Here is a 57,671-nt window from a genome sequence, read left to right as displayed (position 1 = left end):
CCCTTCTAAGGGGACGAAGCTTCGTTTACGGTTAGGATCAGGCACTGGAATCGCAGAGAGCAGCGCCTTCGTATAATGATGGGCTGGATGTCTAAACAGCTCATCCGTAGGAGCAATTTCAACCAGTTTGCCAAGATACATCACGCCAATCCGATCCGAAATGTACCGAACGATATTCAAGCCATGCGCGATGAACAGATAGGTCAAATTCATACGCTGCTGAATATCCTGCATGAGGTTGACGATCTGGGATTGAACGGAAACATCCAACGCCGATACCGCTTCATCGGCCAGAATAAACTTCGGATTCAGCGCAATGGCGCGTGCAATCCCAATCCGCTGGCGTTGTCCCCCTGAGAACTCATGTGGCAGACGATCATACCAAGAAGGATTCAATCCCACGAGCTCCATCACGCTCTCCACCTTGGCTCGTTTGACCGATCCTCGTAAAGACTCATGCACCCAGAACGGCTCTCCAATTATGTCGCCCACTTTCCAGCGGGGGTTAATCGATCCGTAAGGGTCTTGAAACACAATCTGCATATCTTTTCTTGTTGCCTTCCAATCGTTTGCGCCTGACTGGATCAAATCTCTGCCTTCAAAATGTATCGAACCCTCTGTCGCCTTCTCTAGCTGCAGAAGTACACGTCCTAACGTCGACTTCCCGCAGCCGGATTCACCAACTAGCCCAAAGGTTTCCCCTTTGCGAATCTCAAAGGATACATCATCTACCGCCTTAATGTAGGTGCGGCCTCTTTGGAACAACCCCTGCCGAATCGGGAAATATTTCTTCACATTCTTTACTTCTAATAAGGGTTGCTCCGACGCTTGCTGGAAAGCATCCCTTTGGTACGCCTCGCTTGCTGTCAGTTCAATTGACGTAGGGGCTACCGTGTCACCAAAAAACTCTGCCGCCAGATGATCGATTCGCTCCGCATTCCAGCAAGCCACTTCACGACCGTTAAGCTCCTGCAGAGGCGGATCCTCACTTAAGCAGCGATCCGTTGCATAGGGGCAACGAGGGTGGAAACGGCACCCTGTTGGCAAATTAGACAAGCTAGGTATCGTCCCTTTGATCGTGTAGAGCTTCAGACCACGCACATTATCCAACGTTACGATGGAATGCAATAATCCTTGTGTATAGGGATGGGCTGGATTTTCAAACAGTTGATGAACAGGCGATTGCTCTACAACCTTACCTGCGTACATCACGACAACCCGATCTGCCATTTCCGCTGCAATACCCAGATCATGGGTAATTAACAGAATCGACATTTGGAATTCGTCTTTCAATTCACGAAGTAAGCTCAGAATTTGCGCTTGGATCGTAACATCCAGCGCCGTTGTTGGCTCATCCGCAATGAGCAGTTCCGGTCCACAGGCCAGCGCCATCGCAATCATCGCTCTTTGGCGCATACCGCCGGACAGCTCATACGGATATTGCCCCATCCGGATTTCCGGCTCTGGGATGCCTACGCGACGCAGGAGTGAAATCGCCTTTTCGCGCGCGCCAAGCTTGGAGATCCGTTCATGGCGAACAATAACCTCGACAATCTGACTCCCTATCGTGAAGATCGGATCGAGTGCCGTCATTGGCTCTTGGAAAATCATCGCGATTTTCTTGCCTCTAAGGTCACTGATTTCTTTTTGCGATAATCCGACAAGGCTTTGCCCATCGAGCTTAATATCCCCTTGGGAAATATAGCCGCCATCATAATTAATCAGCCGCATAACGGACAAAGATGTAATCGTCTTCCCGCTTCCAGATTCGCCGACCAGGCACACGATCTCACCAGTTCCGATGGTTAGACTTATCTTATTTATCGCATTGAGCGAGCCTTTGGCTGTTTGAAAATCAACGGACAAATCATCGATCTCAAGTAATGGTTTCATCTTCTATGTCCTCGATTTCTTAGGATCCATGCGATCACGAATTTCATCACCAATGAGATTAACAACGATCACGAGTAAAGTGATCGCGAGTCCTGGGAACGTAGCCACCCACCAAGCCACCGTCATATAGCTCCGTCCTTGGGAGAGCATATATCCCCAATCCGGAATCTCTTTTACAACACCAAGCCCAAGGAAGCTTAACCCTGTCCCTACCAAAATGGAGCTCCCCACACCTATCGTCATCATCACGAGCAACGGTGAAAAACAGTTCGGTAGAATGTGTCGTATCATGATTTCCACATGGGAGGTACCCACCGCTCGTGCTGCATCAATGAAAGGGCGATTCCGAATCGAGATCACTTGACTGCGAACTACCCTTGCCTTCCCCGGTATCGTAGCCACACTGATGGCTAATATCACATTAAAAAAGCTAGGGCCAAGTGCAACCGAGATCGCAATCGCCAGTAAGATCCCAGGTATTGTCATCAAAATATCATTAAACCTCATAAACAAAGAATCAATGGTCCCGCCCCAATACCCAGCCATGAGACCGAAAAAAGTGCCAATAAAGCCGCCTATAACGACGGAGACAACCCCCATAATGAGCGATTGCTGACTTCCATAGATGACTAGCGTCCACACATCCCGACCGAACTGATCCGTGCCAAGCGGATGTGATAGACTCGGCGATTTCAACAGTTGATCTGTTAACATATCCGTTGGCGCGTAAGGAGCAATCCAGGAAGGCACGATGGCACATAAGACCAGAAAAGCTAGGATAAAGAGCGAGAAACCGAGTAGCACTTGCGATAAGCTCAGCTTTTTAAGCCGAAATTGAAATTTCAAGAGCTCTTTTCTCGTCCGTACTATCCTTTCTGTTGTTACCGTGTTGAATAGCATAAGAGTCCACTCCTTTCACCTTTATCCTGTCTTACGCACACGCGGATCGACGTAGGAATACGACACATCCACCATTAGGTTGACCACGATATTAAAAAGCCCTGTAATTAGAATTGCGGCCTGAATAACGGGAATATCCTTCTGATTAATGGCATCTACAACTAGCTTGCCTAAGCCCTGTCTCGAGAAAACAGTCTCGGTCACAACAGCCCCCGACAGCATTTCTCCGACTAGTAAACCAAGAATCGTCACTGCCGGCAGCAAAGCGTTTCGCAGCACATGCTTGTAAAGCACGATTTTTTCCGAAAGTCCTTTTGCACGCAGTGTCAGTATAAAGGGTTCATGAATCACTTCCAGCACACTATTGCGTACCATCCGAGTTAGCATCCCTGCTCCGGTTACTCCTAGGGCAAACGAAGGAAGAATCAACTGTTCGAAGCTGCCATTTCCAATTGCAGGTAGGAGCTGAAGATGCACCGAGAACACGAGAATTAGGAGAATACCGAGCCAAAACTTCGGCATGGAAACGCCTAACAAGCTGATGACGCGCACGATATAGTCCAGTACTCGATTTTGATAAACGGCTGATAGGACGCCTAGGATAAATCCCACAATAATTGCGAACAACGTGCTTAATGCGGCTAACGAAAGGGTGGCGGGGAGCTGAGCAAGCAATCGATCAATAACCGGCTGGCTATTCGCGAAGGAATGCCCGAAATCTCCCCGTACACTATCCCATAGATATACGGCGTATTGCTGCCACAACGGCTGATCTAAGCCTAATTGATGTCTTAAATAGTCAATACGCTCAGGAGCCGCATCATCCCCCGCGATCATCTGGGCCGGATCCCCGGGAAGCCAGTGAATGATTAAGAAAACAAGCGTCAACGAACCTAAGATAACGGGAATAGATACAATGAGCCTGTTCAGAATATACTTGACCATCCGTGACTCCTCCTTGAGATCTTATTTTTGAATCCACGCATCGTAGAAGACAGGCCATGCTGGTGAATCGAACGTGATGCCTTTGACATCTTTCGTCGACGCGACGGAATAATTAAATACATAGGTAGGTATCCCATACACTTGATCAATAATGTACTCTTGTGCGTCTTTGTAAATCGTTTTACGCTTCTCCGGATCTGTTTCTAAATACCCCTGCTCCAGCAAATCATCTAGTTTCGGATCATTCGTTTTGGCAATGTTATTTTGCTTGGACGGTCCTTTCGTCGAATACAGCTGTCTTAACACATCAGGATCACCAGAAAATTGACTGCCGGCAATGAGGTCATAATCTCCTTTATTACGGCGATCTGTATAGGTTCCGGTGGGCAATGAGATCACTTTAAGCTCTATCCCGACTTGCTTCAGTTGTTGCGTGAATATGGCGATGAGATCCAAGCGTTTCTCGCGGTTGCCTTGGGTGTCGATCACTTCGACGGTAAGGCGTTTGCCATCTTTAGCGCGATAACCATCAGCGCCTTTGATCCAGCCCGCCTCTTCAAGAGTCTGATTCGACTTGGCGACATCGACCTTGTAGGCGTTCTCCCTAGTCGGCGTATAGCCGAATTGCTGTGGAGATAACGGGGACCAGCCTTGCTTGGAGGTGCCTAAATAAATCGTTTTGACCGCAGCATCGATATCCAGTGCTGAGCGGAACGCTTGACGTATTTTCAGATCATTCCATGGCGCCTTCTGAATGTTCAAATACAAGGTGAAATTGGCTTGGAGCAGCTCCGTTTCCTGTACATTGAAATTCTTATCCGCCTTTAATGCGACAAGGTTCTGAGGGGGAATGATATCTGCCACCTGCACTTGCTTACTTTGCAAAACGCTGACGCGAGTCGCCTCTTCCTCCACATATTTCACAGTTAATTTGTCTAAGTACGCAGGCCCTTGATGCTTCGCATTGGAAGGACCCCAGTTATAGTCAGGATTTTTCTCAAGTTCCACTTGCGAGCTTGGGGTTATTTTCTTCAGTTTAAAAGGACCCGTACCCACTGGATTTTGTGGGAAGGCATCGCCATACTCTTTCACCGCCGTCGGCGAAACGAACCCTAAATCTACTTTCGCTGCATTGCTGAGGAAAGGTGCGAATGGCGACTTGAAATTCACTTTCACCGTGAATTCGTCGATCACGTCGGTCGATTGATAGGAGCCCAATTCATTGATGGAGCTGGACGCTTTCGTCGCTGGATCAATGATCCGATCGAAGTTAAATTTGACGGCTTCGGCATTGAATGGCGTGCCATCATGGAATTTCACATCCTTACGCAAGTGGAAGGTATAGCTCTTCTTATCCGAGGATAACTCCCACGAAGTGGCTAACCACGGCTTAATGGTGTGATCCGGAAGTTCCACAACCAAGCTATCGTAGATCGAACGCATCACTCGCGTCGTCGGGGCGAAGCCCGCTTTATGCGCATCCAAGCTGTCCGATGTCACGGTACCTGCCAGTGCCCATACGAGCTCACCGCCAGGCGTCACCGTACCTGTTGCTTGCGCGCCAACCGTATCCTTCGCTCCTCCCTCTTTCACTGCATCTCCACAGCCTGATAAAACGAGTGATGCTACGATTAAAATGCTAACGATTGATCCGATTCTCTTTCTCATATCATTTCCCCCTCTAAGCTCTACGCTTGGGCTATTCTCTCTTTTGTATAGCGGTTTACTGGGATTTCCAGCCCCAAATTGCCTCTCAACGTATCACTTTCATACGCTTCCCGATAAATACCACGTTCTTGAAGAATCGGTACAACAAGTTCCACGAAATCCTTGAGAACACTTGGAATTCCCGTATGAATAATAAAACCATCAGCTGCACCCTCTTCGAACCATTGCTGCACCGTATCGGCAATCTTCTCCGGCGTGCCGACGAAGCTGCTTCTAGGCGTTGCAAAACGCAGCGCTGTCTGACGAAGCGTTAAATTCTCTTCTTTGGCGATCCGCTTGATGCGGTCCGTTGAGCTCCGGTAGCTATTGCTGCCGAGATCTCCAAGATCAGGGAAAGGTTCATCCAATGGATATTGCTTGAAGTCATGGTAAGTGAACGGGCGGCCAAGTTGATCGAGCGCATCCTCTAGCGTTACCAAGCCTGCAATCGCCTGATATTTGTTCTCTGCTTCTTCTTCCGTACGCCCAATAATCGGGCTAATTCCCGGGAACACGAGGATCTCTTCTGAGGTTCTACCATATGCCGCTGCTCTTTCCTTAATATCCTTATAAAAAGCTTTCGCTTCCCCAAAGGATTCGTGTCCTGTGAAAATCGCGTCCGCACTCTTCGCCGCTAAGTTGCGACCATCGTCCGATCCGCCCGCTTGGAAAATGACCGGCTGGCCTTGCTGTGAACGAGCAATGTTCAGCGGACCCTGTACAGAGAAGTGTTTGCCTTTATGGTTCAACGCATGAAGTTTACTAGGATCGAAGAACTGCCCAGTTTTTTGATCCCGCGTGAAGGCGTCATCTTCCCATGAATCCCACAGTCCGCGTACAACCTCCAGATGCTCCTCCGCTATCCGATAGCGCTCGTCATGTGCATAATGCTCATCCCTGCTGTAATTGCGAGCAGCTCCTTCAAGCCCCGTCGTCACGACATTCCAACCCGCACGGCCCGCGCTAATATGATCCAGCGAAGCAAACTGTCTAGCTACCGTGAACGGTTGGGTGAAAGACGCCGTTAATGTGCCGACAAGCCCAATCTTGGAGGTAACCGCTCCTAGCGCCGATAAAACCGTCAACGGTTCTAATCGATTCAAGTAATGAGGCGCCGATTTCTCAGTGATATACGTACTGTCTACGATGAAAACAAAATCAAATTTACCTTCCTCCGCTTGCAGCGCTTGCCCAGCGTAATAATCAAAATCTACACTTGCATCTCCTGGTATTTCCGGATTCCGCCACGTATATTTTGAGGTACCCACACCTGTAATCGTTGCACCAAGCTTCAATTTTCTATGTTTGGACATGTCGTTTTCCCCCTTCTTAGTTCAACACTTTCGTTTTACTATTGCGATTAACCGGCACTTCGAGACCCAAATGACCACGCAAGGTGTCATGTTCATATTCCGTCCGATACAAGCCGCGTTCTTGTAAAATCGGCACAACCTGCTCCACAAAATCCTGTAACGCACCTGGGATGCCAACCCCGATGATGAACCCATCAGACGCTCCTTCTTCCACCCATTGTTGAATCGTGTCAGCGATCTTCTCCGGTGTACCCACGAAATTCCCTTTCGGTGTTGCAAAACGAAGTGCGACTTGGCGCAGCGTTAGATTATGTTCTTTCGCCAATTTCTTAATCTTCTCCGAACCGCCTTGCTGGCTGTTGGCACCCAAGTCCCCTAGATCCGGGAACGGCTCATCCAACGGATAGACGCTAAAGTCAAAGTCATTGAAGGGACGTCCCAGCGCAATTATGGCTTTATCAATGGACACCAGGTTGACCGTTTCCAGATACCTCTGCTCGGCTTCCTCTTCGGTCCGGCCAATAATCGGTCGAATCCCTGGAAGAATCGATACATCGTCCGCATTGCGGCCGAAGGATACAACCCTGCGTTTAATATCCGCGTAGTAAGCTTTGGCTTCATCGATATTTTCGTGACCGACGAAGATCGCATCTGCATTTCGCGAGGCAAAATTACGACCATCTTCCGACGTTCCTGCTTGGAAAATAACCGGCTGCCCTTGCTTGGAACGGGCAATGTTCAATGGACCCTGCACTTGAAAGAACTCACCTTTATGATTCAAGGTATGAAGCTTCGTCGGGTCGAAAAACTGACCCGTCACTTTATCTCGCGTGAACGCATCATCTTCCCAGGAGTCCCATAAGCCTTTAACCACATCCACATGCTCTTGGGCAATGCGATAACGCTTTTCATGCCGAGGGTGCTCCTCTTTACTGTAGTTGTTCGCGCTGCCCGACAGCCAAGAAGTCACGACATTCCAGCCTGCACGACCTTTGCTGATGAGATCGAGGGATGCGAATTGTCTTGCCACCGTGAATGGCTCACTGTAACTGACGGTTACTGTCGCAACGAGTCCGATTCGTTTGGTAACCGCTGCAAGTGCGGATAGGATCGTCAGCGGCTCGAAGCGATTCAAGTAATGCGGGCTTGATTTCTCCGTGATATGAACACTATCTGCGATGAAGGCAAAGTCGAATTTCCCAGCCTCCGCAGTCTGTGCTTGATGCTTGTAAAATTGAAAGTTCGTGCTTGCATCTGTAATCGCATCGGGATGTTTCCAATCTTCCCAACCACCGCCTACACCATGAATCATTGCGCCTAGTTTAATTTTTTTCGCATTTGCCATTCGAATCAGCCTCCGTCACTTATATTTGATTATTCCGATGAGCTTAATGGTATTTATCATAATCCAGGATCTTCCTCTTGTACAATTCAAAAAACTGAATCTTGGATTCACTAATTGTGAATATACGAGTAAACCACTTGGATTAATTTGAATTCATGATATGATAGCTGTAAGACTTTGTAAAACCGAAAATACTGATCGTTAGATTCACAATTCTTGAACTGATTGCTTGGGAAAGGATGGGGACCTGTATGGATATTCGAAATATTAAAACCTTTCAAACCATTATCCGGCTTGGCAGCTTTCAACGTGCAGCGGAGGAGCTGCAGTATGGTCAATCGACGGTTACGATGCATATTCAGAAGCTCGAAAGCGATCTCGGGGTTAAACTTTTGGAACGGGGAAAGAAATTGACCCTGACTGAGGCTGGCAGGCTTTTTCATCAAAATGCAGATCTCTTATTAAAAGACTATGACTTTCTGCAAGCTTCGATGGACGAACTCGTGAAAGGTGATGCTGGCATTATTCGCCTCGGTGTCATGGAACCCACGGCTAGCTACCGATTGCCGCAATTACTTGGCCCCTTTCTACGTCAACATCCCAAAGTGAAAGTTAGCATTCACATTGGTAACACCACCGTGCTAGGGCAAATGCTCCATGAGGGGAGTATCGATATGGCCATTTGCTCAACACCGAATACAGGTCTGGATCATGCGTTCGAGCCCTTATTCATTGAGCGACTCGCACTGCTTATCCCAGAAACCCATCCGCTCGCTTCTAAAGCATCCATCCATTTGCGCGATTTGCAGCACGAGCACTTACTGATTACCAACTCGCAATGCCCGTATCGTCAAAAGCTTGAGAATGCACTGCTTGAAAATGGCGGCAGCCCTTACTCGGGCATGGAGATCGGGAATATGGCCGCGCTAAAATATTACGTTCAAGCTGATTTCGGCATTGCTGTCGTACCCGTTATTACGGCAACACCAAATCCGCAGGGCACTGTGCTTAAACCGATCGTCGATCTCGATTCGGGCTTAGTCACAGGCTTACTGCGTAAGATGAATGGCAGCTCATTTAGCTTAGCAACTGAGAGTCTTGTGGATATATTCCGCAAGGAGCTGCGGAGTCCAGTGACAGCTTCGTGACCGTATGTTAGACAAAAAAAAGCGATATTCCTGTAGCAGGAATACCGCTTTCTTACCACATTAGAAAGTATATATTTTCGGGTTCCCGAAAACGTCTTGATAATTGGCGATAAAAACTACCTATAAAACGCGGTCGCACATCCTCGAAGTACTTCGATAGAAGTTTTTCTCATTGGTCATCTTTCAAGGTTGCACTGTTGTTTGACGGAGCTGATTCGTTCTTCTTCCGTTTCCAATTTCTCGGATTAAGATAGCTTCTGTATTTCTTAGCTACTTCCTTGCCAAGTAAAATCCCACCGGTCCAGAATGTGGCTTCACTGAGAATCAAGAGTCCTGTTATCCAGCCTGTCATCTTACCGCCGGAATGAACGATAAATGGGATCGTTAGCGCAGTTAATAAAGAAAGTGCAGATACAATCAGCAGGCTGAAGCCGAGCTTTTTAACCAAGCCAATCCCCCCTTGTTGTCTAATCTCACCTATATGCGAGTTAAAAACAATTGCGTTGCACAATACGGGAAAATAACAGTATTTCTCTGGATTAAACAGCTGCGCCACTCTCTAAAGTGGACGATCTTAAGAAAGACGCGAATCCTCACAACAACCCATACCAAAAAGCCTCCCATCCATCACTGGAAAGGAGGCTTACCATTTTATTTGATGCTAGTGATCTGCATCATACTACTTGACATCAGCGGCGCAGCGGAATCCGATATTCCCGGTGGAGCTGTCCGGTGTGTTTTTGCTGCGTGCGGCAACCCGATACCGATTACAGTACGATCGGTGACACAAGTACGATCCTCCGCGCAGTACGCGTGTGTCTCCAGATGGAGGGCCAACCGGGTTATCCCTTTTCCCCTTCACATGAAAGTTCGGGCTGAACCAATCGGAGCACCACTCCCACACGTTGCCCGCAACGTTATACAAGCCGAATCCATTCGGCTCGAAGGCTCGAACAGGCGCTGTACCTGCGTAGCCGTCGCTTTGATTATTTTTGTCAGGAAACTTGCCCTGCCAAATGTTACACATATGCTTGCCGCCAGGCTTAAGCTCGTCCCCCCACGGATAGCGCTTCTGGGCGAGTCCGCCCCGCGCGGCGAATTCCCACTCGGCTTCGGTTGGAAGACGTTTGCCTGCCCATTTGCAATAGGCCGCGGCATCTCGCCACGATACATGGATAACTGGATGATCCCAGCGCTCCTCGATATGGGAGTCAGGTCCTTCAGGATGCAGCCAATCTGCCCCTTCAACGACCCACCACCAGGGGGTTTGCTGAACTTTATTTTGCACAAGCTTAGCCGTCGCCTCAGATACGAATAGATGAAAAACAAATGACCATCCAAACGATTCCGCCTCTGTCTTGTAGCCCGTTTCATCGACAAATTGCTTGAATTCAGCATTCGTTACGGCACACGGATCGATATAGAAAGGTTTTAGGGTAATTTCACGTACAGGCCCTTCCCCATCAGCAGCAAAACCTTCACGGTCATCCGTTCCCATCAGGAATTTCCCGCCAGGAATCAGCACCATGCCTTCTGTGCCTTGAGGACTTGCTGCAACTGATATCTCAACAGCACCAGACACATCTGGGTTGGTTGTTGGCTGCTCGGAAGACGCACGGCTTGCGGAACAGCAGGTTGGTTTGTTGGTTTCCATAACTGAACGTCCTCTCACTTTGGATCTTGGATGTGGATATGCTATTAACTAAATATAGCAATTCCTACTAGGGCCGACAACATAATCGTCGTAAGCGGATGCCATTTGTACTTATGGACAACAACAAACACGCCCGCTGCAATCAAAACGGTAAACAATACTTGCCACGTAAACAGGTCATGCATCGAGTCCGAAAAACCAAAATGAATCGCCGCGTACACGATCAATCCGGTCACAATCGGTCTTAGACCGTAAAACGTCGTATGTACCGCTTTGCTTTGGTATATTTTATAAAAGAAAGAGGAAATGATAAGTACAATAACGAGTGACGGCAGCACCATGCCAATGGTAGAAACGATCGCTCCGAGAATCCCATCAGCTTTGTAGCCAATTAAAGTTGCAGTATTCGTCGCAATCGGACCAGGCGCCACGCCTGCCAATGCCACGCTTTGTGCAAAATGCTCCGCCGACATCCATTGATGCGTCTCAACTTCATGCTGAATGATAGGAATCATCGCATAACCGCCGCCGAAGGACATAACACCAATTTTCATAAATGTGATAAACAGCTGGAATAGCATCTTCGTTCCCCGCCTTTCTCAAATACCGTCTGCAATAAAATAGTCGTAGTAGGTGTAGCCATTGTAGGAAGTGTGAACGGGATCTTTGCCTTTTTCCAAGCTGATCTTGAAGCCAAACGTTTCTTTCACTTTGACAAAAACAAAGCCGATAAATAAGCCGATGATGATCATAAAAAGCGGATTAATCGGGAGCAGCAACAGAATCGCTACGGTTCCGACCGCTGTTATTAACGTTGTTTTATCAAAAATGGCCGAACGAGCCATATTGTACGCTGCTAATACGATGAGACCAATGATAGCACCATGAATGCCTTTGAACGCGGCAACGACTTTGGGGTCCGATTGCAGGAATAGTAAGGCAACACTAAGAACTAGTGCAATGATAAAAGTCGGTAAGGCAATGCCGATGACGGCTGCCAAAGCACCCGGAATGCCTGCCATCCGAAAACCAATGAAAGCTGAGGCATTGACGCCTATACCGCCAGGCGCTGAGCCCGCGATTGCGACGATATCGGATACCTCGTCTTCGGCAATCCATGCACGTTTTTCCACGACTTCTCGCTCAATGACGGGAATCATCGCATACCCCCCGCCAAACGTGGATGGTCCGATCTTGAGAAACGTCCAGAATATATCCAAACATAGATGTAATTTACGATTACGCATATGGATCCTCCTATTTGCCCATTTGTATGGTATCTCCAGTATAACCCACTTAACTCCAAAATGGAATAAACAATTTTGATCGGATGGGTTAAGTTGAATTCATTTGGTGGTTATCGCATGATTTTAATACCTTTAATCCGATAGATTCACTTAGTTTAATTCGAATTGATATTAAGTCGGCGGGATTTAAGGGATTGTGCTGAGGAGTGGGCCGGCGGGACGAGCTTGGGCTCGGGTTCCGAGCCTATCGGGGCCGAGGGACGAGCTTTAGCTCGGGTTCCGAGCCTTTCGGGGCAGCGGGCCGCGCTTGGGCTCGGGTTCCGAGCCTATCGGGGCCGAGGGCCGCGCTTAGGCTCGGGTTCCGAGCCTTTCGAGCAGGCGGGCCGCGCTTGGGCTCGGGTTCCGAGCCTATCGGGCTGGCGGGCCAAGCTTGGGCTCGGGTTCCGAGCCTTTCGGGGCAGGCGGGACGCGCTTGGGCTCGGGTTCGAGCCTATCGAGGCGGCGGGCTGAGCTTCGGCTCGGGTTCCGAGCCTATCGGGGCCGAGGGACGAGCTTTAGCTCGGGTTCCGAGCCTTTCGGGCTAGCGGGACGCGCTTCGACGGCTCAGGTTCCGAGACTATCGGGCAGGCGGGACACGAGCTTAGGCTCAGGTTCCGAGCCTATCGGGCTGGCGGGCTGAGCTTAAGCTCGGGTTCCGAGCCTTTCTGGCTGGCGGACGAGCTTAGGCTCGGGTTCCGAGCCTTTCGGGGCCGAGCGCCGAGCTTAGGCTCAGGTTCCGAGCCTTTCGGGCTGCCAGGCAGAGCTTAGGCTCGGGTTCCGAGCCTTTCGGGCTGGCGGGCTGAGCTTAAGCTCGGGTTCCGAGCCTATCGGGGCCGAGGGCGAGCTTGGGCTCGGGTTCCGAGCCTATCATTAAAGTCTTAATATTTGAACACGAAAAACCGCCCTGAGTAAAAGGCGGTTCATTGAGCTGTTTTACCCGTTAGGTTCAGGTTTCCTTCGACAGCCTGCTATTCAATTTCCATAGTAGTTCAATAAATAGGTTGTCTTTTATTGCTTATCTTTTTAATGCTTGTCTATTATTCCTTGTCTTCGTCGCTGTTGTACTCCAAAATATCACCTGGCTGACAATCCAAAGCCTTACATATCGCTTCTAGTGTTGAAAAACGAACCGCTTTTGCCTTCCCATTTTTCAGAATGGAAAGATTCGCCATCGTAATTCCAACTCTCTCCGAAAGCTCCGTTACGCTCATTTTCCGCTTTGCTAACATCACATCAATATTAATGATAATTGCCATATTCTCCACCTCAGACCGTCAAATCATTTTCAGATTTTATGTTAATCGCTTCTTGTAGAAGTCGTTGGAGAATAGCCGCAAAAACAGCGATAACCAACGAAGCAAAAATGATGATGAGTCCCAATAATCCAACAGGAGGGTCAACTTTTTTCGCAATAAAACGGAAGAGTGGCATACCTAATACATACACACCACTGATTATAATCGCACAGTACTTAATGTTCTTTAACGCCTTTACCGATAATTCCGAGAACGCCGTGTTCCTGTCAATGTACCGTAAAAGATTGAAAGCCTGATAGAGAGCAATGTAAAAAGGCACAGCCGCTCCATACATCACGGTGAAGACTAGATATTTCATTGGGGCCATATCTGGATACGATTCTGCTGCGAAATTCGCTATGTGAGGCACTACAAATATACACAAAGCAAGCACGGCAATTCCAGCCAGAAAAATAATGACCTTTAAGAAAGTAGTTGAACCTCGTTTAACAATCATTTCATACACCTCTCTAATTTTAATAACAAAATGATTTTAGCATACGATTTATCGTTTTACAATAAATTTGTATCGTTTCCACCCCGTTATTATTGTTATTATAATATCCAACTAATTTCAACATAAATAAAGAGCATTTCTCAATAACTAAGAAATGCTCTTACTTTAACATGTTAGATTTACAACTTGTTCAACAATACTCCCGATACTAAACATCTAACGATGGTGCCTGCCCCAGCCATGCCTTCAATCTCACCACTTCTGTACCCGCTAACATCATAATCCCCACACCATGGTTATCATTCGTGACGGTGAGCAGGTCTTTTTTGTAATAATCAGAAGTAAATGCATATCTAGAACCACTGCAAACCCCGTGTACATTTCCCTGGGCATCAATTGCAATCCGAGTTAATCCATCCCATGCCTTCAATGCTGCTTGAATGAAACGTTTCGGCTCATGAAGCCATCCAAAACGCAGACCTCGTGCAAACGCATAGGCAAACATCGCTGTACAAGAGGCTTCTTCGTAGGCATCTGGATCGTTCAACACTTGATGCCATAAGCCGCTTTCAGCCTGAAGCTCCGCATATCCGTTACACAGCTCGTTAAAGAAATCGATCAGCGCCGGACGTGCTTCATGTGTTAAAGGCAACGCCTCTAATACTTCAGTTAGTGAAAAAAGTGTCCAGCCATTTCCACGCCCCCACGGAATTCCTGTTGGCATGCCATATTTAAAATCAAATACATGCGACATGATTCGCTCTTCCGGCATGTACAGATACTTACGAAACAGTAGGAACTGCTTGGCTGCTTCATCTAAGGCTTCGCTATTGCCAGTGATCCGCGCATAGCGGCACAAGAATGGTGTGCTCATGTAGAGGTCGTCAGCCCACATCGTATTCTCTGAGTACTCGTCCTGACAAATCCGGTAGAAAGCTCCATCCTCCTTACGTTCTAACCTGTGCAGAATAAAATCGGCGATACGGTGTGCAATCGGCATGAAGCCTTGATCCTGATTTTCTTGATAGGCCTCCAGCATCGCAGATCCAAAGGAGCCGCAGTTATCAAGCATTTTCATCATGACCAATTGTTGATTAATGGCGGGGAACCCATACTGCTCACGATCCCACAGGGAGTACTCAAACATATCGGTACAGCTTTGAACATGATGAAGCGCATAAGCCGTCATATCAGCTCGATTCAATACGCGGCCTGTTTGCAGCAATCCATAAATCGTAACCCCGAGCGGGTAATCCCAACGCGCATAATTGGTCACATTGCCCACTGTCCACTTATTGCTGAGCATGGCATTCTCATAATAGGGACGAATCCAAGTATCAGGACGGTCTAAGCGCCAATAGGTCCTGTCATTCGAATGAATATCCACCACGAAAGGATGATCTGTCCTTACCACTTCCTCGTAGGTTAACGCGACATTAGCTTCTAGCGGTCCTAAATACAACCAAGGCTCATCATTACCATGAACCTGATGCGGCGCACCAAGGGAAACAACTTCTCCACCTATTGTTGCTTCGAATGTGAAGCCCCAAGAGCTGCGGCCACAAACACTCCGAATCAAGAGATGATGCTGACCAAATGAAAGCGGCACCTCCACTGAGTAGCTGCCTTCAGCTGCAAGATCCACGACTTGCTTGCCTTCCAGCCATATGGTTAATGGACCAGACGCTTGACCTTTTAATAAACAAACATCCCGGCTTGGAGATACATGATTCAACTTCGTCCAGGCAAATACTTGCTTACCAGGCTGTATGCCAAATAATCGCTCGCAAGCAGGCTCAGATCGCTCAGCTTCGGTCCACTCGCAGTTCGGCAGCCAACCCAAGCCGTTATTCGTTTCCGAGGACATCGCATCGGGTAACGAACGCCCCTCGAAAATATCGGTGTCCACCGGCTTTGAAAACACCCAACCTGCTTGACCTTTACGCTCGGTAAACGGCGCGAGCACGTTCAGAATGCGCACTTTCGCTTCATCTGAGCCGAATAGGCACCCGAAACCAGCAACGGTATGCTTGGCTTTGATGAAGAGGCGATTCCAACCTTTTACGAAGTTAACGTTCAGTTTGACCATGGCATCTGGCTTGATCTCATCAATCACAGTGGAGCGAAACGCCAGCTCATCGTTAAAATAAAATTGGATCGGCCCTAAACAGCTTACCAACAAATCCAAGTTGCGTTCTCCATCACTCCAGACTAAGGCATACGCATAAGAAAACTGACCAGGCTTCGCCTCCGGAAATCTGCGTCCCAAATCGAGATCAAACAGCCCCTTTTCGTTTTGCATAATGCCTGCTCGGCTGAAAGCTCGAAATGCGAAAGGAACAGGCGGATTTGCACCCATGTAGCGATCTGCAAGCACTTTCAACGTTTGTTTATCGTCATTCCCTAAGCGGGCTTGTATACTCTCTTGCTCATTAAAATAGATCGTCATAATGAACTTCCTTTCTACCGTAGACGGATCTTAAAAGTCCGATCATAAGGTGTCACCAAGTTGACGTGGACATATTGACAGCCTGAGGGATGGTGATCCTCACGGACGATAGGCAGGATATGCTCATAGGCTCCTGAAGATATTTCAATCACATCACCGTCTGCCTCGTACTTCACGGCTCCGCTTTGGAGGAAGTACTTACCTTCTTCACCTGCCACTAAATTATGACCGCTTAACGTCCCTTCGCTCCCAAAAATGAAGGTCAATTGCGTGAAGACATCTTCACGCTCGTCAGAGGATACATGAATCGTCCACTCGGAATCTCCATGCCTGATTTCTGCTTGCAGCTCCAGCTTCTGGAGATGGGTCATCGGCCGATGATGATGCGGAAGCAAATACCATGGGCTGAGTGTTGAGCCCTCCACGCCAGCAGGCAGTAATTGGCGCGGAATTGGACCGTTGTAGCCTTTTTCCAAAATAGATTCAAGTTTATAGACACCTTCGCCAGCTGTCAGATTGGAGAACTTCACGATCCCAGGTGAGAACGACGTTGCCAGCTTGATACCGAGCAGTCTTGCTTTGCCATGACGAAGTGAAAAGAATGATGGTGTTTGCGACATGATCGTTACGCTTTGGTCGAGATCACGGATGCGAACTACGGGAGCTCCGAATGTGAGATGCATAGCGCTATGTTGAATTTGCATATGATGGCCGACATCATCAATTCCGTTCAAATGTTCCTTTATCGGATGCTGTTCATTTAACACTTTCACATATCGATCCAGCAGCGGTGTTCGTTCTAATCGAGTGATATCGGCTTCTGGATACACCAACATATGCAACATCGGATGGTTGTTCACGCCCTCATGGAAGCCAGTGAGGAATGATGCCGAGTAGTCAGCCATTGATGCAAACAAAGGGTCCTTGTCGTATGCCGCCATCAAGCGATAAATCGGAAAGTAATTCGCCATCGTTGCAATCTGACCGAAATCTTGTCGGCCGGAATAATCCGTTACTACTTCACCTGATGGATGGATCAAATACATCATCATCCGCAGATTGCGACGCACACAATCGATTAATTCAGGGCGGTTCATCAGACGTCCCGTATGATACAGAGCAATATCACTAACAGCGTTGTAAATCCCGTTGCTGCGCTCAGTCCACTCACCATCTTCGGTGATGTCCAATCCTTCTGCCAGCCAGTCTTCCGCTCTTTCCATCAGTTCAGGACGCGGGAAAATGTCATGCAACAAGGCAAGTGCAGCAGTAAGCACCCAACGATGGTTCGGGGTGTGACAGCCGCCAGTTAGCATAGCGGGTAGGGTTCGTTCAAGGAAGAGCTTCAATTTGACCACGACAGGAGCCGCTTCTGGCCAATCATGCTTATGAAGCAGCTGATACATCTGGGTGACACCCCCTACCACGAACGCTGTATCCGGGGGAGAATTATAATTCGTTGAGCCGAGTGATACCGTACCGTCTGGATGCTGTCTGTTCAGCATGAACGCAGCCGCTTTGTCTAAAGCATTCAACAGAAAACGATCATGATAATAACGTGAATCTGGATTAACCAGAGCAGAAACCCATCCCGCTATCATTCGAGGCGTGCTCATATGATTAGCACGAGCAATCCCCGTCTCATCTAGGATACCGCCGTAATATTTGGATAATGGATCAAGGATTTGTTTCAGAAGGGAAGCTTCTGTTTGTTCATCATTCAGCCTTACTAAGCGATTATAGATAGCGTCCATATCTGTCACCTTCCCCTTTCATAGCTGCGATTTTACTTGTAATGAGGTTGTGACTTTCATGAATTTCCCCTGGCTCACACAAGGCCTTTAGTTCATATACTTTGACCTTGGCACCATCAATGGCTTCGAGGAAATGATCAAAATAGGTCATATCTTTGCTATGCACATAGGGACACCAATGATCAGCCAGCTCAAGAGTCTCATGGATGTGTACACCATAGATGTATTTCTTCACGTCTTGCAGCTCTTTGAGGTTATCGTACAAGCCCATTCTATCCATCATCATGGCGTGGCCGATATCGTACCATAAATAGACCGGGCTGCCCGCCAGGTTCTCACAAATCGTTAAAGCTTCCATCAAAGAAGGCATCTGATACGATCTGGAGCGCGTTTCAATGCCGATCGCGATGTCCCAGCCTTTTTTGGCAGCATGCTCACTAACAACTTCCAGACTTTCTTGAATTCTTCGCGTATACCGTGGACTCAACCGGTCCCGACGTTCAATCATGACGCGCCACAACTTTTGATATTCAGTTGAATCCTTGCCATGGTCCCTATAAAGCTTCTTTAAATCAATATCAATGTTATAGTCAAAAGGAACTTCACCTGGGTGCACAACTACGGCTTTGGCGCCATAACGGTGTGCATATTCCATCGATCGAATAAGCAGTTCTATGGAGCGCTTACGCTTCTCCTCATCATCGAAGCCGAGCATGACGGAATCTGTATCATAGTCTTTGTCATTGATGAACGGAAACACGTTATGCACACTCGAAACACCAATTTCTCCCTTTTCAATCATAGGCTCGATCGTTGTCATCATTTCTTCGGTTACGTTATAGTTAAGCTCGACATTGCGAAAGCCCAGCTCTTTAATTTCCTCAATCATGTTCCTGCCGATCGTATGCTTCTTGATGTTCCAGCACGTTGAGAAGGAATACTCGCCTTTATCGATCATGTCTCTTCCTCCTAGAAATTTTATTAAAAAAATAAAGAAAGGTCAGAATTTCCCTCCTTACTATGAAGGGGAGCATCTGGCCTTTCCTTGTGCGCTGCTTTTATTCCGAAAGGTCAGTCAGCTTCACAGCGGCACCCGAACATGCTGATAGGGTGGATGCTTCCATTAAGCGGGTCAAGTCGCGTGCGAGGTCTATGTTCTCTTTCGCCCACGTGCCGTTCTGAATGTGGGAAACCCATTGCTCGAAGGGGGATGGCAGCTTCGGCAAATCTGTGACCACATGCCAACCAGGAGCACCTTCTGCTTCCATTTTAGCGCTGCGAATGCGCAATTGATCATCCGTTCGAGTATACAGGAGACTGCCCTCTGTACCTTGGATTTCGATGTCGAATTGCGAGTAGCTATTCACGAAACCCGCTTCAATTATCCCCAGTGCTCCGCTTGGATAACGCAGTGTTGCTACTGCACTATCTTCCACTTCGCGCCCTGTTATATAACCGAAGCTAGCACTTACGCTTTCTGGCAAGCCTAGAAACAGACGTGTTAAGTACATCGGATGACAGCCAAGATCCATCAGAGCACCGCCGCCGGTTTGCTCTAAATGGAAGAAATGAGCGGGAAGTGCACCATCTGGATTTTTCTCCGTTCTCAAGGCACCATTATGAGCAAGACGGATCCGCACGGTCGTTACTGTCCCCAGCGAGCCATCGCGAATGACTTTATGCGCCGCTTGCGTGAAGCCCATATACAACCGCGGTAAAGAGACGACCAGCTTAACGCCAGTTTGCTCCACGACAGCAAGGATTTCATTGCATGCCTTGGTGGTCGTCGCCACAACTTTTTCTGTGAAAATGTGCTTACCTGCTTTAGCAGCTGCAATCATCACCTCTTGATGCATATTCGTTGGTGTAACCACTATCACAGCATCGATTTCAGAATTTCTGAGAAGTTCTCCCAAATCACTGTAAAAAGGAACCCCATATTCTTCAGCCTTTTCCAGTCCCCTGTCAGGGATTTCGTCCCATACTGCAACAATTTCTGTATCCGCGTGTTCAACAGCGAGTCGTGCGTAATCTTTGGCATGGACGTGCCAGAAGCTCAAAATCGCAACTCTAATCATGGTGCCTCGGCCTCTTTTCCAAATGATTTAGTCAAAATAGACAGCTTTCCCCGTTCGATTCGATTCATAGATCGCTTCAAGAATCTCAGATACCACACAGGATTGCTCTGGCGTGACAACAGGCTCCGTGTCATTCCTAACGCTATCGATCCACATACGGATTTCTTTATCCTGCATCGATTCTTTCTTACCTTCGTAGAAATCCGCACCCTTTGCTTCGAACTGCATCTGATTGACATAGAGGCGGCTGTGCTTTTCCCCATTAATACGGAGGCCATCCTGCATATCGGCGCCGCCTTCCGTACCGCAAAGCGTACTTTTGGCTTCCTTCGTATCGAGCGTATTCAGCGCCCAACTTGCTTCTACCAGAATGGTTGCACCGTTCTTCATGACGATCATGGCGAATGCCGAATCTTCTACTTTGAATTTCTCTGGATCCCATGGTCCCCAGGAGTTCGCCGCATTCTTTTTGCGTGACAATTTATGATAAGCAGTGCCCAGCACTACCTTAGGTTCGTAGTTATTCATTAACCAAAGTGTTAAATCGAGGGCATGTGTCCCAATGTCGATCAGCGGCCCGCCACCTTGTTTCTCTTCATCCAGGAATACGCCCCAAGTTGGAACGCCGCGCCTGCGTACAGCATGCGCTTTAGCCATATAAATTTCGCCCAACTCACCATCTTCAACGAGACGTTTCAAATGTTGACTATCCGCGCGAAAACGGTTGTTATATCCAATCGTAAGCTTCTTCCCTGTGCGTTTGGCTACTTCCACCATACGACGGGCATCTGCTGCTGTCTTGGCCATCGGCTTCTCACACATCACATGCTTGCCCGCTTCCAAAGCGGCTATCGAAATTTCCGCATGCGTATCATTCGGTGTGCAAATGTGAACCACATCGATTGCTGGATCCGCGAGTAATTGACGGTAATCGTCATACACTTTGGCGCCCGGAGCACCAAATTTGTCTGCTGCTTGTTGTGCACTTGTCCGAAAAATATCAAAAAATCCGATAATTGCGACATGCTCTATTTTGCTCAAACTGGGTAAATGCTTTCCTGTTGCAATCCCGCCACATCCGATGATCGCGACATTAATCTTCTGCATAGCTAGTTCCTCCCATGATGAAAGCCTACATTTCTGCGATTGAAAGAAGATGCTGGACACCGACGAGCCTCCTGCTTACACAGGCAATCCCTATCGATATCCAGCGCCTCTGTTATCCATGCACTATTTCACATCGTCCATCTGTTGTTTGGCAATTGCCATGACATCTTTAGCAAGGAACGCTTTATCTTTATTTTCTGCGTACCATTTGTTCATGAAATCTTCGAGTTGCGCGCCGCCCGCTTTCGCCCATTCTGCTTGAGCATCTTTAATGGCTTGATCAGCTGTGTACTTCGTACCACTAAGAATCGCTTTCACGAAGATGTCGCCTTTTTCCTTCAGAATCGTTGTGTTTACAACTTGCAGGTCCGCTGAAAATACCGGCATATGATCGCCGACTGTAATTCCTGGGTATTCTCTCGTTGGATCGAAATACATTTTTTGAATGTCTTTGTACATATCCATAGCACTTTTTTGGACTGGAACATCCGGATTAAAGCCACTTAGTACGCTGTAGCATTTATCTTGTCCGAGGGAATAGAACATATCGTAGTCTCCCGCGTAACCGACTTCATTTTTGTTTTTAGCGACATCAATCGGTTGTGGACAGCCATTTGCGCCTTTCTTCCAGTGCACGCCTTCATCCCCATTGAAAATCTTCGAAGCTGTTTCTGGTTTCATCATGAAGTTGAGGTAGCGGCCAACAGCCTCAGGATCTTTGGCTTTGGCATTGATGACCGTCGTCATTTGAACAGGATTATCAATCGCTCCTGTAAATGTACCGAGCGGTGATTTCGGATAGCCTAATGGGGCAATCGTTGCTGTAGGTACATTTTTCTGCAAGGTTGCCATATCATTTAGAGCGAAATCGCCCCAACCACCGGTAAACTTAACATATATGCCAATTTTGCCATTGAGGAAATCTTGCTTCGCCTTCGCGCCGTCTTTATCGTTGATATAATCTTTATCAATAATGCCATCATCATATAGCTTTTTCTTAAAAGTCAGAGAAGCGAGCTCTTTATCCCACGCACGAACCACTTTGCCATCTTTCACGTCCCAAGCTAATAAATTGGCAGATGAGCTTTCACCAAACATTTCATTGATGGCTTGCTCGGAGTAGGTGCTCATGTTTAGACCGTACGTATCTTTCTTCCCGTTACCATCTGGATCTTGATCAGCAAACGCTTTCGCAACTGCGTACAGTTCATCCGTTGTCGTTGGCATCGTCAGATTCAATTTCTTCAACCAATCCGAACGAATTAATAAGATATGAGCTGGCACCGCTTCTTTCACTTTACCAATTTCATAAATCTTACCGTCTGGCTTCGTTCCAGCTTTCTTCAATTGTGGATACTTATCCAGCAATTTCTGATACTCCGGCATATATTGCAAAATGTTATCAATCGGCATCAGTTGTTTCTGATCATACAAGCTGCCGCGGAATGGTGTCGTGTACTCATTCACAATATCTGGCGCCGAACCTGAAGCAAATAGTACGTTAAATTTCTTCACAGAATCACTACGCAGGATTGGAACGAATTTGACATTTTCTGGCCCGTTCTGGTTGATATACTTGGTCCAGCGGTTTTCTTCATAAGAGCCTTCTGCTGCAGGCACGCTGCCGCGATCATACATACTTGAAGTTACATCTCCACGTTTAACCGGCTGGTTCGTTGCCGCAGCCGCACCAGTGGCCGTAGCAGTTGTCTCTTCCTTCTTGTCACTGCTGCAACCCGCCAATGTTGCACCTATCGCTACTGCCCCTACCGTCATCCCAAGCCACATTTTCTTCTTGTTCATGTCATTTTCCCCCTGCAAAATTTTATAGTGAAGTTTTGTTAAACGGGAACACCTCGTTCATTAACCCTTTACGGAGCCAAGCATAACACCCTTTACAAAATACCTCTGGAGGAACGGATACACGACCAGCATAGGAACAACCATCACTACAACACCTACAGCTTTCACCATCTCAGTCACAACTTGTGCCTGTTCATCTGCATTCAAGGAAGGTGAATTCAGAAGATCATTTTTTTGCAGCATCCCTTGGACAACGACCGTTAAATTCATCAATTCACTCTTGTTAATGTACATAAGTACATTCATGAATGAGTTCCAAAAGCCAATGCCGTAGAACAGAGCCAGTGTCGCCAACATCGGTAACGAAAGGGGGAGAATGATCCGGATCAGCAGTGATGTGTCGCTGCATCCATCAATTCTTGCTGCCTCCTGCACCTCGTAGGGGATATTCTCGAAATAGCTTTTCATCAATAACATATTGTAAGTACTGATGAACCCCGAAAGCCACAAGGCCCAGTACGAATCAATCAAATGCATGTTCTTAATCACCAGATACGTAGGAATTAATCCACCTGAGAATAACATCGTGAACACCATACCGAGTACCAAATAACGGCGTCCCATCAGATATGATCTGGATAACGGATAGGCAGCTAATATCGTGCCTAGTAAACTGAGTGCCACACCCACTAGCGTGATGACAATACTATTTTGAAAAGCTTTGAACGCTGGACTGGCCACGAAGAAGATTTTGTAGGCTGTAAATTGGATCCCCACTGGCCAGAAGAAGACGTGACCAGAATCAACGGCGGATCTTTCGCTTAGCGACAGCGCCACAATATGAATAAATGGGAGAATGCACGTTAAAGCAATGAGCCCGAGCACAACATAATTGATCGTATAGAATATCTTCTCTCCGTTGGTTGCTTTCATGCAAATCATCCTCCTTTGCTGTCAGACATGATGTGTAATGGTCTAGAATAAGGCTTGATCAAATTTTTTGGCAATTCGGTTCGCGATCAACACAAGACTGCAACTGATGATGGATTCAAAGAATCCCATCGCTGTTGTCAAACTAAACTGCGAGCTTCCTAGCCCCATTTTATAAATGTAAGTACTTATGACTTCGGAAACATCCGCCACACCGGCATTCTGCAAATTGTAGATCTGGTCAAAGCCTACTTCCATGATCTTGCCCATGGCCAAGATGAGCAGCAGGATAATCGTGTGCCGAATCCCTGGTAGTGTGACATGCCACATTTGCCGCCATTTCGCAGCTCCATCCATAGCCGCCGATTCATACAAAGAAGTATCAATATTCGTCAGTGCTGCTAAATAAATGATGGTACTAAATCCCATTTCCTTCCAAATGCCTGAACCTACGAAAATGGCTAACCACGATTTAGACTCATATAAGAAATTGATGGGTTCAATATTTAGTAATTTCAGCACCTTATTAATTGAACCGTAATCGGTTGCGAATAAAGATAATACGATACCAGAAACAATGACCCAAGAGAAGAAATGCGGTAAATAGATGATCGTTTGCACCCATCTTTTGAACCAGGACTTCCTGACTTCATTCAGCAAAATCGCCAGGAAGATCGGCATCGGAAATCCAAATATCAAGCTAAGAAAACTCAGCCAAAACGTGTTCCAAATGATTTGCAGTGTATTGGAGCTGGAGAAAAGCAACTTGAAATACTTTAATCCCACCCAAGGACTATTCAATATCCCATCTGAAAAGTTATAGTTTTTGAAAGCAATGACGAGCCCGCCCATCGGCCAATATTTGAACAAAATATAGTAAGCGATTACAGGGACTAGCATAATGAACAGTGGTATGTTTTGTTTCAACCTTCTTCGTCGTTTTAGCCTTAATGCTTTGGGATCGCTAGTGGTGTAGTCGATGACAGGAGTTTCGATTGTATTTCCACTCATGAATGCTTCACTCCTTACTTAAATCTTATACACCTATCATAAAAGTTTTCGCCCTAGAAACCCTTAAAATATTATAGATAAAACTATAATTTCATTGGTTCATTTCTAGCTATTTTTCCCAATAAAAAACTACTTTCCTCGTGATGAGGGAAGTAGTCTGGACGTCTCATTATACCTTTGAAGGTGCTGCAGTAGATTGCCGAACAATTAACTCCGGCAGCATGACAACACGCTGTTTGGCTGGCGATTTCTTCTTCAACTCCAAAATAAGCAGATCGACTACTTTCTTCCCCATGGGTTCTATCGGCTGTGCAATCGTTGTTAATGGCGGATCCGTCACCGAAGCAAGAATCGTATTATCGAATCCTATCACCGATATATCCTCTGGAACACGCAGCTTTAATTGCTTAGCCGCCTGCAATGCGCCGATCGCGAGCATATCATTACAGCAAAAAAGTGCGGTAGGCCGCTCAGCAGCTGGCAGCTCTAGGAGCTCCAACGCCTCACGTTTCCCATCCTCTACCGTGTAGCGACAATTGCGCACATGATCTTCTGACAGCTTGATACCAATCTCGCTAAGCGTAGCCATGAATCCTTTTACCCGCTCGCGGCTGCTTATGACTTTGGCATGTTCTGCCAGAATGGCTAAGCGCGTATGACCCAAGTCCAGCAAATGCTTAGCCGCCATTGTGCCGCCAACAAAGTCGTCAACGACGACGGTATGCACAGCTAAATCAGGCATTTCTCTGGCAATCATAACGATCGGAATCGCACGATCCATCAAGGGTGTAAGCATATCTTTGTTATCCATCCCTGTCCCGATAATCATGCCATCTACACTTTTTTGCTGGAGTAAAGACAGGTAACGTTCCACGCGTTCGTCTTTGTTGTCCGTACTGCATATGACAAGACTGTAGCCCAAGGAGTGACCTTGGTCCTCAACAGCCCTTGCGATTTCTGCAAAGAAAGGATTGGAAATGTCAGGGACAAGCAGTCCTAATGTATATGTCTTCTTGCCTGTGAGTGCCGATGCGATGACGCTTGGCTGATAGTTCAGCTTTTCCATCACTTTCAGGATTTCTGTGCGCCGTTCTTCACTAATTTTACCTTTTCCGTTCATGACCTGGGAAACAGCTGCAATGGAAACGCCAGCTTCTCTGGCTACATCGTATATGGTTGCCTTCATCCTACTACCCCATTTTTCTTAAAACATGCATGTATTCCCCATTATGACGGGGCATTCGGGAACTTGCAACCAGTCTACGCTTCGCTTGGCTTGGTCATGACCCAAGCATGTTCGGGATCGTTATGAAATTTCCATGTCCGGGTGGGTCCTGCCATCACATTCAAGTAATACACATCATAACCCGGAGGCGCCGAAACCGGATGATAGCCCCGCGGGACTAGTACCGTTTCTCCATTTTTGACAATTAAAGTCTCATCTAGTGAACGATCATCCGTATATACGCGTTGTAACGCAAAACCTTGCTCGGGCTGAACTCGGAAATAATAGGTTTCCTCCAAGAACGACTCCTCTGGCAATGCGTCACGATCATGTTTATGCGGCGGATAGCTGGACCAATGTCCATTCGGTGTGAAAACCTCCACGACAAGCAGGCTGTCTGCTGGCTCACTCTCGGGTAAAATATTATGAATATACCGCTCGATATGGCCATAGCCACGCGTTTCAACGCCTACTTGTTCAGGGGCAATTAAGCGAGAGCGATGGTTCCCCGCACCAGGCGCTGAACAAACGGCGAGCTGAAGAGACGTTAAGGCAGTCACTTCATAGCTATCACTGTTCGTCACATACACCGAATACGGAGGAATTTGCTCAAAAACACTCATCCGTTTTCCAATATTGTCCCATTGCTCTTCCTTTGTGCGAACGTTGGCTCTCCCGCTTAACAAAACCAGGCATACTTCCTGATCCGCGGTATCGCGTTTCAAGATTTGTCCTTCTTCCAGCTGCACGATTTCAAAACCAACATATTGCCAGCCAGCCGATTCCGGGGTCACGTGTAGAATGCTGCCTTCCTCAGTCGGAGAAGAAGCCGGTGTTACAATCAATTTGGACATCGTAACCTCACCTCTCTCCTTTAAACTGCTGAAGATTGCTTAAGTAATTCTAATGCCTCGCTAACTTTCACCGGACGTCCCAGGCGGGAAGACAGCTTCGCCGCTAATGCGATCCGTTCAGCTTGTATGCCGTCCTCGCCGCTGACAGGCACACACTTATCGTTCAAGATTGCATCGATGAACATTTGCGTTTCTTCGATATAAGCTGCTTGGTAGCGTTCTAGGAAGAAATGGAGCGGTTTATCGCTTGTGATGGCATCTGCCGTAGCAATGACTGCCGTGTTAGGATGATCATTCGATACCGTCACACTGCCTTTCGATCCGAATACCTCGACTCGTTGGTCATAACCATACACCGCTTGGCGGCTATTATCGATGACACCGAGCGCGCCATTCGCGAAACGAAGCGTCACTACCGCCGTATCCACATCACCATGCTCAGCAAAAGCTGGGTTAATTAGGACATTCCCCGCAGCATAAACTTCCTCAACTTCACTGCCCGAAACGAATCGCGCCATATCAAAATCATGAATCATCATATCCATGAAAATGCCGCCAGAAACCTTGATGTAATCCTCATGAGGCGGATTTGGGTCACGGGACGTGATTTTGATAATATGAGGATCGCCGATGCCTCCGCTTTCCACTACTTCTTGTACACGCTTGAAATTATGATCAAATCGACGGTTAAAGCCAATTTGCAGCTTTACGCCTGCTTGTTTAACTTCTGCAACGGCCTCTTCGGTTTTGGAGATGTCCATCGAGATTGGTTTTTCACAGAAAATATGTTTCCCTGCACGCGCTGCTTGCTGTATCAACGGCACATGTGTATCTGTGGAAGAACAAATGAAAATAGCATCGATGTCGGGATGATGGATGAGTTCGTTACTATCTTTGGTCACTAAACCGATGTTTCGAGTTGCTGCCCATGCCTCTAACTCTGGCCCTGCAAATAAATCACTAACTGCTAGGATGTCAACTTGAGATGAGCGCAGTAAATTGTCTGCATGAATTTTTCCAATCCGGCCAGCGCCGATAATGCCGATTCTGATCTTTTTCATTCGATATTTCCTCCCGCTTTACCGCTGCTTCCGAATAGTTGAATTTTGGCTCTCACGGATGCGATGATCGCTTCCCGAGCTGGAATTAAATAATGTCGAGGATCGTAAGCCTCCGGATGATCATTCAAATAGGTACGAATCGTAGCAGTGCATGCGATTTGATTGTCCGTATTGACGTTGATTTTGGCTGTGCCGCACGCAATGGCTTGGCGGATTTCATCATCTGGGAGACCACTTCCACCATGAAGCACGAGCGGCAAGCTTGTAAGTTCGCGAATCTCAGCCATCCGGTCAAAACCAAGCTTCGGTTGTCCACGATAGGGACCGTGAACGGAACCAAGTGCAGGCGCTAAGCAGTCGATGCCAGTTTCCATTACCAGCTTCACACAATCTGCTGCAACAGCGTACATCCCTTCCGCTTCATCAACAACAAGATCGTCTTCACGTCCAGTAATCCGTCCAAGCTCCGACTCGACAGATACACCAAGCACATGCGCAGCTTGCGTCACTTGTCGTGTAACTTCGATATTATGTTCCAGCGAATGATGCGACGCATCGATCATGACGGAAGTGAATCCAGCATGAATTGCTTGGATGCACACCTCATACGTACTGCCATGGTCCAAGTGAAGCGCAACTGGAACTGTAATGCCATAGTGTTCGATCAAGGCTTTTACCATACCAACGATACAAGGCAGTCCACCCATATAAGGAATGTACGCCTCACTCACACCAAGAATAACGGGTGCCTGTTCGTGCTGTGCCGCTTGCAAAATAGCTTGCGTGAATTCCAGGTTATTTAAATTAAATTGACCAACGGCATATTTGCCTTCTAATGCTGTCTGCAGCATATCTTTCATTGATACGAGTGCCATGTTGTCATCTCCTTTCTTGCAGGAACTCGCTGTTACCAGCGAGCTGTGACCATCTTTTTACGCGTATAGAACTCCACACCATCCGTACCGTTGGCATGCAAATCGCCGTAGAAAGATTTCTTCCAGCCAGAAAACGGGAAGAATGCCATCGGTGCAGGCACACCCAGATTGACGCCAAGCATCCCCGCATCAATCGTTTCACGGAATTGACGCACGTTGCTGCCATCTTGCGTAAACAGACACGCTCCATTCGCAAATTCAGAGCGATTCGAGAGCTCGATCGCTTCTTCCAAGGTATCAACGCGTACGATGGAAAGCACAGGAGCAAAAATTTCATCCTCCCAAATTTTCATCTCGCATTGCACGCCATCGAAAATCGTCGGGCCGACGAAGTAACCTGCTTCCCCAGTCGCTGCGTCTTTACGACCATCACGGATCATAATTGCGCCTTCTTTTTCACCGATGTCAATATATTTCAATGTACGTTCCTTGTGCACGTCACGAATGACAGGACCTAAGAACACGCCTTCCTCGTTTCCGTTTCCAATCGTAATCGCATCAGCCGCTTCAAGAAGCTTGCTTACAAGCGTATCCGCTACGACGCCAACCGCTACGACAACGGAACATGCCATGCAGCGCTCTCCTGCTGAACCGAACGCAGCATTCGTGATTTCCTTGACCGCAATAGACAAATTCGCATCAGGCATCACGATGGAGTGATTTTTCGCGCCGGCAAGAGCTTGAACGCGTTTCCCATTGGCTGCAGCTGTTTTGTAAATATATTCAGCTACAGGCTGGGAGCCTACGAAAGAGATGGCTTTGATATCTTTATGCGCAAGAAGTCCGTTCACCACGTCATGTGCACCATGAACGATATTCAGCACTCCAGCTGGCAGGCCAGCTTCGTGAAACAATTCTGCAAGGCGATTAGCCAAATGAGGCGTACGTTCCGACGGCTTCAATACGAACGTATTGCCGCAAGCAATCGCCAGCGGGAACATCCAACACGGGACCATCATCGGGAAGTTGAAGGGTGTGATCCCACCGATGACGCCGATTGGATAGCGGTACATACCGGATTCGAGATTGGAAGCGATATCTGGAAGTTGCTTACCCATCATGAGTGTTGGTGCGCCAGCGGCAAACTCAACGCACTCAATGCCGCGAAGTACTTCACCGTAAGCTTCTGAGTAGCTTTTGCCGTTTTCTTTTGTCACAATTCGTGCAAGCTCTTCCCAATGATCGACTAGCAGCTGTTGGTATTTGAACAGCACGCGTGCTCTCTTGGGTACAGGTGTACGGCTCCAGGACTGAAAAGCCTCTTGGGACGAGCGTACGGCCTGATCCACTTCCTCCTTCGTCGAAATCGGTATATAGGCGAGAATCTCTTCGGTTGCAGGATTGTAAACAGGCTCCGATTGTGTAGAGATTGATGCCACCCATTCGCCGCCAATCCAGTTTTTCAATGTATGTGTCATTGGGGATACGCTCCTTTAGGTTATATGTGAGATTATGAGGCTGTGATTTCTCCGCGATTACAACGTTCGATATACTCATCCACTTGTGAAGCCGTTGGCATCGCATCCGAGCAGCTATGACTGGAAATCACGATACAGGCAGCAGCGCTTCCGTATTCCATGCTTTTCTCCAGTGTCCAACCTTGCATAACACCGTAAATAAAGCCTGCCGCATAGGAATCCCCAGCACCAAATGTCTTCACGACCTTCGCTGGAAAGCTCTTCGCGCGATGGCCAACACCATCTGGTGTATACGCGATCGAACCGTCTTTGCCGTGTTTGATTATGACAATCTTAGCTGAATAATCGAACCATTTCGCAGCCGTGATATGATCATCCCTTTCCGGATTATGTTCAAATTTCTCCATCATATCGAATTCTTCACGCGTACCGAGAATGATATCGCATTTTTCAGCAGCCAAGTTGTAATAGACAGCCGTTTCTTCCGGGGATGTCCATGTATACGGACGATAATCGAGATCAAATACAATAACGGCTCCGTGCTTCTTCGCATAGTTCAGCGCTTGAAATACCGCTTCACGTGATGGACTCTGTGCTAGGGCGGTTCCAGAAATAAGCAATACTTTCGCGTCAGCAATCAGGGACTCCTGAACCTCATCAGGCGTTAACTTCAAATCAGCTACGTTATCGCGGTACATCAGGATGCTGCAATCTGTCGGGCTCTTGATCTCTGTAAAAGCTAACCCTGTCACAGCACCTGTACGGTCTGTCACCACATTGCTGGTGTCAATCGCATTACACTCTAAATAAGAAGCAATGAAACGCCCCATTTGATCGTTAGCGATTTTACCGATAAAAGCTGTCTTCATGCCAAGACGGGACATGCCGATCGTAATATTCGCTGGTGAACCGCCAACATATTTCGTAAAGGTCATCGTCTCTTCCATGGGACGGTGAATTTCATTTGCGTTCAAATCGATACATAATCTGCCGATAGCTACAAAATCAAGCGCTTTCGCCACTGGAAACGTCACATAAGTCATAATTGGATTACCTGCTTTCTATGGATAATAACGAATGGATAAAGTGCAGTGCTTCTTTGGCATAGGCATAGGGATTATGGGTTGCAGGATCCTGCTCACCTTCCAGCATCGCCCACCCTGAATATTCACGAGTCATTAACTCTTGGAAAATGGGAGAAAAATCCAGACATCCATCTCCAGGAACGGTGAACACGCCTTTGCGAATACATGTAACGAAGTCAACTTGTTCCACACGCGCTTCATCTAACACAGCTTGGCGAATATCTTTTAAATGAATATAGGCGATTCGATCGTAATGTTTACGAAGAACGGTCAGTGGATCCGCACCGCCATAATACGCATGGCCTGTGTCAAAAAGTAGATAAACCAAGGACGGATCTGTTAGCTCCATCAAGGTATCGATTTCCTCCGGTGATTCCACTACCGTTCCACCATGATGGTGATAGGTCAGCTTAAGGCCATATTCTTGGGCTATCGCGCCAGCAAGGTTCAGCCCTTCAGCCAAGCTCTGCCAGCCTGCTTCGTCGAGATGAAGCACTTCTTTCTCGTGCGATGAGCGACGAGGATCAAAATGAAGGGAGCCTCCGACTTCCGCTGTAGAGATTACCGTGCTGCCCATTTCTTTTAGGAATTGGGCGTGCTTTCGGTACGCTGCCAACTCCTCTTCCCTATAGGCAGGGTCCGAGAACAGGACTGATTTCCATTGCGAGACTAAGCTGATGCCGCGCGTGGAAAGTTCCTTCTTCAGTACCTCGACATCCTGTGGATATTTCCGTCCCATCTCCGTGCCTGTTAATCCCAACGCTTGAATATCATTTACTATTTGTTCAAATGTCGTTTCCGCGCCATGTTCCTTGACGTCCTCCCCCACCCAATTAATGGGGTGAATGCCTAGCTTGAACGGTAATTCCCGCAGTTGTTCCATCGTAAAATCACCTCTTCGCATTTATATGAGTTTAACTGCTTGTGTGTTTGTCTTCATGTCTTCATGCGCCGCTAGGACCTTCCCACTCACAGAAACTTCAGGTACGCCAACTTGCCACCAAGACTCGTAGCCTCCTGTATTCGTTCCGGGAACGACAGGAATTTCGATCAGGGTTGTCACGGTTTCTTCTTTCGCTGAAAGCAATGCAGCCTTCAACTCTTCAGGGTTGGTTGCTTTGTATGCCTTCGCACCTAAGCTTCGAGCATGCGCTGCGAAATCAATCGGCATGTAGCCGCCTGTCAATTGACCTGTAGTCGCTTCACGGTATCGGAATTCATTGCCGAAACCGTCACTGCCATGACCACGCTGCAAATTATGTATACATTGGAAGCCATGATTATCGAAGAGTAGAACCGTGAATTTCTGCCCCTCTTGCAGACTTGTTAGGAGCTCCGAATGAAGCATCAAGTAGCTGCCATCGCCAACAATTGCATAGACTTCACGATTAGGTTCCGCCAAAGCAGCTCCGAAGGCACCGCTCACTTCGTAGCCCATACAAGAGAAACCATATTCCATATGGTACGTTTTCGGTTCTGTTGATCTCCATAGTCGGTGTAAATCACCTGGAAGACTTCCTGCGGCACACACGACCACAGATGATGGATCAATCGTTGCATTGATGACGCCTAGCGCATGTGTTTGGGCAAATCCTTCTGCACATTTCGCCGCATATAATCGATCCACTTCGCGATCCCATTCGGCTTTCAGGTCTGCAATATAACCAGCCTCGTACCTGCTCGCATAATTGAGCGAAGTCAATGCTTCTCGCAGCAAGTTGAGCGCTTCCTTCGCATCAGCAGTAACCGAGGTACCACCCAACTTGGAAGAATCAAAGCCGCTGATATTCATATTAATAAACTGTACATCAGCATGGCCAAACGCTGACTTTGATGCTGTTGTAAAGTCGGAATAGCGAGTACCTATGCCGATAATTAGATCCGCCTCTTTCGCCAACTTGTTCGCCGCAAGTGTGCCTGTCACGCCAATCGCGCCAACATTCAGCGGATGGTTCCATGGCAATGCACTTTTCCCTGCCTGCGTCTCCGCTACAGGAATTCCAAAAGCTGCTGCAAATTCCGCTAGCTCTTTCGTTGCTTCTGCATACAGCACACCGCCGCCAGCAATGATCAGCGGACGTTGCTTGCCTGCCATTAAGGCCGAAGCTCGCTTCATGGCTTCCTTAGCCGGTGGCCGCCGATCCAGATAATGAACCTTCTTCTCGAAGAAGGACGCTGGATAATCATAAGCCTCTGCTTGCACATCTTGAGGTAACGCTAGCGTTACCGCCCCTGTCTCCGCAGGGTCTGTTAACACTCGCATGGCTTGCGCTGCTGCGCTTATCAGCTGCTCGGGACGAACGATTCGATCCCAGTATTTGCTCACCGCTCTGAATGGATCAGCCGCAGATACGGTGTAATCGTTTACAACCTCAAGCTGCTGGAGCACTGGGTCCGGCTGCCTGGAGGCAAAATTATCACCCGGCAATAGCAGCACCGGAATCCGGTTAACGGTCGCCGTCGCTGCTGCCGTCACCATATTTAAAGCCCCAGGCCCAATTGAAGTCGTGCAGGCATAGATTTGTTGGCGGTTCTTTTGCTTCGCATACGCCGTGGCTGCATGTACCATCCCTTGCTCGTTTTTGCCTTGTATATAAGTCAGGTCTCCTGCACTGCGCTCCAAAGCTTCACCTATCCCCGTTACATTCCCGTGACCGAAAATGCCCATGACACCTCGGACAAATTTGGTCTCTTGACCGTCTACGGAAATATATTGCTGATCCAGAAATCGAAGAAGTGCTTGTGCCATCGTTAGTCGGATAGTTCGCATAATGATCTCCCTTCGCCGCTTAGGTTAAGCGCTTAATCTCCGAAAAACCAACACTTAACCAAGAAAGTAGTTAAGCGCTTAATCTTTCAAATTCAAACGCTTAATCCACCATAGGGTTAAGCGCTTAATCCGATAATACAACATATTATTTTCGTACGCAACACCTTTTTCCTAATCATGCTCACGACCCTTTACTTACGTCGTTGACTTGCCGCTTCGGTACTCCTTGGGCGACATTTGGAACTGCTGCTTGAATACATTGGTGAAATAATTCGGTTCATCAAATCCTATGGCGCAGGCAATCTCAAATATTTTCATGTCGGTATTCCGCAGCAATAACGCGGCTTTATCCATACGAACTCTGGTGACGTAGCGCGTAAAGCTATCTCCAGTCGCTTTCTTGAATACGACGCTGAAATAACTGGGATTCAAGTGAATATGAGCCGCGACATCAGTTAACCGGCATTCCTCATTGTAATGTTCTTCAATGTATTTGACGGCTCTCTCGATCACATTATCACTTTTGGATACCTGCCATTGATTAAATTGCAGGATGAAGTGCTTGGCTTGTTCGGCAGCCCAGTTAAGAACCTCCTTGTGGGTCCAATGAATTTGAGGCATCTCATTCGGAATTCTAGCCAGTGCATGTTTATCATCTGGATCGAATTGTTTCTGAATGGTTCCATGTAACGCGATCGATAGAGACAACGCGCCTATTCTCATTTCATCTGGTGATGTAAGACTTAACTCCGCCAGAACCCGATTCAATAACAGCTGCAGGCTGTCCTCTTGACCAACAAGGATGGCGGACATGAGCTGGACCTCCATCTCTCTGACCCGTGCTTGGTTCAGTGACAGCAGCAGTCCCGAAGTTGATTCACCACTCTCAGCCTTACTGTCCATCGGTTCGGAAAAGGCTTCTTTTGTCAGCAAATACAAGCCAGCCAACTCATAGACAGAAGGCGCAATGCCCATAGAAACGATGTTCAGGTGAATTTTTAAATATTCATAGCATGCATTCCGAATGGCCTCTTGGACATGTTCTTCAATCTGATTCGATTCTGCAATGAGTACAAAGCTGTCATGCTCCACTAACAGAAGCTGCGCCTCAAGCCCCTCTCCCTTCACCAGTTCTTCAACGATGTTGGAAAAAGCAAATTGAATTAAGCTCATATCTCTTTTGCCATACGCTTTACTCGTTAAATCTTCATGATTCATGTGTAACAGCCATAATTCTTTATGAGCAAGCCCCGCAGTCAGCCTCTCCATTGTGCTTTGTTCGTAAGGCAGATCCAACAAAACCGCTCGCAGTTCCTGATCCTGTTGCAGCTGCAGCTGCAGTTGCTGTTTCTGCTGCTGGGCGTATTTGTCATAAAAGCGCTCCGATGCTTTATTCATAATCTGACGGACATCCTCTTCCGTACATGGCTTGATCAGAATATCTAAAGCACCCAGACGCACGGCAGCTTGTGCATACTCAAAGTTTTTGTAGCCCGTCAAAATAATGACGAGCATATCAGGGTAACTTTTACGCAAATGAGCAACGAATTCAAGCCCATCCATGATCGGCATCCGAATATCCGTGAGAACCAAATCTGGTTGGAGCTCGTCAAGCAGCACCAAAGCATCCTGACCATTGCCTGCCTCACCCACCACTTGCCAGCCCAAATCTCCACCCTGAAGCATCTTAATGAGTCCTTTCCTAAAATTCAACTGATCTTCCACAATTAAGACTCGCCCGCTTCTCATGCTAGTGATCTCCCTTCTCGATATCGGTATGCAGGGGCAAAACAAGACGCATCGTTGTCCCGCTCCCTAACGTACTAGTGATTTCCAAGCGGTATGGGGCGCCATAGATAAGTTCAATCCTTCTTACGACACTGCGAACCCCCAAACTTTCTCGTCCATCTGAACGTTGTGGCAACGAAGAGCCTAGAACACCCATAATTTGCGAAATGGCCTTCTCATCCATCCCACAGCCATTATCTGTTACATCGATCTCCAGAAAGCCATTCTGGCTGCTTGCTTTAATTAATAGTACTTTATGCGTCACCATATTGCGAAAAGCATGCATAAACACATTTTCAACCAAGGGTTGGAGCAGCGAACGCATTACTTGAACGTTCATCACATCCTCATCCAATTGAATGATGATCTCCAAATCCGTTTCGAATAGTTCCTTCTGTATTTTCAAATAGTTCCGAATCTGCTGAAACTCTTCCTTTACCGTCGTCAGTGTTCGTACAGGCATCAACGAATACTTGAGCATTTCGGAGATTGCTGCAATCAGTGCTGCTGTTTCTGTCTCATCTTGCAGATATAGCTTCCAATAGATTTCATTAAACATATTATGCAGAAAATGAGGATTCAACTGAGCCTGAAGCGCTTTAAGCTCCGCCTCTTTCTCACTTAACTGCGTCATATACACTTCTTTGATCAGTCGACCCACTTGCTCAGCCATTGCATTAAAGCTCTCACCGATATAGGCCAGCTCATCATGGGTTCGAATTTCGATGCGAGCATCAAAGTCACCGGACCGCACCTTGCGCAGACCCAGCAGCAAATCCTTGAGCGGTCTGAGCAAATTCCCCGTGGAAAGCACAATAAGAATGCTCGCCAGCAATATACTAATCAAACCTGAGTACACGATTTTCTTAAATAAATCACGGCTCCTCGTTTGAATATCTGTCAGCGAAGTGCCGCTAACCAGCTTAAATGAGGTCACGTCCGACTTGCCCTGAACAAACAAATGATGATCCATTAATTGCGTTTGATTCAAATTGCGTAGCTGCTCCAATTTAACAGGGGAACTCTCCGGAAAATTACTGAACAGGAGTTCATTATTTTTATTAAACAAATACACCTCGCCTTGTCCTCCCTTCGTCAGCTCTTTGAGAGAGCCTGAGAAAAAGGATTCATCAAAAGCCATAACGAGGACACCGTAGGTAGCCAAACTGCTATTTTTCATCCACCGAGCCACAATAATCGTATTCCTATATCCACTTGGTTCGATGGGAGAGGCGAGCGGCAGGCTAATCCACACGAGATCACCAGATGTATCTCTGATTTTGGAACGAATCAAATTGAATACGTTTTCATCCGGGACATTAATAGCTGAAGTCGTATAGCTGAAATACGATGGATTCCCCTGTAAGTCGTATAAATACATCCCCGTGATATAAGGGGCATCCGATTTAATCTGAAAAATCTGGTCTTCAATTTGTCTTTTATCAAAAAATCGATCAAATGCATCGGGGTTTGTGTTCGAATTAATTCTTGTAATCACATTTTCGAGTGCTGGATTAAAAACGACAGTTTGTGAAATACGGACAACCTCTTGTACCTTGAGATCCATTTTCGCCAGCGCTTCTTCATTCGTACTTGAAAATTGCTTGCTGATTTCCTCTTCAAAAATCGTTAAATTATAGCGATACGTTAAATATCCCGTTAAGCAGAATGCTAATAAAATGATGGCGGATAAACTAAGAATAAGCTTCACCCTGAAACTGCGATTAATAATGACTACTCTTCGAATCCAGGATACCATCTCATTTACCCCTTTTGTTGTCGCATATTGAGCATTCCCGTGTCGATATTATAACAACATTATTCGCATTTACGCCATTCTTTTAGTTATCACTACAAAAAGCCAAGAGTCGGTTGCCCATCTCTCGGCTTCATAATAAGTTCGTATGCTTACACAATTTCCTCATACTGCATCATCGGCAGCGTCACTTTAATTTCTGTCCCTGCTTCGCTGCTCTTGGATATTTCTATATATCCGCCATGCGAATTGATAATTCGCTGAGAAATGGACAAACCAAGTCCCATGCCCGTTTCCTTCGTCGTGTGAAAAGGGGCGAAAATCCGATCCCACTCCTTAGCGGGTATACCGGACCCCGTATCTGTAAAAAGGATATGAATCTCATTGTTATTCATATAAGCCTCAATCTGGACGACTTTGTGTTCTTTCTCCTCCATGGCTTCGATACTGTTATTGATGAGATTCATAAACACTTGCCTGACTTTATCTTTATCGATCGTCACGACCATATTTTTGGATTCTTTTAACACAATGTGCACGTTTTTTTCTTTGATTTTAATAGAGGTGAGGTCAAGCGACTCTTTAATCACTTCAAGTACATCTGTCTCGGTTGCATTAATTTTACCGCTTTTAATGAATTGATTATAATTCGATATGATGCTGTTCATATGGGCACCAGCTATTTTAATTTGGCTGACCATCCCTTTCACGCTCATATCCAATTGCTCGTTACGAGACAATAGATCTGAATACCCTTTCACAACAGTTAAGGGATTATTGATTTCATGGATAAGTCCTGAGGTTGATATCTCGATTTGTTCTTCTTTTTCTTTTCTTTTCAAAATTTGAGCGGTTTCTCTGATCATCTTCGTACTCATGTTAACAAAAACAAAGAAGATAATGATGGAGAAAAACATAACCGCAATTTGACTAGAATAAATAAATGAACTTTGCTGTAAATTCAATACGCCAATCATATAAGTTAAAAGAAATGTTAGACTAAATAGGGTTAGAAAATTTTTCACATATTTATCTGTGACTTTTCTGCTCGTTATCAAGGTTAGCAGAATACTAACGACCAATAGTTTAATATGGTTGACAAATAAGCCCCCCCATTCCCCATAAACAGGGTAGAGCACGGCAATTTGACTGCTTAGACCCACAAGTTTCTTCAAACCTACAACGCCGAAATCAGTCCAATTGACAACATAAATGAATAAAGACCAAGCCGAATATACCGATAACGTGTATTTATTAATAATCCACTTCATCCATTTCGCTTCTTCTTTGGTTAGATAGTTCAAGGAAACATAGCCAACATATAAAAATGCCGGGGGAAGCATAATCGATCCGATCCGAAATAGCTTGAAGAGAAAAAAGATCTGATCGTTACTGATCAAATCATTGCTGTATAACACACTAACATCCAATTGCCATAGACTCATAAAAACCATAAATATAAGCATTGCATTGGTTAGCTTGGTTTTAAACAACATTTTACAGGACATGCCCAAAAAAAGAGGTACTAAAGACATTGCTGCCATCAGTATAAAATTCATAGATTACCCTACTTTCGATACCACAATTGTATTATTATTTCCGCCGTATCCATGAGATGTAATTGCGATATGTTGAACGTCACAGTAAGTCGTTTTTTTGACAATGTTGACATGTTCATAGCCTGCAAAGTTACTTTGTATTGTCGCTGGTATGTACCCCCCTCTTATACTCAGTAAGGAAGAGATCAGCTGCGCAACGCCCGATACCGCGAATGCATGTCCGATCATACCTTTGATTGAGGTGATAGGTGTATGATTACCTAATTTTTTAATATGATTTTTAGCTTCATTGGTGTCTTGGAGATCCAAACCTAGGGCTAAGCTGTTCGTATATGTAATAGCTTTGTTCCCCACAGCTTGATCGAATGTTTGATATAGACGTTCACCCGTTTCATCCATAGAGTGAATATCTACACCGTCATTATTTGCAGCAGCACCTGTTATGTAGCCATAAATATCTTTGCTATCTCTCTTGGCCTGTAGCTCTGTTTCCAACACAATTACTGCAGCCCCTTCGGATAGGACAAAAGAATTGCTGTTTTTCGAAAAAGGATTTCCGGTTTCCCCGATCTCGGCATTAAATTTAATAGCTTTCTGTCGCGCAAAACTGGCTATCGCTGAATCGCACAAAGGCGTTTCGGCGGCACCGACAATGCAAATATCCGCGACCCCTTTTTCAAGTAATGTTTTTCCTAGGAAAATAGCATCCGATCCTGACGAGCATCCGTTGGTAATGGTAAATACGAGATTGCCGTCTCCCATTCCGAAATAATTGGCTACCCCAGATGATAAACTATGGATGTTCGTCATCCCCGCATTGAAAGGGCTTATCTTGTTATAGTGATTATTTCTATACAGGTAGGAACTTTGTTCAACTTCTGGCAGACTCGCCGTCGAGGTCCCCATAATAACGGCCATTCTAGCTTTGGGATTCGTCAATTTTGCTCGTTGAATAGCTTCTTTTGTCGCCGCAATACCTAGCAAAGATGCTCTTGGGTAGCCTCGTAACGTTTTTTCTTTGACTTCTTCCAGTTCATCCTCAATGATGCCACAGACTAAACTTTGTTTCTTGGGTCCTATCCCTGTCACAATTGATTGTGTACAAGTTCCCAGTTTGATTGCCTTTTCAAATTGCTCCACATTATTAATTTTGGGTAGTTTGAGTCCAAATCCGGTGATAACTATTCGGTTGTCCAAAGTTCATTGTCCCTTCATACGTAGAATATAATTTTGAATATTCTTAAAAAAAAGACCTACAACGGTTTAGGTTGTAAGCCCATTTTTGATGACCATGTTGCCCGTCATGTAAAGGAAGGTCAGATAAACAAACCATTGAATTTGAGCATTATTTTTATATAACATGTAACGTGAGAATTATAGCATATCTCCCCATATCGTGGAATGTAAATTGTTACAGAATATACTAGAATCGACATGGTAACACATGATCCAAGCTTTTATTCCTAATTTCTACAGCAAAAAACCGCCTTGATTGGCGGTTTTTGTCTATGTTCAGTTCATCATAGAATTCGCTACGGCTGTTGGAAAACCAACTTGCTAATCGTAGGGCTAAGCGCATTCGCGATGTGGAAATAGCCTAAATCCGAAGGGTGAATGCCGTCTGTCGTACACTCCTGGTAATCCGGCCCAAGCAACTCTCCGCCATCACAAAAGTGTAGATGAGCATCCCCTTCCTGCTGCAACTGCTCAACGATTGCCCACTGAAGCTGTTTCCGTTCTTCACGACGACGACGCATGTCTTCGTCAAAAGCTTCCTTCGCAAACTGAATCTGGGAAATGACGAGAATAGGAACCTCAGGATAGCGGAGGCGATAAATCCGGATAAATTCAGGTAATGACGCTTGAAGCCGTTCCGTACTAGGTGTATTTCCTTCATAATCCAGAACGAGCAGTGCAGGATCATCGATTTGACTAATCAAATGGGCGAGCTCAGGCTCACCTTGTGCATTCCCCGAGAATCCGAGATTCACAATTTCTATCGGGAATTTCCGGCTTAGAATGTTGGAGTAAGCCATACCAGGCCTAGAGGCACATGCTCCGTGCGTGATGGAAGTTCCATAAATAAGCACCTTTTTATGGCTAGCAAATCCGGGAAATTCAGCTACGATTGAAGATGGATCAACACCAACCCAAATTTCTTTCACCCCTTGATACAGCGGAAGATTGAGTGTGATCTCCCGCATCTGCCGAGGTAAGGCTTCGAAGAGAATCGATTCGTATTCAGGCTGTGACTGATCAAACCGAGTGGTATTGACATAAGCTTGAGCTCCTGACGAACCGATGTAGCAATCAACACCGCATTGACCCGTGGCGGGCATTTGATACATACCGGCCCTGTCAGCCAATGTTACTCTAACAGAAAGCTTGGGTGAGTCTGTCTGAAATCGGATCTGCACGCCAGCCGTAAAATTGGCGAGTCGATCCACCTCAGATCGAATAGAATGGCTCGGCTGGAGCGGCAATCTTCGATATACACCGTCTTGCTCTAGCCAAGGCAGCCCTGTTATCCGAAACGGTTTACTACGCGGTGAATGCCATTCCCAATCGCTGTTGGTATCCGCTTCTATTATCATACTCGCATCCAACTTCTCGATCTCATTGCTCCTTGATGCTTTCATTTATGTCACCAACCTTATAGATATCCGATTGTTTCATCCCGTATCAGACCCAGTGAACCCTTACCATGAAATATCAATGTTCCCGCTAATATTCGTTAGTCGTATGCAATTCCCTGCCATCTGACCGGATACATCCAAGAAGTGTTCACCATTCTTCACTTCCACGACACCGTCGAACAGCTGTGCAAGAGGCGGGTAAATCGTCACATCTGCCTCAATCAGATTGTAAACACTAAGATTACGTATGGTGCTAATATGCTTCTTCGATGTTGGATAGGGCGAATTTTCTCTGCACGTAATCCGAGATGTTTGCTTTTGATTGACAAAAATTCGGCATTCATCATGATACGTTCGATCTAAAGCATAAGTAGTCGTTCCTTCTCCTATCATGACAGACTGTCCGATGATTAACGGAGATCCATCAGGGAAACGAAGCTGCAGTCCGACAGATGTGTCCTGCTTACAACCTGTAAAAATGAACGCGTTGTCATGTCTAGTTATGAACATCAGCGCAGATTCTGAAGCTGCCTCCTCCTTTATTTGGGACAAGGAATATCCAAATTGTTGCAGGAGATAGCGCACGAGGAGGGAAGAATCCAGAAACTCCTTCTCCTGCATAACCGGCAAATGCGTAACGCCAGCAGATTGGAATGGCAGCGAACCACGAACCCACCCCACTTTTCCTCCATCCCATTCTGGTAGAGTTCTCGTCAGCGCAAATGCACGTTCTACCCCCGTCTGATTCACACTTGCATGGACTAGTGTATAGCCATCAGTCAGATCGTCGACAACTTCACTTACCCCACCGCCTGAAATGTGCGAGTGATGCTGAATTTGATGAGTCCCCTTGCCACTGAAGTGCTCTTCGTGCTTAATCGTATCTTCCAACAAGTTGAGATTTAAGGAAAAAGCACCTTCAAGCTCATCCTCGCTTCTAACATTCAACAACTCGCGCAGCGCAGAATCTTCGACATGGCCATAGAAAATGATCTTACCTCCACGACGAATATACTCGATGATTCGCTGTACCTTCTCCCCTTTGATCCATGAGGCAGAAGTAAACAAGATCGTATCTTGAAGCTTCTGAATCGCATCGTCCTGCATCGCGTAAAAGTCATCCGTACTAAGAACCGTATTCAGCGGCAAGCCTTGGTTAATTGCATTTCGCACAAACCAATCATGGAAGAAAACTTCGCTCGAATACTCATTTGATTCAGCCATCGCTTCATGCAGTTCTCGAAACGGATACAACCAAGTTAAAATCCCTGGCTGGTCGGGTGCATCTTTGAAGGCTTTCTTAATATGCGGAATAACCTCCATCGGGATATCTTCATCTAGTTCGCCTTTTTCCGAATCAATGGTCAAAATTTGAACGACGCCCGGGCTCTCCAATTCCCCCTGCGTGTTAATTCGTGCGACGGTAAGCGGACAATAAATGTCATGCGGTTCCCGATCGTAGAGATCCCACCACGGATTCTGCCAGAACCAAGGATCATTGGCATAGAATCGGTAGAGGAAGGTCTGCCCTGGCAGGACGGCTATACGTGACATATACCCTGTCAGTTCCAGACCGAAATCGTAGTTAAGGGCCCCCCACGGTGAGTTCGGAGGCGGAAATTCAACATGGCTTCTCTCATAGAGATCAAGTAAGGGAATACAGTCCTTGGCTAGATCCATGCCCGTTCCGTAGTTCGTCCCTCTGATTTCGGTTCGGTAATTCGGGCACTCCTGCTTGAATAGGTCCCAGAACGACAGCATCTTCGTCGAGAGCTCTTCATATTCCACCATTCCAAGCTGCGTGCCATCGTAATTAGCACCGAGATACGTCCATGGAAAGTACGACAGTGCAAATCCATTAGAAAACCAGATATAATCAAAGCCTAATGCTGGTAAAAATCTTGCACACTGCCGCCCCAGAAACTCTCCAAACGCTGTTCCTTCGGGAATACCGCCAGGATAAGCCGCGTAAGCGACGTTGTCCTCCTTCAGCTTCGACCAACCACATACGACCGTATAGTCCGCCTTCAGCGAGACGAATTGCCCGCCTACTTCAGCGCGATTAATCTCTGGATGCAGCTTATATTTAAAATCCGAGTAGGCAAATTCCGGTCCTGCATCAAAGGTGGCACCCACCTCCATATGAATTCCAAAACGTTCAGCTGCAATTTTTTTGAATGACGCAATAATGAATTGCAAATCTCCATAAGTGATTCGGGCAGGCTCACTGGTGTAAAGCTGAGCGATTCGCGGGTCTGTCTCGTCCTTCAGATGGCCAAAGAACTGCTCATTGGCGTAACCAATATAGCGGGCCCATTCGATCTCGCGCTGCATATCGCCGTCCCAGACGAGGATTTCACTGCCATCGGCGACCCACAGCAGCATAGAGCAGCTGTCAGCCATACCGATTAGTGGCAGCCATTGCCTAATGGCCTCTGTGCACACGGCTTCTATTGCTTCGCGTTCCATACTTTTAAATGGCTTTAGGCTCATTTCCAAGGAAACTCGCTGCAAGGACTTCTTTGGTCTTACAGGAATCGTCATACGATTTCCACCTCAATGCCTAGTACCTTGGCAACATTGCGAATCTTCGTACCCACATGCCCCACGCCTAGCGCAAAGTGATGTGTAGGACCTGCTGAACACCATTTCTCTACGAATTCGGCCACACTGTAATTAAATTTACAGCGTGTATTTGTATTACCTGTCTGCGGAATTTCTCCCTTGATGGACTCGCCTTCTGCAGCGATCATTTTGTACTTGCCATCAGCGGTTTGCGAAATACTGAGCAAGGTAACAGGGCCTGACTTGATGGCGAATTCGACGCCGATACCGGAACCGCTTTTGCCATGGAACAGATCTAACCCGCGAATAATTGGCTGTCCATCGCTAATTTTAATATTATGCGGTCCGTCATGTCCGACCAGCACGATATCATCGACGAAGTCGCAAGGATGCAGCTCCGCGAACGAACCCCCTGCATCAAGACGATCCATAATTAGCATCGCTGCGCAGGTCTTCAAATCGGCTTCTCCAGCAAGTGGCACCCCTTTGCCTGTCAACAGCGAGTTGCCGAGCACCATGTTCGATCCAATTCGTTCATATTCATTATTGTCGAGCCCACGATAGTAATAGGCCAGACCCGTTAAGCCATTTTCAATAATCAGCTTATCCAGTCCCACCGCGACCTTCGCTGACCAGTCAAGGTCCTCTTGCTTAATCGGTCTTGTCACCGGATCGATAAAGGGGTCGGACACTTTGAAAACGCTTTTAATTTCATCCAATTTATCAGCTGCTTCCTTAGCCGTTACGCCATTAACCAGCTTAGCTAAATCACACATCTCCAGCATTTGCACATGTGAACCAAAGGAAGCTGTGAAAGCCGTCGGATCCGAATTCATATCATACATACCCTCATAGGTATGGCCTAAATAGCCAATTTTGGCATATTTGAATGCTCTGCGCGTATTCGCGACCTGGCACCATCCCTGCAGCTCCCTCATCGAGCGTTCATCATCATAGAGCGTGCCTACGATCATGCCTGCCGCAGGCTTTCCAGCCCGCACAAGCACACCGCCTATTTCTGGAAGTGAACATATATTATCATTGACTAACTGCATATACGTCGTCGTATTGCGATAGTCAAGTCGTTTCCTTGGCTGCAACGCAACAAGCACTGTTGGAACGGACAAGTTCAAGATGGGAGTAGCTGCCGTAGATGATGTTACATACGTGCTCAAGAAGACAAATAGGAAATCAATATCTTGGCTTTTCAAATACGTCGACGCGGCGAAGGATTTATCTACTTTATCAACAAAGCCTGCCGACACGACCTCGACATCATGCCCCCGAAGCATATCTTCAAATTCACGGCCGTAGCCCTCAAGCTCCTCTTTTAACCCCGGAAATTGTGCCCAATATGGCTCATGACCTACTGTTATCACACCTACACGCGCTTTTGCTCTTTGGAATAAACTACTCATTTCCCCTTCATCCTCCCTGCATTCTTTTCCTCTTAAGCTTAGTAAAATCAGCCTTTTGAAACAATGAACAATACAATAATTATTTCAACAATTCTACGATTTCGGATATAATAGAAGAGTGATTACCAACCTGACAACGACGAGAGCATTTACCGAAAGGAGCCTCCTATGATCCAACCGGTTGCAATTTATTTCGAGCATTGTGAGCCGAACTGGCATGTACCCAAAGCAAAAACGAATAACCATATCTTAATACTCGTAACGAATGGAGCCATTCGATATACCATTGAAGATCACACCTTTTCTATGCAAAAAGGCGATCTTTTATTTGTCCCAGAGGGTGTTTGGCGCCATGCCGTAAATACGTCCAAAGACACGCATGACATGTATGTCGCGCACTTCCATTACCAAGGGGACGGGGATGGACTTCCTCTCCTGATCACACCTGAACAGTGCATAACCAGGCCGTTTAACTTTGATTATATGAAGCAAAGATTCTCACTTTTAACCCAACACTGGTTGCGTAAATCCGCCTATTCAGACACCATCTGCCACAGCATACTGCTTGAAATGCTTGCTGTCATCAATGAGGAAATCGATTCCCAATCCCCTCAAGGCAAATCCTATAGTATCGTTATGCTGCTTCAAGGCTACATTCTCAATCATTATCACAGAACCATTACGTTGACAGAATTAGCCGAGTACGCGGATCGAACCCCTAATTATGTGAGCACGATTTTCAAACAAGTGACCGGACAATCCGTCATTGATTACATCCAGCAAATCCGAATTGCTGCCGCATGCGATCTGCTGACCAATTCACAGATGAACGTAGGAGAAATCTCCGATTTTCTCGGATTTTGTGAGCAGTCATATTTTAACAAAGTGTTTAAGAAATGTACTGGCACCCTGCCCTCAACCTATATGAAAGAGAAGGTTCAAGTATGGAAAGCTTAGGCTGTATCGATGGTATGCCGCTGTACGTTTCTACCTTCCTATTACGGCTAATCCGCTAACAAATAGAGGCTCTCCCTTATCGGTATAGGAAAGCCTCCTCTTATGAAACTATGTGTTTGCTGCAATTCTTTCAGCAATTTGATGTAAGTTCGTTAAGCTAAGCTGCACGCAATCCATTGGATTGCCTGGACACACATCCTGCTCCACAACGTACCATTCAACGCCATTCTGCTCGCCCCATATCAAAATAGGATCGAAATCGATCACGCCCGTGCCAATTTCAGCATACGTCTGCCTCTCATCGTCGCTCATATCCTTCACATGCATGGTCGGCATCCGACGGCTGTATGGACGAATAAAAGCTGCTGGATCTTGCCCGGCTTTCTGCACCCAAAACACATCAACTTCGGCCAAAACGGCATTATCCGCAGAAGGCTCAAGTATGTACGTCAACGCATTCATCCCGTTAACACTTGTTTCAAACTCGAAAGCATGGTTGTGGAAGCTGATTGTAAAACCACCTGGCTGTACTTCCTTCGCAATCTCATTTAATTGGCTGTGAAATTGCTGGTAGCCCTCCTCGTTTCGAAGCTCATGTGGCACGGAGGGACAGATTAAGGTTGACGTATTCAATAGACGAGCTTCCGTAAGCACGCTCTCCAAGTCTGTCGTTAAACGTTGAAATGAGATATGTATACCAGCCGTTTGCAAGCCTGTTTCTTTTAACACTTCGGCAATCTCCTCTACCGAATAACTGTGCAGACCAGCCAGCTCAACCCCTGCCCAACCCATTTGCTTCAGTTTTCTTAGAACGCCTGGGAAATCTTGTTCACATTCGTTACGCAAAGTATAGAGCTGTACAGCAAATTTTTGTTTCATATTATAAGCCGCCTTCGCTATGATTTAATTTGGATCGATCGTGGTATAATCTGATCTGGTGTGAGGGCAATCTCCCCATACCGTATCGTAATGTCCCGCTTCTCACCTGGAAGCAAGTCGAAATATTCGTCACTCATCTGAATCGTCTCCTCCAGCCCGAAATGCACCGCGTGCGCAAAAGCTTCGCTTGAAACCGTGCAGCGAGTTTGCCCAGGTTCGATGGCTTGGATGTTGGATACTTGTAATTGCGGGTCAGGTAAACTGCGATTACGAAACACTTCGCTTTGTAGGACGGCAGGTATTATCTCGCCGGGATTACTTACTGCCTTCACAAAGATACAAGCATCGCTCGATAAGTAGGAAGGTGATGGCCATTGAAGAACAACCTCCCGCGAAAATGGAGAAAGTTCTACTTGAATCTCCTGTGATTCTTTTCGGATCCCATCATAATAGACAAGTCCATATTCCAGGGTTTCACGAATAACTGTGCTCGTTTCATTGATTGCCGTAAGCTGAATCATCCCATCCTGTTCGCGAATAATGAGCTTTACCGGCGCTAATGCCCGTTTCACAAAATAGTACGATATCTTGCGCGTTGCGTAATAATCAATGATGGACCAGCCCACTTCCCCCCAGCAGTCATTGTACATCCAGAATAAAGCGCCAGAACAAAACAATTTGGCACGAATTGCCTCGAGTGAATAAGCTAGCATGACACCCTGACATAATCCTGCATACAACAAGTAATCGTCGATCTCCAAGTGTACGGTATCCACATAATGCTTGTGAATGCCAGCAAGCACGGTATCCCTTTCGAAATAATTATTATGAAGCTGCCAAAGCTTGCTATTGAGATCCAGCTGCTCACCATGATGGTAGATAACTGTGGATGCCTTCCGACATGGGCCAAGGTAACCATATTCCGAGACAAATTTAGCCGTAACTTTGTCATATTCCTCGGGTGTAATTCGCTTCTCCATGTCTGCATGCATCGTGCAATCGTTCCAATGATGCGTGTCGCCGGCTTGGCTGCCATTCGGGTGCTCACCGCCGTAAGGCGAGCTATTCCAATAAGGAATAGCCGGGCAATTCTGCTGCACAATGCGAGGCGCGATGTCATTGTAACAGACCGCTCCCCCGTAGAAATCGGCAGCTTGCGTCTCATTCCACCATTCCTCAAAGCCCCAATGATTCTCATTGTTGCCGCACCAGAGCGCGAGCGCGCAGTGATTGCGCAACCGCCGAGTTTGGTAGTCCATCTCACGCTCCACTTCGTCCCGGAACCATGCTAAGTGATCTGGATATTTCGCACAGGTGAACATGAAGTCTTGCCAAACAAGAATCCCGTATTCATCACATTTCTCATAGAAAATATCTCTTTCATAGATACCCCCACCCCACACACGCAGCATATTAAAGTTGGCTTCCTTCGCTTCACTTAGCAATGCCTCATATTTGGCATCCGTGACCCGCGCATAGATGGAATCAGCAGGTATCCAATTGCCTCCTTTGCTGAAAACAGTAACTCCGTTGATTTCAAATGCAAACGAACGTTCATCCTGACTCTCAGGGATTTTATCCATGTTAAGGTGAAGTGTGCGTATTCCCACTGAAAAAGTTGGATATTCCACAACATGTGTAGGTGTCAGCAGCATTGCCCGAACCACGTACAGCGGCTGTTCCCCCATCCCATTGGGCCACCAAAGCTTGGCATCGGCCACTTCCATCGAGATTGTGACATAGTTCAGCCCAGAACGAAGACAACAGTCTTTGTGAATGATCTGTACCTGGTCCCCCTGAAAAAGGAGTTCCAGCTTCAGTTCCGTTTCTAAGGTTTGAAACGGATGCAGGTTCTCCAGTTCCAATTGAAACTGTACGTGTGCAGCTTTACCCGCAGCGTCCAAGCTTGTTGTTGTGGCGTGAATATCTCGAATATGGAAACTGTTGGTACAAGTGATACTAACCTCACCCATGATCCCACATGTCACTACTCTTGGTCCCCAATCCCAACCCCATACATATTGTGGTTTTCGCAGCATACCACGGCGATGGTCGCCTCTATGCCTGATCTGCTCGTTCTCATATACCACTTTCGCCTCACGAATGAGCGCAAAGTCGTTCTCCGAATAGTGCTCTAAACCAGAGGTAACGCGAACAAAGAGTTGATTAACGCCTGGTCGCGCCTTCCCTTTCACATCACAAGCAAACGGATAAAAAGCGCTGCGATGATGGCCCAAATGACAATCATTCAACCAGATATCTGCTTCTACATCCAAAGATTCAAATTGAAGAACCATTCGCTCTGAACGCAGCTGTTCCTCCGTTAACTCAAAAGTCTTCTTAAACCACCAAGAGCGATTCTCCGTCCATTCACTCGCAAAGCACTGATCAGCCACTAGCGGTTCTGCTATGATGCCTTGCTCGATGAGCGGCATATGTACATCACACGGCAAATCCGTCCGAAACCAATCCTGCTCTTTCTGTTTAACTTGCCAGAGATCGGCCGCCTGACGATAGAGCGGCTCCGACGTTAGCTGCCAGTCTTCATTTAATAGTTGTTTCATTGTCTACGCACCTCTTATTTTAAGATTCCGATAAGAGCCAAATGGAAATTCGTCCCTGAACATTCCTCTCGGTTCCCGTGAACAACCTGCAGCTCAATATGATGCAGGCCTTCTTCCAGATCATCAGCGATCCAGTAGATGCGTAACCAGCCCGCGTCTTCGCACCAGTTCGGTCGATCCCGACAAGTCGTGATCTCAGGACCTCCGTCGAGCTTATACGTGAATTCAGCTGACTTTTTGCCAAAATCGAAAGCTAGCGCTAACCCTTTGCCGTTAAATGAAAAGGATAGCTTCGCGCCGATGGCCGATGTGGTCAAAATCTGATCAACCCTAGGCATGTGAGCCGTTGCTCGTCTGATCATCCAAGGTCCTTCCAACTGGACCGTATCCAACGAAAGTGTTTCCACATGGCCCCAGTGATGGATATTTAAAGGTGTCGGAAGGGAAATTTCGGTTACGACACTCTCCTCGTCGGGAATCGTTAGCAATACTTTTTCCAAATACGCAATCACACACTGTCCATAACTCAGACTGCCTCGATAGGTAGGATGCAGCCCATCCGGCAGCCATTCATCCCAGGTCATTCGGCCCTTCTTCACTTCCTGCCAGGCATGCTGCCCCACCCAAACCGAGCTGATGCCGTAATGCGCTGCTAATTCTTCGAATTCAGAGATGCTGGCTGGGACCTCACCCTGCGACATCTCCTCGTACATTTTCTGGCAGTACGTATAGATAATTACGAGCTCACTATGTCCATCAGCCAAGAGCTTGCGGATCAATCCCTCTCTCGCCCGCATCCGCTGTTCAGAAGGTGTATTGTAATCATTGACAGCAAATTCAATAAAGGTCAGATCACATTTACGGTTAATTACATCTCGCTCTGCACGAAATACAGCCAAATCACTTCCAGTCGCACCAATCGCTGCATTCTCAACCGTAAAGTGAACGTGAGGAAACGATTCGACAAACCAACGCGCGACAGGCTCTGGCCAATTCGCCATCACGCTGCTATCTGCTGTAATTGACCCACCTATGAAACCTAGTGTTACTTGACCTTCTTGCAGCTTTTTTCTGACCTGTGTTAAACGATTACGAACCTGTATCTTCTCCATGTTGAATTCATCTCCGCTTGAATTTCGAGTATGCTGAGTAGATCGGACAATTTCCCAAATCCTTAGTTTAAAAGTAGCTAACACCTGCCTGAATGTATACTCTAAATTACGTCAAATCTTCTAAAAATGGTAATGAGTAACGGATCTACGTTCCGTATCGCTGTAGTTGAAGGTCAAAATTAAAATAATAGACCGAACCCACCTGTTACTTGGTGTGGTTCGGCCTATTTCACATTATTTCTGAATAGCTTCCATAATCATTTGAAAAATGATGAGATCCTGCAAATAATCTTCTGGTGTCGTTTTGGGCGGTATTCCCTTCGAAACGACTTCGTGGAAGTATTCCAGTTCAACCACATAAGCATCCTTGTAGGTCGGTCGAACCGTTGATTGATCGAAGCTGTCTCCAATCGTCTCGCTGATATGCAGCGTAGTTGGCAGTTGTCTGATATACGGCGTATCGTACTGGATGAGGACGGACTTGTTCTCGCCATAGACCTCGATATGCGCATCAAATCTGCCTTGTTGATCCATCCCCGTCTCAAAGGTGACATTGAAGCCGTCATATTCGAAAATGGCATTCTTGAATCTTCCGCCTAGCCAAGCAGATGCTGCTTTAACCCGAATCGGCATGCCAATTAGCTCTCGCATTGCTGAAATGTCATGGCTGTTCAGTCCGAGCAACAAGCCATAGGCGCCATACATCTCATCTGGCAATTCGCCAATCGCCTCTCTCATCAATCTGGCATTCCGCTCTTTGCGATCCTGAACCGCTTCAGCGGGAATATCATTGAAACGATAGATAGGACTAGATTGACGCGTGAAAAATTGATTCGGGCCAATGATATCCCGCACTCTGGCGTACACAATCGAACCAAGCGACTTTACCTCTTCAATCGCTTGAAGATAGGCTGGAGCAAAACGTCTCATGTAACCAACCATGACTTGAGCTTCAGACGCATCGCGCGCTTGTAAGATCTCATGAACCTCCGCTGGCGTCACACACATTGGCTTCTCAACGAAAACATAAATGTTCCTCTTCAATGCCGCAACGGTACATTCGGTGTGATATTCCATGTTATTCAGCACAAACACAGCGTCAAGCTCCGACTGTTCCAGCATGTCATAGACGTTTGTAAATAACTGTTTCACACGATATTTCTCGCCCATCTTAGCTAACAGCATCTGCGAAATGTCGCAGAATGCTGTCAGCTCATACTTCTCAGACAGTGACTCCAGTATCGGCAAATGAACCACTTGCGCAACTTCTCCTAAACCGATAATGCCTACTTTTATCTTGGTCACTTTGATAAACTCCTTTTTTAATGGTTCCCTGTGTAGTTACCTTATTTCAATATTGAAATACAACAATCGGATCAACACCAATATCACGCGTGCTTTCCTTTGTCGTACCGCCATACGTCATGCTGAACGTATAACTTCCGGGCAGCAATTCTTTACTAACTTCTCCCGATATTGCTGGTCCGAGGTTCTGCCAGCTTCCCCCCGAGTAGAACTTGGCACTACCTCCGCTGAGAGGATTACCTGCATTATCTTTCACTTGCAGAGTAGCCTTCACGGTTTGAAAGCTGACGACTGGATTCGTGACTGCATTTTGGATCGTTTCTTTACGTTTGCCTGCATACGTCAAACCGAACGTATACGAATCGGCAAATAATTCCCGGCTAATTTCTCCACTAACCGTTGTGCCCATCGGCCTCCAAGTGCCGCCTGAATAATAGTCGACAACGGCTCCATCAAGTGGATTGCCTTGGCTGTCCTTCAACTGCACATTCACCTTCACTGTGTTAAAAACAACAGTGCTGCTGGCTGCTGTATTCTGAACAATCTCCTTGTATTTCCCTTCAAACGTCATCCCAAACGTATACGTTTCAGGGAACACTTCCAAGCTGATTTTCCCACCGATCGTCGTGCCCAGTGTCCGCCAACTGCCGGCGGAGAAGAACTTCACGCTGCCGCTATCTAATGGGTTCCCTTGGCTGTCTTGCAGCTGTACTTGAACCAACTCTGTTTGAAATACTAGGCTTGCACTAGTTCCAATATCTTGCGTAAGCTCTTGCGTTTTGCCTTGATAAGTCATTGTGAAGAGATAGCTCTTCTCACTTAACGACTTACTCACATAGCCAGAGGCATCAGTTACACCAAAGTCTTTCCATGTGCCGTCCAAATATTTCACAATACCACCGCTTAAAGGATTGCCAGTGCTGTCTTTTAGCTGAACCTTCACAGCTGTAGCGGCGAGATTAAAGCTTATGCTCTTCGCTGTCTCGCTATTGCCCGCTAAGTCGATCGCTCGGTACTGGAGCGTATAGGTCCCCTGCTTATCAAAGGTAAGCGCAGCGGTATAAGGCGTCCATGTCGCTCCATTATTTACGCTATAGACGATCTGATCAATACCAGACACATTATCAGAAGCACTTAACGTGACCGTAACAGGGCTGATATAGGCGCCGCTCGTTCCGTCCGGTGTTGATGGGACAACGACTGAAGTTGTTACTGGAGCCGTTCCATCGATACGGACAGTAACGGTTTGCGTCGCCTCCTGATTACCGGCTAAATCCTTGCTGTAGTACTTCAGAGAATGAACGCCTTCACCAGCAATTGAAACAACATTCCCGGTTACGTAAGCCCCATTATCCAGACTGTAGAACGTACCTGCTACACCGCTTTCCAAGTCGTTAGCTGTCAAATGAACAACTTGATCCGTCGACTGCCAACTGGATGGTGCATCACTGATCGTAACGGGCGGCACATCATCTACATACACGGTAACTGATTGCTGATAACCGCCGTCTACTGTTGTTGCTGTTACCGTTGTCACGCCATAGGTAACGCCTGTAACCGTACCGCTGGCGTTAACTGTCGCCACAGTCGGTGAACTTGAAACCCAATTAATTGCTTTGTTGGTTGCACTTATTGGCAGCACACTTGGCACAATCGTTTCGAGTTGCCCCTTGGACAACGTTAGTGTGCTTTTATTTAAACTCAATCCCGTTGCAGCAATCGTTAGCGGTCTGACTTCAACATCATCAACATAAAAAGGATTGCCGGCACCCGGAATTTCCGTGTATAAAAACATAGTTGGCTCTGTTACAACCCCTGTTTCATTGATGATAAGGCTCCCTTGAACTTGTTTCCATGCGGTAGAGCTGAGAGGTGGACTGTAAAACATAATGTACTGAATAGGTATAGGATTACCGTCTACCTTATATTGCAAGCCGATCCTAATCGTCTCAGTTGTGGTAGAACCAGATGCTATTTTCGCCCAGGCCGAGTAGTAATACGGTTTCCCCTTTTCAATAGAGACAGGGAATTTGACACCTCCGTATCGATCTGTCTTCGTTAGAAGCAAGGATTGCAGGCCGGAATGATGTTCATCTGTGGTTAGCGTAGGCACGGATAAATACGTGTAATTAGGAGCCGCTAATGTACTGCCTTCCATACCCGGGTCTGCGATAAGATTCGTTCCTTTCACCGCATTTGTCGGATCTGTTACGTTAACCGTTGCGACGGCCACAATGCCCGAATCGTCCGAGGTTGCTTTTATTTGCGTTGAGCCCGTTCCCATTCCTGTAACCGTTCCATCAGCAGCGACGACAGCCACACGGGGATTCACGGATTCCCATTTAATCCCCTTATTCGTTGCGTTTGCCGGGGTAATATTCGTTACAATCGTTTGCTGGATGCCCAGCGGCAAGCTAAGCGTGGTTGGCGTTAGCGACAGCCCCGTAACCGCAACCGTTGCATCTACCGTTACGAGCACCGTTGCCACTTTACCCCCGTCTACCGATGTTGCCGTTATGGTTGCTGTGCCCAAGCTTGCACCATACACCATGCCGTTCACATCCACGGTTGCAACACTCGGATTGCTCGAACGCCATATTAACTCTTTGTTGCTGACATTCGCTGGTGTGAACACAGGAACCAATGCCTTGGTTTTACCAACACCTACCGACATTGACGTCGCACCTAAACTGATATCTGATGGATGAACCCAAACCGAGCTTCCCGAATCTGTTATTGGCTTAACCGCAACATCATCGACATAGTAAACACCGCCTGGATTGTCAATCTCCGTATAGAGATACATCAGAACATTCGATACGACTCCTGATTCCTGAATCGTGTAAGTACCTTCGATCTGTGTCCAATCTGCCGCTTTTAGGCCAGGGCTTGTGAATATAATGAGTTGTTTGGGAGGCCCCCCGTCCAAGTTATATTGGATTCCCACCCTCAAGGTTTCATTGGTCGTCTTACCTGCAGCCAACTTTGCCCATGCTGAGTACGTATACGGCTTACCTTTTTCCACATTCACTGGAAAACTAATACTGCCGTAACGTGTCGCTTTCGTGATCTTAATGGACTGATGGCCGCTATGAGATTGTGTCGTATCCTTTACAGCAGATGTAACATTCTGCAGCCCATATTGTGAAGTTTTACTTCCTTCAAATCCTGGATCTTCAATGAGATTATCTCCTTTTAGCGCAATTGTTGGCGTTATTTCCAATTGTACGGAATCCAAACTGAAAACTCCGGAAGCCGTCGTTGGCACCACTTGGAGCTGTTTAATAGTTCCCGTCCAAGCAGCTAAGCTTGACGTATCAAACACATATTCTCGATAGACGGAATCGTTCGGGAGTATATAGGAAGAGATCATTTTCGCCTCATTCCAACTGGTATCCCCGGTCGTCGTAAAATAAATCTTCGCCTCATCGCCGCTTGTCATGTTGTTCATTCGGACGCGAATCCGCCTAATATCAGAAGCCGCAATATTCAAAGCGTCTGGTGAAAGAATAGCAGGCTGCACACTTCCGGAAATCCCATTTGAAGTTCCGCTGAATACGCCATTCGCCACGACGGGATTCGAGATTTGGCTGTTAGCCGTCCAACCGGCACTCGTCGCAAAATCATATGTGATCGCCGTTGGATATACACGGATGGTTTGCGAAGTTGCATCCCATTTGGCAATCGCGCCAAAAGCTTGGCGAAGATAGCTAAGCGGTGCCATCACCGTTCCGTTGGCAAGCTTGACAGGTGCTTTCTCTAACGTAATCGCCTGACTACCTTTGAAAGCTGTGAGATCACCGACCTTTATTTTATGGACGACGTTATCTTTCACTGCCAACAGCGTATTCGTCGCAGGGTCCCATTCCGGTTTTGCGCCTATTTGCAAGTACATGTCTTTCATGGGAACCATGACGATGCCATCCTGTAAGAGGGCTGGTTGGCTGAACGGTTTATACGTGCTGTCTACATAAGTCCGAATACCGGGCTGTGGCGAATAAATCGTTCGAATGTAATCAATACTGATCGGTCCCACAGCGGAAATCGGATCGATCCTCAATTGCCGGATCGTCCCCGTCCAGTTCTTGTTTCTCCACGCCTCAATAATGTATTCCGTATAGCCACTATCCAACGGATTGACATAGAAGCCGACGGCCTTAGCCTCATCCCAGGTTCCATCTGTCTCCGTCGTAAAGAAGAAGCGGCCGTCAATATCATTCGCACTGTTCTTCATTCGAATCACAAGATAAGGAATATCTTCCGCCTTAATTCCGAGGTGATCAGCGGAACGTATGCCGGGATCCGTGTTATTCGTTACCCCCGAAAAACTGCCGTCCTGAACCGTCACGTCCACAATTTGCTTCTCAACTGTCCAGCCCTCGGCGTCTCCGGCAGTATTGAACTCCCACATAATCCCGTAGACATTCGTCATCACTGGCTGCGGTTGGTTTAAATTAGGAACCACTCTCCCAGCCGGATATAGGGTATTGATTCGATCTTTCTGAGTCTGCGTTGGCACACTGTCCGTATGCGGTTCGCTGTTTCCAAACACATTGCGAATCGCATCCACATAACCGAAACCAGCTAGCCCAGCAGGCATAATAAAGTGACCTTCTCCAAACTCATTCCAGTTATCTAGCATCACCAGCTTTTTACCTAGACTGCCCGCAGACAGTGAGGGCATGAAGCTATCCTTCGTCCACTGTGCC

The 57,671-nt window shown here is 46.8% G+C and carries 43 protein-coding genes (2 of these 43 only partly in view); 3 read left to right on the top strand and 40 right to left on the bottom strand.

Annotation, left to right across the window (positions count from 1 at the left end; translation table 11 throughout):
• The 6 genes from A8709_RS24520 to A8709_RS24495 all read right to left on the bottom strand — a co-directional run.
• A protein-coding gene (locus A8709_RS24520; RefSeq protein WP_065856089.1) for an ABC transporter ATP-binding protein crosses the window boundary here: on the bottom strand, positions 1-1,893 show its 5' portion. It extends 144 nt beyond the left edge of the window; the window shows 1,893 of its 2,037 coding nt (coding positions 1-1,893); the start codon lies at positions 1,891-1,893; its stop codon lies off the left edge, out of view.
• A gap of 3 nt (positions 1,894-1,896) precedes the next feature.
• Positions 1,897-2,739, bottom strand: a complete 843-nt coding sequence (locus tag A8709_RS24515) for an ABC transporter permease (RefSeq protein ID WP_244163302.1) — start codon at positions 2,737-2,739, stop codon at positions 1,897-1,899.
• 75 nt (positions 2,740-2,814) lie between these two features.
• Positions 2,815-3,738 carry an ABC transporter permease gene (locus tag A8709_RS24510; protein ID WP_065856086.1) on the bottom strand — a complete coding sequence of 308 codons (924 nt, stop codon included), beginning with the start codon at positions 3,736-3,738 and terminating at the stop codon, positions 2,815-2,817.
• 21 nt (positions 3,739-3,759) lie between these two features.
• The gene (locus A8709_RS24505) at positions 3,760-5,406 is read right to left on the bottom strand and encodes an ABC transporter substrate-binding protein (protein ID WP_065856084.1); all 1,647 of its coding nucleotides are present in this window, start codon (positions 5,404-5,406) and stop codon (positions 3,760-3,762) included.
• Positions 5,407-5,426: 20 nt separating this feature from the next.
• On the bottom strand, positions 5,427-6,758 hold the full coding sequence (locus A8709_RS24500; protein ID WP_065856082.1) for an LLM class flavin-dependent oxidoreductase: 1,332 nt from the start codon (positions 6,756-6,758) through the stop codon (positions 5,427-5,429).
• A 16-nt stretch (positions 6,759-6,774) separates the two neighbouring features.
• On the bottom strand, positions 6,775-8,103 hold the full coding sequence (locus A8709_RS24495) for an LLM class flavin-dependent oxidoreductase (RefSeq protein WP_065856080.1): 1,329 nt from the start codon (positions 8,101-8,103) through the stop codon (positions 6,775-6,777).
• Positions 8,104-8,354: 251 nt separating this feature from the next.
• Between A8709_RS24495 and A8709_RS24490 the strand changes: the two genes are divergently transcribed.
• A complete protein-coding gene (locus tag A8709_RS24490) occupies positions 8,355-9,251 on the top strand; it encodes a LysR family transcriptional regulator (protein ID WP_065856078.1) in 897 nt (298 codons plus the stop codon).
• 169 nt (positions 9,252-9,420) lie between these two features.
• Here A8709_RS24490 and A8709_RS24485 read toward each other — a convergent pair whose 3' ends face one another.
• The 4 genes from A8709_RS24485 to A8709_RS24470 all read right to left on the bottom strand — a co-directional run bounded on the left by A8709_RS24485 (position 9,421) and on the right by A8709_RS24470 (position 12,152).
• Positions 9,421-9,699, bottom strand: coding sequence for a transporter suffix domain-containing protein (locus A8709_RS24485; protein WP_084225391.1), 279 nt, complete (start codon positions 9,697-9,699; stop codon positions 9,421-9,423).
• 231 nt (positions 9,700-9,930) lie between these two features.
• Positions 9,931-10,905, bottom strand: a complete 975-nt coding sequence (locus A8709_RS24480) for a formylglycine-generating enzyme family protein (protein ID WP_065856076.1) — start codon at positions 10,903-10,905, stop codon at positions 9,931-9,933.
• Positions 10,906-10,949: 44 nt separating this feature from the next.
• Complete coding sequence (locus A8709_RS24475; RefSeq protein ID WP_065856074.1) at positions 10,950-11,486, bottom strand: chromate transporter; 537 nt, start codon at positions 11,484-11,486, stop codon at positions 10,950-10,952.
• An 18-nt stretch (positions 11,487-11,504) separates the two neighbouring features.
• Positions 11,505-12,152 carry a chromate transporter gene (locus A8709_RS24470; protein ID WP_065856073.1) on the bottom strand — a complete coding sequence of 216 codons (648 nt, stop codon included), beginning with the start codon at positions 12,150-12,152 and terminating at the stop codon, positions 11,505-11,507.
• A gap of 430 nt (positions 12,153-12,582) precedes the next feature.
• Between A8709_RS24470 and A8709_RS34205 the strand changes: the two genes are divergently transcribed.
• Complete coding sequence (locus A8709_RS34205) at positions 12,583-12,831, top strand: hypothetical protein (RefSeq protein ID WP_141692638.1); 249 nt, start codon at positions 12,583-12,585, stop codon at positions 12,829-12,831.
• Between the two features lie 397 nt (positions 12,832-13,228).
• On the opposite strand, the gene A8709_RS24460 is transcribed toward A8709_RS34205, so the two are convergent.
• The 25 genes from A8709_RS24460 to A8709_RS24340 all read right to left on the bottom strand — a co-directional run bounded on the left by A8709_RS24460 (position 13,229) and on the right by A8709_RS24340 (position 46,145).
• Positions 13,229-13,447: a helix-turn-helix domain-containing protein gene (locus tag A8709_RS24460; protein WP_065856069.1), complete on the bottom strand. Its 219-nt coding sequence runs from the start codon at positions 13,445-13,447 to the stop codon at positions 13,229-13,231.
• Between the two features lie 10 nt (positions 13,448-13,457).
• Positions 13,458-13,943: a DUF2975 domain-containing protein gene (locus A8709_RS24455; protein WP_065856067.1), complete on the bottom strand. Its 486-nt coding sequence runs from the start codon at positions 13,941-13,943 to the stop codon at positions 13,458-13,460.
• Between the two features lie 208 nt (positions 13,944-14,151).
• The gene (locus A8709_RS24450; RefSeq protein WP_065856065.1) at positions 14,152-16,392 is read right to left on the bottom strand and encodes a glycoside hydrolase family 88/105 protein; all 2,241 of its coding nucleotides are present in this window, start codon (positions 16,390-16,392) and stop codon (positions 14,152-14,154) included.
• Between the two features lie 14 nt (positions 16,393-16,406).
• Positions 16,407-18,146 carry a hypothetical protein gene (locus tag A8709_RS24445; protein ID WP_065856063.1) on the bottom strand — a complete coding sequence of 580 codons (1,740 nt, stop codon included), beginning with the start codon at positions 18,144-18,146 and terminating at the stop codon, positions 16,407-16,409.
• A complete protein-coding gene (locus tag A8709_RS24440) occupies positions 18,130-19,104 on the bottom strand; it encodes a sugar phosphate isomerase/epimerase family protein (protein WP_065856061.1) in 975 nt (324 codons plus the stop codon). Before A8709_RS24440 ends, A8709_RS24445 begins: the two co-directional genes overlap by 17 nt.
• 100 nt (positions 19,105-19,204) lie before the next feature.
• On the bottom strand, positions 19,205-20,224 hold the full coding sequence (locus tag A8709_RS24435) for a Gfo/Idh/MocA family protein (RefSeq protein WP_065856059.1): 1,020 nt from the start codon (positions 20,222-20,224) through the stop codon (positions 19,205-19,207).
• A gap of 27 nt (positions 20,225-20,251) precedes the next feature.
• Positions 20,252-21,331 carry a Gfo/Idh/MocA family protein gene (locus A8709_RS24430; protein WP_065856057.1) on the bottom strand — a complete coding sequence of 360 codons (1,080 nt, stop codon included), beginning with the start codon at positions 21,329-21,331 and terminating at the stop codon, positions 20,252-20,254.
• A 123-nt stretch (positions 21,332-21,454) separates the two neighbouring features.
• Complete coding sequence (locus A8709_RS24425) at positions 21,455-23,134, bottom strand: type 2 periplasmic-binding domain-containing protein (RefSeq protein WP_065856055.1); 1,680 nt, start codon at positions 23,132-23,134, stop codon at positions 21,455-21,457.
• 60 nt (positions 23,135-23,194) lie between these two features.
• Entirely contained in the window at positions 23,195-24,067 is an 873-nt protein-coding gene (locus A8709_RS24420; protein ID WP_065856053.1) for a carbohydrate ABC transporter permease, read from the bottom strand.
• Between the two features lie 42 nt (positions 24,068-24,109).
• A complete protein-coding gene (locus A8709_RS24415) occupies positions 24,110-24,964 on the bottom strand; it encodes an ABC transporter permease (RefSeq protein ID WP_065857328.1) in 855 nt (284 codons plus the stop codon).
• Positions 24,965-25,244: 280 nt separating this feature from the next.
• Positions 25,245-26,261, bottom strand: coding sequence for a LacI family DNA-binding transcriptional regulator (locus tag A8709_RS24410; protein ID WP_065856051.1), 1,017 nt, complete (start codon positions 26,259-26,261; stop codon positions 25,245-25,247).
• Positions 26,262-26,335: 74 nt separating this feature from the next.
• Positions 26,336-27,154, bottom strand: a complete 819-nt coding sequence (gene iolB, locus A8709_RS24405; RefSeq protein ID WP_065856049.1) for a 5-deoxy-glucuronate isomerase — start codon at positions 27,152-27,154, stop codon at positions 26,336-26,338.
• Positions 27,155-27,174: 20 nt separating this feature from the next.
• Positions 27,175-28,215 carry an inositol 2-dehydrogenase gene (gene iolG / locus A8709_RS24400; protein ID WP_065856047.1) on the bottom strand — a complete coding sequence of 347 codons (1,041 nt, stop codon included), beginning with the start codon at positions 28,213-28,215 and terminating at the stop codon, positions 27,175-27,177.
• On the bottom strand, positions 28,212-29,090 hold the full coding sequence (fba, locus tag A8709_RS24395) for a class II fructose-1,6-bisphosphate aldolase (RefSeq protein ID WP_065856045.1): 879 nt from the start codon (positions 29,088-29,090) through the stop codon (positions 28,212-28,214). Before fba ends, iolG begins: the two co-directional genes overlap by 4 nt.
• Before the next feature lie 32 nt (positions 29,091-29,122).
• Entirely contained in the window at positions 29,123-30,568 is a 1,446-nt protein-coding gene (locus A8709_RS24390) for a CoA-acylating methylmalonate-semialdehyde dehydrogenase (protein WP_065856043.1), read from the bottom strand.
• 32 nt (positions 30,569-30,600) lie between these two features.
• A complete protein-coding gene (iolC, locus tag A8709_RS24385; RefSeq protein WP_065856041.1) occupies positions 30,601-31,611 on the bottom strand; it encodes a 5-dehydro-2-deoxygluconokinase in 1,011 nt (336 codons plus the stop codon).
• A gap of 7 nt (positions 31,612-31,618) precedes the next feature.
• Complete coding sequence (gene iolE, locus A8709_RS24380; protein WP_065857326.1) at positions 31,619-32,527, bottom strand: myo-inosose-2 dehydratase; 909 nt, start codon at positions 32,525-32,527, stop codon at positions 31,619-31,621.
• Between the two features lie 30 nt (positions 32,528-32,557).
• Complete coding sequence (gene iolD, locus A8709_RS24375) at positions 32,558-34,423, bottom strand: 3D-(3,5/4)-trihydroxycyclohexane-1,2-dione acylhydrolase (decyclizing) (protein WP_065856039.1); 1,866 nt, start codon at positions 34,421-34,423, stop codon at positions 32,558-32,560.
• A gap of 195 nt (positions 34,424-34,618) precedes the next feature.
• A complete protein-coding gene (locus tag A8709_RS24370) occupies positions 34,619-36,172 on the bottom strand; it encodes a response regulator transcription factor (RefSeq protein ID WP_065856037.1) in 1,554 nt (517 codons plus the stop codon).
• Between the two features lies 1 nt (position 36,173).
• Positions 36,174-37,970, bottom strand: a complete 1,797-nt coding sequence (locus A8709_RS24365) for a cache domain-containing sensor histidine kinase (protein ID WP_065856035.1) — start codon at positions 37,968-37,970, stop codon at positions 36,174-36,176.
• A 149-nt stretch (positions 37,971-38,119) separates the two neighbouring features.
• Positions 38,120-39,412 carry a sensor histidine kinase gene (locus A8709_RS24360; RefSeq protein ID WP_167357162.1) on the bottom strand — a complete coding sequence of 431 codons (1,293 nt, stop codon included), beginning with the start codon at positions 39,410-39,412 and terminating at the stop codon, positions 38,120-38,122.
• Between the two features lie 117 nt (positions 39,413-39,529).
• A complete protein-coding gene (locus A8709_RS24355; RefSeq protein ID WP_065856031.1) occupies positions 39,530-40,723 on the bottom strand; it encodes a beta-ketoacyl-[acyl-carrier-protein] synthase family protein in 1,194 nt (397 codons plus the stop codon).
• Between the two features lie 335 nt (positions 40,724-41,058).
• Positions 41,059-42,165, bottom strand: a complete 1,107-nt coding sequence (locus tag A8709_RS24350) for an SGNH/GDSL hydrolase family protein (RefSeq protein ID WP_065856029.1) — start codon at positions 42,163-42,165, stop codon at positions 41,059-41,061.
• A gap of 60 nt (positions 42,166-42,225) precedes the next feature.
• Positions 42,226-44,706, bottom strand: a complete 2,481-nt coding sequence (locus A8709_RS24345; protein WP_065856027.1) for a hypothetical protein — start codon at positions 44,704-44,706, stop codon at positions 42,226-42,228.
• Positions 44,703-46,145: an L-fucose/L-arabinose isomerase family protein gene (locus tag A8709_RS24340; RefSeq protein WP_065856025.1), complete on the bottom strand. Its 1,443-nt coding sequence runs from the start codon at positions 46,143-46,145 to the stop codon at positions 44,703-44,705. Before A8709_RS24340 ends, A8709_RS24345 begins: the two co-directional genes overlap by 4 nt.
• Before the next feature lie 168 nt (positions 46,146-46,313).
• Here A8709_RS24340 and A8709_RS24335 point away from each other — a divergent pair, with 168 nt between their 5' ends.
• On the top strand, positions 46,314-47,102 hold the full coding sequence (locus tag A8709_RS24335; RefSeq protein ID WP_065856023.1) for an AraC family transcriptional regulator: 789 nt from the start codon (positions 46,314-46,316) through the stop codon (positions 47,100-47,102).
• 108 nt (positions 47,103-47,210) lie between these two features.
• Here A8709_RS24335 and A8709_RS24330 read toward each other — a convergent pair whose 3' ends face one another.
• The 5 genes from A8709_RS24330 to A8709_RS24310 form a co-directional block, all read right to left on the bottom strand.
• On the bottom strand, positions 47,211-47,981 hold the full coding sequence (locus tag A8709_RS24330; protein WP_065856022.1) for a sugar phosphate isomerase/epimerase family protein: 771 nt from the start codon (positions 47,979-47,981) through the stop codon (positions 47,211-47,213).
• Positions 47,982-47,998: 17 nt separating this feature from the next.
• On the bottom strand, positions 47,999-50,545 hold the full coding sequence (locus A8709_RS24325) for a glycoside hydrolase family 2 protein (protein ID WP_065856020.1): 2,547 nt from the start codon (positions 50,543-50,545) through the stop codon (positions 47,999-48,001).
• Between the two features lie 14 nt (positions 50,546-50,559).
• On the bottom strand, positions 50,560-51,657 hold the full coding sequence (locus tag A8709_RS24320) for an SGNH/GDSL hydrolase family protein (RefSeq protein WP_065856018.1): 1,098 nt from the start codon (positions 51,655-51,657) through the stop codon (positions 50,560-50,562).
• 234 nt (positions 51,658-51,891) lie between these two features.
• Positions 51,892-52,962, bottom strand: a complete 1,071-nt coding sequence (locus tag A8709_RS24315) for a Gfo/Idh/MocA family oxidoreductase (RefSeq protein ID WP_208607739.1) — start codon at positions 52,960-52,962, stop codon at positions 51,892-51,894.
• A gap of 46 nt (positions 52,963-53,008) precedes the next feature.
• A protein-coding gene (locus tag A8709_RS24310; protein ID WP_065856014.1) for an Ig-like domain-containing protein crosses the window boundary here: on the bottom strand, positions 53,009-57,671 show its 3' portion. Its footprint extends 2,072 nt past the window's final position; 4,663 of the gene's 6,735 nt are visible here — the last part of the coding sequence; its start codon lies off the right edge, out of view — the gene reads right to left on this strand; its stop codon occupies positions 53,009-53,011.

Source organism: Paenibacillus pectinilyticus (assembly GCF_001700435.1).
Classification (GTDB): Bacteria; Bacillota; Bacilli; order Paenibacillales; family NBRC-103111; genus Paenibacillus_E; species Paenibacillus_E pectinilyticus.
Note: the sequence above shows the minus strand (reverse complement) of the source record. Positions and strands in the feature narration are given on the sequence as shown.

Excerpts from the sequence above, each read along its gene's own strand:
- A8709_RS24440 (WP_065856061.1), bottom strand. The coding sequence starts at position 19,104 with ATGATCGATAAAGGCGAGTATTCCTTCTCAACGTGCTGGAACATCAAG.
- iolG (WP_065856047.1), bottom strand. The coding sequence starts at position 28,215 with ATGAAAAAGATCAGAATCGGCATTATCGGCGCTGGCCGGATTGGAAAA.
- A8709_RS24490 (WP_065856078.1), top strand. The coding sequence starts at position 8,355 with ATGGATATTCGAAATATTAAAACCTTTCAAACCATTATCCGGCTTGGC.
- A8709_RS24480 (WP_065856076.1), bottom strand. The coding sequence starts at position 10,905 with ATGGAAACCAACAAACCAACCTGCTGTTCCGCAAGCCGTGCGTCTTCC.
- A8709_RS24475 (WP_065856074.1), bottom strand. The coding sequence starts at position 11,486 with ATGCTATTCCAGCTGTTTATCACATTTATGAAAATTGGTGTTATGTCC.
- fba (WP_065856045.1), bottom strand. The coding sequence starts at position 29,090 with ATGGCACTCGTATCAATGAAAGATATGCTGCAGACAGCATTAGAAGGC.
- A8709_RS24510 (WP_065856086.1), bottom strand. The coding sequence starts at position 3,738 with ATGGTCAAGTATATTCTGAACAGGCTCATTGTATCTATTCCCGTTATC.
- A8709_RS24460 (WP_065856069.1), bottom strand. The coding sequence starts at position 13,447 with ATGGCAATTATCATTAATATTGATGTGATGTTAGCAAAGCGGAAAATG.
- A8709_RS24345 (WP_065856027.1), bottom strand. The coding sequence starts at position 44,706 with ATGACGATTCCTGTAAGACCAAAGAAGTCCTTGCAGCGAGTTTCCTTG.
- A8709_RS24450 (WP_065856065.1), bottom strand. The coding sequence starts at position 16,392 with ATGACGATCTATTTTAATGAGCAAGAGAGTATACAAGCCCGCTTAGGG.
- A8709_RS24495 (WP_065856080.1), bottom strand. The coding sequence starts at position 8,103 with ATGGCAAATGCGAAAAAAATTAAACTAGGCGCAATGATTCATGGTGTA.
- A8709_RS24435 (WP_065856059.1), bottom strand. The coding sequence starts at position 20,224 with ATGATTAGAGTTGCGATTTTGAGCTTCTGGCACGTCCATGCCAAAGAT.
- A8709_RS24500 (WP_065856082.1), bottom strand. The coding sequence starts at position 6,758 with ATGTCCAAACATAGAAAATTGAAGCTTGGTGCAACGATTACAGGTGTG.
- A8709_RS24365 (WP_065856035.1), bottom strand. The coding sequence starts at position 37,970 with ATGGTATCCTGGATTCGAAGAGTAGTCATTATTAATCGCAGTTTCAGG.
- iolD (WP_065856039.1), bottom strand. The coding sequence starts at position 34,423 with ATGCGAACTATCCGACTAACGATGGCACAAGCACTTCTTCGATTTCTG.
- iolB (WP_065856049.1), bottom strand. The coding sequence starts at position 27,154 with ATGTCCAAATTGATTGTAACACCGGCTTCTTCTCCGACTGAGGAAGGC.
- A8709_RS24370 (WP_065856037.1), bottom strand. The coding sequence starts at position 36,172 with ATGAGAAGCGGGCGAGTCTTAATTGTGGAAGATCAGTTGAATTTTAGG.
- A8709_RS24360 (WP_167357162.1), bottom strand. The coding sequence starts at position 39,412 with ATGAGTCTATGGCAATTGGATGTTAGTGTGTTATACAGCAATGATTTG.
- A8709_RS24425 (WP_065856055.1), bottom strand. The coding sequence starts at position 23,134 with ATGAACAAGAAGAAAATGTGGCTTGGGATGACGGTAGGGGCAGTAGCG.
- A8709_RS24340 (WP_065856025.1), bottom strand. The coding sequence starts at position 46,145 with ATGAGTAGTTTATTCCAAAGAGCAAAAGCGCGTGTAGGTGTGATAACA.
- A8709_RS24470 (WP_065856073.1), bottom strand. The coding sequence starts at position 12,152 with ATGCGTAATCGTAAATTACATCTATGTTTGGATATATTCTGGACGTTT.
- A8709_RS24455 (WP_065856067.1), bottom strand. The coding sequence starts at position 13,943 with ATGATTGTTAAACGAGGTTCAACTACTTTCTTAAAGGTCATTATTTTT.
- A8709_RS24350 (WP_065856029.1), bottom strand. The coding sequence starts at position 42,165 with ATGAAAGCATCAAGGAGCAATGAGATCGAGAAGTTGGATGCGAGTATG.
- A8709_RS24420 (WP_065856053.1), bottom strand. The coding sequence starts at position 24,067 with ATGAAAGCAACCAACGGAGAGAAGATATTCTATACGATCAATTATGTT.
- A8709_RS24415 (WP_065857328.1), bottom strand. The coding sequence starts at position 24,964 with ATGCTAGTCCCTGTAATCGCTTACTATATTTTGTTCAAATATTGGCCG.
- A8709_RS24505 (WP_065856084.1), bottom strand. The coding sequence starts at position 5,406 with ATGAGAAAGAGAATCGGATCAATCGTTAGCATTTTAATCGTAGCATCA.
- A8709_RS24390 (WP_065856043.1), bottom strand. The coding sequence starts at position 30,568 with ATGACACATACATTGAAAAACTGGATTGGCGGCGAATGGGTGGCATCA.
- iolC (WP_065856041.1), bottom strand. The coding sequence starts at position 31,611 with ATGACTTATGTGACGTTTCCAGTGGCGAAAGCGCTTGATTTTGTAGCT.
- A8709_RS24430 (WP_065856057.1), bottom strand. The coding sequence starts at position 21,331 with ATGCAGAAGATTAATGTCGCGATCATCGGATGTGGCGGGATTGCAACA.
- A8709_RS24320 (WP_065856018.1), bottom strand. The coding sequence starts at position 51,657 with ATGGAGAAGATACAGGTTCGTAATCGTTTAACACAGGTCAGAAAAAAG.
- A8709_RS24445 (WP_065856063.1), bottom strand. The coding sequence starts at position 18,146 with ATGGACGCTATCTATAATCGCTTAGTAAGGCTGAATGATGAACAAACA.
- A8709_RS24410 (WP_065856051.1), bottom strand. The coding sequence starts at position 26,261 with ATGAAGGCAACCATATACGATGTAGCCAGAGAAGCTGGCGTTTCCATT.
- A8709_RS24335 (WP_065856023.1), top strand. The coding sequence starts at position 46,314 with ATGATCCAACCGGTTGCAATTTATTTCGAGCATTGTGAGCCGAACTGG.
- A8709_RS24330 (WP_065856022.1), bottom strand. The coding sequence starts at position 47,981 with ATGAAACAAAAATTTGCTGTACAGCTCTATACTTTGCGTAACGAATGT.
- A8709_RS24325 (WP_065856020.1), bottom strand. The coding sequence starts at position 50,545 with ATGAAACAACTATTAAATGAAGACTGGCAGCTAACGTCGGAGCCGCTC.